The sequence below is a fragment of the Psychrobacter sp. NZS113 genome (assembly GCF_015864825.1).
Taxonomy (GTDB): domain Bacteria; phylum Pseudomonadota; class Gammaproteobacteria; order Pseudomonadales; family Moraxellaceae; genus Psychrobacter.
Genome location: NZ_JADYWL010000003.1, coordinates 346,028 through 403,698, shown reverse-complemented (window position 1 = coordinate 403,698; position 57,671 = coordinate 346,028). Strand labels below are relative to the sequence as shown.

Genomic DNA, 57,671 nt, shown 5'->3' with positions numbered 1-57,671 from the left:
ACAGAAAATAGGCTACTACATTACTAGAAGCATGTAGCATAACCAATATTAGAGCGTGCTATCAGATGTCTGTTAGAGATAACTGATAGTACATTCGAGTTTTTTTGTTTAATTAAGACTTATGATTTTTTTCGTATTCACTGTCTTTCGATTTATGGTCAGATGTTACGTTTTTAGACTTGCTAGGTTGTTGTTGTGTTGTAGATTTTTTTGGCGTGACCGTTTTTGTTTTTACCGTCTGCTTTTTGGTATCAGTCTTTTTGGTGGTTTTACTTGTTGTTTGCTGCTTAGCCGTCTTTTGGCTTGAGGTCTTATTTTTCTGTGCAGAAGTGTCTTCTTTCTGGTTCTGTTTATGAACGGTCTGCTTTGATGAGTCGTTTAAAGCAGCACTTGCTGGTGCTATCATTGCAAAGCAAGTAGAGGCGGCTAACATTAAGCTGATTACTGTTTTTTTCATTATTGTTATTTCCTATTGAGATAAAAAAGTGGCAACGCGTTACACGTTCGATAGAGGAGATGATAACCGATTGCAATGTTACGTATATTTATGAAACTTGAAGAAAGGTAACGATTTTCGTTAGAGGACCTAATAATGGTGCAGATATTTATGCACTAAAACCATTCTTTTTATAAAGGAGAGCACCTCACTGGAGCAGTAAGTTGTATCAAAACAGTGCTTTTTCTACTCAAATTAAGCGATAAGACTGATTTTTCTATGGCATGGAACTTGCGCTACCTTAGATGCAAAACATTGTTGTTATGTTTCATTTATCAAGGGTAGATTCTATGTTTAAAAATACAGTTCTTTCATTATTCGTTCTCAGTGCACTTGGCGTATCAGTCGCTCAAGCAGAAGACTTTACTGTGCTTAAGCAGATATCAGATAAACCCACGCAGCTAACAAATGGCGAATATAAAGGGAATTACTACGTACCTTCGACTCTAGATACAATAACGTGGGGATATCTGCCGAATAGAGATGCCAAACCTATTATGTCTGTGGCCTCTGGTAGCGTGGTAACGTTTGATACGGTCTCGCATGAAGGCTTGCTCGAAGATCAGGGACGTGATGCCGCCAAATACTTCAAGTCCAAAGGGGTCAAAGATGACTTCATCTTGGATGAAGCAAAGAAAATCACGCAATCTAAATTAGATCATGACTTTGATAAAGATGGCCCGCATATTGTGACAGGACCGATTGAAATTAAAGGCGCACAACCGGGCGATATTCTAAAAGTAGAAGTCATCAAAGTTGAGCCGCGAGTGCCTTATGGTGTCATCTCTAATCGTCATGGTAAAGGTGCTTTAGCAGGAGAGTTCCCAAAAATCCCAAAACAAGCCAATGCTTCCGCTGCTCATCCTGAGCGTTATGGCAATGTGTCCGTGTTTACCCCGATAGAAAAAAATACCAAAGGCGACTACGAGGGTGTGCTAAAGACCGACTCTGGCAAATCTATTCGTTTTCCACTTGAGCCGTTTATGGGTCTGATGGGCGTCGCAGCCAATACCTCAGAAAAAGTACACTCTGTACCACCTGCTATGTATGGCGGTAACATCGATATCAATGAACTGGGTGCAGGTTCAACGGTTTATTATCCTGTACAAGTCGCTGGTGCACTGTTTTACACAGGTGACAGTCACTTTGCACAAGGCGATGGTGAGGTTGCCTTAACGGCACTTGAAGCGTCTGCGCGTGCCACGTTCAAATTTACTTTATTAAAAGCTGGCAAGGATAAAATCCCTGGTAAAGAGATCATTCAACCTTTGGCAGAGAATGCGGAGTTTTGGATCACGCCAGGGCTAGATGAAGATCTAGATGAAGCAATGAAAAAATCTACCCGTGAAGCCATTCGCTTTTTAAATCAAGAATATGGTATTGATGAAGCAACCGCATATGCTTACCTCAGTGCCGCTACAGATTTTGAAGTATCGCAAGTAGTGGACAAAACCAAAGGCATCCATGCCAAGATTCGTAAAGCAGATTTTAAAGAGTTCGATAAGTAATTTGATAAATGACAGTAAAGTCATCATCAGCTAGTTAGAACCTTTTTTAGTCAGAACCCTTGAAAGCAAAATAATAGCTCTCAAGGGTTTCTAAATCAGTGATTAACAAGTAATACAACGTTCAAATTATTGATTATTGATTATAAATCAGGCTAACACATTCACAAACGGGCATTTCGCCCAAAGTTTATGCTTTTATCTTTGCAATTCTACTCAACCCAAACGTCATTCCTTCTATGAAGGCGGTCATAACCAAAAAACGCGCCAAGTTTGCCAGTTATGCCATTCTTTTAAGCATCATGCCTTTCATTGCAAAGTTTGGTGTGGGTGTTGGTCCTAATATCGAAGAAATCATCGCGGCAGGTCCAGCCTTACTATTACAAGAGCTGGGTAATGTAGCGACTGTACTGATTGCACTACCGGTTGCGGTATTGGTCTTTGGTATGGGAAGAGACTGCGAAAATGGGTGTATTACAATTACTGACACCTGTACTTGCATATGCTGGTTTTGCTATCTCGCAAATGGAAGTGGATTTGTTCAAAAAATCTGGATTTAAGATTGCAGTGGTTGCGATATTGACCTTTACAGGTACGTTCATCGGTTCGGCTATGATTGCACAAGTGATGCTGTAGTAAGTGCTCACTTTGAGATCTGATATTGAACCGACTATAGAGTAATCATTTAAACTAAAAAACCCGAGGATTTAATGAACTTAAATCTTCGGGTTTCTGTTATATGGATAATGGAGGTGGTTTTGCAATGATTCTGGCAGAAATGCAGTAGCCTTTTCCCAGAAAAATTATGAAGTCGTCTAGTCTTTAGTATTATCAGGACCCATTGTTGCCACCAAGTCTGTAAACTTCTCTCCCTGAACTGACACGTGCTCTTTAATCAAACGCTCAGCCAAATCTTCATCAGAATTAATAACGGCATCTACGATGCTTTGGTGTTCTTCAAAAGAATGCTGCATTCGATTGTTTACTCGCAGCTGTAGTCGTCTATAAGGGTGCAGTCGGTTATGTAAGTTGCTGGCTTGCTCTATCAAAAAACTGTTATGACTGAGTTGATACAGGAAAAAATGGAACTTTCTATTTGCTTCATAATAGCTTTCTGTATTCCCTTCCATTAAATACGCTTTACATTCATTATGCAGCGCTAATAGCTCAACTTTCTCTTCCTCATTGATTCTTCGAGCAGCCAACCGTCCACACATACCTTCAAGATATGCCATCACCTCAAACATCTCAAACAGCGTCACGATATTTAGTGTAGGGATAATTGCGCCTCTACGAGGGCGGATTTCTACCAAACCTTCAGATGCTAAAAGCTTTAAAGCCTCACGGATAGGTGTTCTAGATACCTCATATTTTTCACAAAGTTTTGCTTCGTCAAGTTTAGTACCAGGTGGAAGACGACCGTAAATAATTTCATCTTCTATCTTTTTACTGACCTGTACAGATAAAGGTAAGTCGTCAATTAAACTCATAAATTCTCCATTTGTATACAATAAGCGATTTAATAAATACAATATGGTTGCACTTTCAAACCAACTGTATTAGATTATATCAAACAAGTGGGTAGTACGTGGTAGATCCTTGCAAAGGTGTTGAGCTTTATTAAGGCTAATACTCTTTGTGAAGGGGAGGGGATAGATAGGGAAAGTCAAAGAACCTCAAAAGGTATTACCAAACGATAGTTATCCGTACTTGTTTCTATATCTGGTGTTATTAATTGAGGTTTTTATTTTATACAGGCCGTGTATCAAGTTAGATACAACTAAAGCGGCTGTCATTCATATCCAAGGAAGGTTTTTATGATCATATATGGTACTGCTTTGCTAGCAGTTTGTTATCTACTCGGAGTGTTCCTCGGTGGGCTATTGGGACAAATATTAGGTGTCGATGCCAACGTTGGCGGTGTAGCAATCGCAATGATTCTATTAATTATCGGTAAAGAGCTGCTTGCCAAAAAAGGCATGCTGCCGAAATCCACGCAGTTTGGAATTTTGTATTGGGCAGGAATGTATATTCCTATTGTAGTCGCAATGGCAGCAGGCCAAAACGTTGTTGCTGCGTTATCTGGTGGAATGGTAGCGGCTGTTGTTTCTGTTATTGCGCTGACTGCCACTGTGTTCGTTGTACGTTGGCTTAATAACATAGCCAACGATTACGATACATTCACATGGGACGACGATAAAGAGGTAACTGTCGAATAGCTCTTATCTATAAATGAGAGTTATTAATAATATACGAAAAACTACGCAACTAATTAAAGCGCGAAATGGAGTAATTAAATGGACTTAATTATACAGACGCTCACTAAGAATGCCTTTGTCACTGCTATTGCAGTAACAGGCCTGGTGATGCTTTTCTCTCAAGTACTATCCAAATACCTAACTAAAGGCAAACTACAGTCATCGGCGATTGCTATCACCCTCGGTTTGATTGCTGCTTACTTTGCAGGTCTATATACAACTGGCAGCAAAGGCATTTCTGATATTGAAATTTTTTCTGGATTCACACTCTTAGGCGGAGCGATGCTTCGAGATCTTGCTATCTCATCGACTGCATTTGAGGTAGATGTCAAAGAACTAAAACGTGCTGGAAAAATAGGTGTTATTGCCTTGTTATTAGGCTGCGTTATCCCCTTTGTGGTAGGCGCTGGTGTCGCATGGACATTAGGTTATAGAGACGCTATTTCTATGACGACTATTGGTGCAGGTGCGATGACCTATATTGTAGGTCCAATTACAGGTACTGCTGTTGGTGCAAGCTCTGATGTGATTGCCTTGTCTATTGCGATTGGTTTAATCAAAGCTGTATTTTTTATGATTTCAACGCCATTGCTTGCTAAGTTCATGCAACTGAAAAGTCCTCGTTCAGCCATGATTTTCGGCGGCTTAGTGGGTACTACTAGTGGGGTAGCAGCTGGGCTGGCAGGCACAGATGTAAGATTAGTTCCCTATGGCGCATTAGTGGCTACGTTCTACACAGGGCTAGGGTGTTTATTAGGGCCATCTATATTTTTCCTAACTTTAAATGCCATATTTTAATAAGTAGATAAAGGAAGTCTTATGAAAACGAATATCGAAGAAAAAACATGGGATATACAAAAAAGAAGACGGGCTACAAAGCTGAATGAAGCGAAGAATAAAGGCTTGGAAAAACTGGTACCAAGCAATAGAACGATTGAATTGCTGGAAACGGTACTGGTGCCTGAAGATAAGGTCTGTATAGAAGGTAACAACCAAAAACAAGCCGACTTCTTATCGGAGTGTTTGTCTCAGTGTAATAATGAAGTGTTGAATGATTTGCACATATTACAGTCGGTTTTAGCACTTCCGAGTCATATTGATATCTTTGAAAAAGGTATTGCGAGTAAGGTCGACTTTTCCTTTTCTGGTCCACAAGCATTAAGACTGGCAAAGCTGGTTCAGCAACAAAAAATTCAAATTGGCTCCATCCATACCTATCTAGAATTGTATGGTAGATATTTCATCGATTTAATACCAAACGTGTGCTTGATCACGGCACATTCTGCAGATGCCGAAGGTAACCTATATACGGGCCCAAATACCGAAGATACGCCAGCAATTGTAGAAGCCACAGCATTCAAAAGCGGTATTGTCATTGCACAGGTAAATGAGCTAGTAGATAACGTACCACGCGTTGATATTCCTGCGGACTGGGTGGACTTTTTCATTGTTGCACCTAAGCCCAACTATATAGAGCCTTTGTTTACCCGTGACCCTGCTCAAATTACCGAAGTACAGATACTGATGGCAATGATGGTCATAAAAGGCATCTATGCACCTTATCAAATCAAACGCCTGAATCATGGTATCGGCTTTAATACGGCTGCCATTGAGTTGCTGTTACCTACTTACGGGGCAGAATTAAATCTTAAAGGTAAAATTTGTACTAATTGGGCGCTCAATCCTCATCCGACTATGATTCCAGCGATAGAAAGCGGGTTTGTCGACAGCATTCATAGCTTTGGCTCAGAAGTAGGGATGGACGAATACATTCAAAGTCGCCCTGATGTGTTTTTTACGGGTAAAGACGGCAGTATGAGATCCAACCGTGCTTTTAGTCAAACGGCAGGTTTGTATGCTTGTGATTTATTTATAGGGGCAACTTTACAGATTGATCTACAGGGTAATAGTTCGACCGCGACGGTAGATCGCATTGCAGGTTTTGGCGGCGCTCCCAATATGGGGTCAGATCCACATGGACGTAGACATTCTAGCTATGCATATCTCAAAGCAGGTCAAGAAGCGACAGACGGACGCGTGGTAAAAGGTCGGAAGCTAGTGGTGCAGATGGTAGAAACTTACCGTGAGCATATGGATTCTGTCTTTGTTGAAGAGCTTGATGCATGGCAACTACAAGAAAAAATGGGAAGTGATTTTCCACCCATCATGATCTATGGCGATGATGTCACACATATTGTGACCGAAGAAGGGATTGCAAACTTACTATTGTGTCGCACTCCAGAAGAGAGAGAGCAAGCGATTCGCGGTGTAGCGGGGTACACACCTATCGGTATGCAACGAGATCATGAAAAAGTCAAAGAGTTAAGACAACGTGGGATTATCCAAAGACCAGAGGATATTGGCGTAGATGCTTCAAAAGCGACGAGAGATCTATTGGCAGCCAAATCTGTCAAAGATTTAGTGAAGTGGTCCAATGGTACTTACTCTCCACCAAGTCGTTTCAGAAACTGGTAAAAATAATACTAAGGATATAACTATGAATGTACTTAATTTCGACTTCACTTCACAACCCATCGAAAATATCAAAAAAGAAGTTATTTGCGGTGTGGTTGGTTCAGGCAACTTAGAAGTATTAGTAACACCGCTAGCGAATAATGAAAGTAGTAAATTTATTATTGATACGTCAGTCGCAGGCTTTGATCACATTTGGGAGACTGTGTTGCAGGATTTCTCTAGTCGTTATGCCGTAGGCGGATTGGAGTTTAAGGTCAATGATATGGGCGCGACTCCTGCAGTAGTGAGTTTACGCTTAAGCCAAGCGATTAATATCTTAGAGGAAGAATCACATGGATAATTCACATATTCAACAAAGCTTTTATGAAAAGACGGCACGTAATCGTATCGCCAGTATTGTTGATAAGAATAGTTTTCAAGAAGTTCTTAAGCCCGGTAGCATCCCTGTGAGTCCTAATCTTGCCTCATTAGATATCGTAGGCAGTTTCGATGATGGTGTCATTATTGGGCAGGCAAAAATTCAAGATGAGCCAATATACATGATTGCTCAAGAAGGCAAGTTCATGGGTGGTGCTGTGGGGGAAATACATGGGGCAAAGATTGTCGGCATGTTACTCAAAGCTATTCAAGAAAAGCCCAAAGCCATCATCTTTTTGGTTGATTCAGGTGGTGTTCGCCTTCACGAGGCAAACGCTGGTTTGATTACGATTTCTGAGATTATGCGTGCGATGTTAAAGGTTCGCAATGCCGGCATTCCTATTATTACCGTCATTGGTGGTACAAATGGTGCCTTCGGTGGTATGGGAATATGTGCGTGTTTAAGTACACATGTCATTATGACAGAGGAGGGGCGTCTGGCTCTTTCAGGGCCTGAAGTGATTGAAACTATCAAGGGTGTAGAAGAATTTGACTCCAAAGACAGAGCTTTAGTATGGCGAGTGACAGGTGGCAAGACACGTTATTTACTCAATCATGTCGAATTTTTGGTAGAAGATGATGTAACTGATATTACTCAAGGGATTGTTGAGGCTCTTCAACAACCTGCTATTGATTTGAACTTAGCGTATTTACAGCAACAGCAAGCCTCATTGCAAAGCCAGTATGATAAATGGTTTGGAGAAAAAGACAGTATACCAATTTGGCAGTCGATGAATATAGACAACCCTGAATCTATTTCTATGCTGAGCGCTCAACAGATTAGAGCTATTAAAAAAGGATAATATCATGCAAACGAAAACAATTTTAGAAGCATTGTTTCCTAACGAGCTTGAGTATCACATTGAGCATTCAATGATACGAGGTAGTGCAGAAACCAAAATCGGCAAAGTTGAAATCGTTGGTACCGTCGATTCCGCCGCTATGAACCAACTGATTGCAATGACACTTGCCAATGAGATATTAGATGTCATAGCACAAGGTAAAAAAACGCCTATCGTATTTATCGTAGACACGATGGGACAAGACTCATCGAGAGCTGACGAGTTGTTATGTCTCAATAGAACGTTTGCTCATCTGGCATCTTGTGTTGATCTGCTTAAACGCAGCGGTCATCCAAATTTGGCTATTGTTTTGGGTGAGGCAGTCAGTGGTGGGTTCTTATCTTATGGTCTCATGGCAAATCAAGTGTTTGCCATGCAATCAAGCCAAGTGAAAGTGATGGATTTAAATGCGATGTCGAGGGTAACTAAGATACCGTTAGATAAGCTGAAGTCCTTATCACAGACATCTGCCATTTTTGCCCCAGGTGTAGAGAACTACTATGCAATGGGCGCCGTCAATGATATATGGAAAGCGCTTGATGAACATTTGGTCGAAAACGCTCTTGAATCTCAACTGACACATATTGATGATTTTCTTATAGATAATCGCCGGCAAGTGGCAGAAGAAAGAAAAGGGCGTTTGTTATGCAATGATATTGTTCAGTCGGTTTTGACCGCTTAATATTAAACAGGTCTTTATAGAGGTGAGATGTATGCAACGTCATGATTTAGTTTACTTACAGCCCCATGAGCCATATGACTTTATGAATGCATCTCTACCTTTATCGGTGACCATGGCGGTTGGTAAGATGATTGCGTCTCAACAACCACTGACGGCTTGTAGACAAGATATAAACGATGTCATCAAGGTTGCGACCAGCTATATAGAGGACGGTCGTAAATATCGATTGGCACTAACGCTATCTACAACTCCTGACGTTATCAAGCCACCTTTAGCGCTTGAAGCTTTAATACCTCAGTTACCGAAAGTGATTCAAAGACCTACTCAACAATTTATTGAACGCTGTGCTGATTTAAATTGTGATGTGCGTGTCTATGGCTCCTTTGCCAATCAATACTTTACGGGTTTGCCTTTTGTGAAACCTACATCAGATTTGGATATTTTAATCGTTGCACACAGCAATAATATTTCACAAATATTATTAGAAGTGGAAGCCTTTAACCTGCTTGCGCAATCTGCCGCGGGTTTAAAGATAGATGGGGAGATAAGACTACATGGATGTAACGACGTATCTTTTAATGAGCTAATCTACGCCATTATGTTTGATGTCCCAACCGTTTTAGTAAAAACCCTTTGTGATATCAAACTTCAAAAAATAGACGTATTACTAGGATGGAATACTGATGAATTTGAACACTTTATTAGATCGAACAAACAAGCCTTTATTGTCCATACAGGCAGTCTGGCAGCAGATTGATGAATTAGCATGTGAAGCTTTATATGATGAATTAAGTCTGGAGAATAAACCAGGATTGGTCTGTCCGTCTAGCAATGGTAGCCATACAGATATGAACCACCTTACCTTTATTAATAGTATCAACTCTTTGAAAGGGTATTTTTCCACGTTGAGTCAGTTTGGCTATGATGACAGACCATTCGATGACTTAAAAAATATGGGAATTTACCAAGAAGCAAAAATGAGAGAGGCGACCAAAAATATTAATACTCATAAGGGTGCAATATTTAATTTAGGTTTTGTCTGTGCAGCGATTGGTAGATGTATACAAGCAGAAATACCACTAACCGCTAAGAATATCTGTGAGCAACTGGTGGATCGGTGGCAGTTTGATTTAACGACTCGTCTGCAGCGTGAGCCAGATAGCCACGGTCAAAAAATGTTTAAGAAATACGGCATAACTGGTGCTATTGAGATGGTTTCTAATGGTTTTGAGGTTATTTTAACTGACGTTTTGCCATGCTTCTATGACACTATCTATAGCACTCGAGATTTTGAAAAAGCCAGTATGCAGTCGTTAATGACATTGATATCCGTATTGTCAGATACTAATATCGTGTGGCGAGGCGGGATAAAAGACTTAGAAAATGCGCAAGCGTTGGCGAAACAGTTTTTGCAAGCAGGGGGCGTACATCAATCAGATTGGCGCCAAAAAGTAAGTAATATCAATCAGTATTTTATTCATAATAACCTCAGCCCAGGTGGCAGTGCTGATCTATTGGCCGTCACGATATTTTTTTATAAGGTGGAAAATGAATTTAATTATCCTATTTAGTGGGCAAGGTCTACAAAGCCAAAAGCACGTGGATGAAATACTGACCTATACCTCGGAGCATGAGCAATCCGTTCTAAGCGCTATAGTACCAGAGCTATTCGATGAAAATCTTGACAGTGATAAGTTGTTTGATAACAAAGTTGCACAACCGTTCATTTATACTTTGCAATATTATCGATGGCACCAGCTACGTCAATTGATTGCAGCACCAACGGCTTTTGCTGGGTATTCTTTGGGAGAAGCAAGTGCCTTTTGTTGTAGTAGCCAGCTCACATTTGAGGACGGGTTAGATTTAGTTAGTAAAAGAGCCAATCTCATGCAGCAAGAAGTAACAGAGTCTAGCGGGTTATTAGCAATCAAAGGTGTGCCTGATAGTAAACTGGATCAATTGCTTGAAGAGAGTAAAACCTATCTATCTATCAAGATTAATAGAGACCAGTTCATTATAGGTGGTCACAAAAGAAATCTTGAACAGGCTACACAAATTGCCCAGACATTAGGTGCGCAAAATGTGCAGCTGCTAAATGTATCAGTGCCATCGCATACGGTAATGATGCAGGGTGCAGCAGCAGAATTCCGTAAATATACAGACTCATTAGCTTTATCCGCTATGACAACACCGATTATTAGTGCCACTGAAGGCGTAAGATACAGTGAGACAAATCAAGGTTTAGATATCTTGTCACGTCAAATCGATCATGCCTTAGATTGGTACCGCTGTATGGAAAGTATTGAAGAGTACCAGCCGAGTATGGTGATAGAGATAGGCCCGGGAAATGCTTTGTCCAGAATGGTAAATAATTTGCTACCGCATGTGCCTTGTAGAAGTTGGGATGATTTTCGTAATGTAGATGGGTTAAAAGAGTGGATAGAAAAGAACAGTTAATGGCTAATGGTTAATGGCTATAGTTTAGAGCTTGATACATGGTTTTTTATAATGTTTTCAATAAGGCCGTCAGATAAAAACAATAATAATAATGATGATGTGCGCCTTATTATAATCAAAAGGTAGGCTCTACATGTTGTATGTGTGGTTTGTTATTGCAGGCGCGTTCGCGGGAGTCAGTGCTGGCTTGTTTGGTGTGGGCGGCGGCATGATTATTGTCCCAGTACTCGTATGGATTTTTACGGCGTATAATTTTCCTCCTGAAGTTATTACTCATTTAGCGATTGGTACTTCTCTTGCGACGATTGTTGTGACTTCTATCAGCTCACTAACGGCTCATAATAAACGTGGCGGTATACGTTGGGAGGTCTGGCGTCATATGGCCTTGGGTCTGGTTATTGGTAGTCTGGTTGGCGCAGGCATTGCTGATATGATTGAAGGTCAGATGCTACAAATTATCATTGGTATTGGTGCATTACTAATGGCGCTAAAAATGTTGTTCTTCTCTAACCAAGAGTCAGTAGAGAAGCCATTACCACCTGCTAGTGTACAGTTTGGGGCGGGTACGGGTATTGGTATGGCATCGTCTATTTTTGGTATAGGCGGTGGTAGTTTGACCGTTCCATTTTTAAATTGGGCAGGCTTGCCAATGAAGCAGTCAGTTGGGACTTCCGCTGCCTGTGGTTTACCGATTGCTTTAGCTGGTGCGGTAGGCTTTGCATGGTTTGGTCAAGACGTGGCCAACCTTCCTGAAGGTACGATAGGATTTGTGCATATTAGTGGATTCTTATGTATTTCAGTGGCGAGCTTTGCGATGGCGAAGGTTGGTGCAAAGCTTGCCCATGTATTGCCAGCTTTGATGCTTAAGCGGGCCTTTGGCCTGTTATTATTAGTAGCTGGTGGACAGTTATTGTTAAGTGGTATTGGCGTGTTATAGGTAGTTTATAAGCTAGCTTTCATCAAAATAATGCATTAAAAGAAATAGCTTACTAAGTAGTCGCTTATTTATTAAAAATCAAATTAAATAATCCCCAATCGTTAGTTATTACTAGTGATATTGGGGATTTTTTAATTGTGTCAAAACCTGATTTATTTAGTTTCTAGTCTGTAGTACGTACACTCGTTTTCCTTACGATGCTCATGCTTGTGAATGGTATTAAATGTAGAAAGTGATAGTTTCAGGAATAGATCATCATAAGATAATGATAATTGTTTTCATTACTATTTATAGTTATACTCTATTGTTAATAATTGATACTAATTATTGCTACAGTGAAAACTAATGATTTCAGCTTTCTTAAACTTGCCATGAGTAACTACGATGACAAAACCCCCGACACCTGCTGTTCAAATGCCATACCATTTTTTATCGTTATCAGTGATATCTATCATGGTCACCATGGCAAGTCAGACGGTACTAGCCGATGACAATATGCGACCTATCACACAGGTAAATAACAAGTCTGCATATATTGAAGCAGATGAAGCGTCGAATGAAGTGCCTTCGACCACTTTAGATACGATAGTAGTGACGGCATCCAGCATTAGCAATAGTGAAGATACAGACGACTATGTCTATGACCGTCAATCAACTGCAACAGGATTGACGCTAACGGCTAAAGAAACCCCACAATCAGTAACGACCATCACCAATCAGCAAATTGAAGACCAAAAGTTAGAAACAGTATCTGATGTCCTTCGCAATACTCCTGGTATTAGTGCAGCAAGTTTTGATGGTGGGCGTAGTGGTGCATCAGCAAGAGGCTTTGATATTGATCAGTATCGTATTGATGGTCAAGATGTTGATTTCTATGCGCAGTGGTCAAATGGTGAGGACTTGGCGAGCACTGCCATTTACGATCGAGTCGAAGTGGTACGCGGTGCTGCAGGGCTGACGGCTGGATCAGGTCAACCTTCTGCATCAATTAACTTAGTGAGAAAGCACGCTGACAGTCGTGAGCCGACTGCGACTATTAGCGCGACTGCAGACAACTATGGTAAATATGGGACGACGATAGATGCCAGCACACCACTGACAGCTGACGGTGATGTGCGCGGTCGCTTTATCACTGAGTATCAGAATGGTGATACTTATGTCGATCGAGAAGATAAACAGCTTGGACTGTTTTATGGCGTGATCGATGCGGATATTAGTGATGATACTACGATAAGTGTCGGTGCTTCATATCAAGATAATGTACAAAACTCAACCATGTGGGGATCGTTACCGGCTTATTTTAGCGATGGTAACAAGGCTTCTTGGGATGTGAGTAAAAACGGCAGTGTTGATTGGGTGAAATGGAATAGCACCAACCGCAGTTATTTTGGTTCTGTGACTCATGACTTGAATGATGATTGGCGACTTGAGTTGAAAGGTAGTCGTAGCGAAAACGAGTCTAATGACAAGCTGTTTTATCTATCAGGAAACACGATAGACAAAGAGACGGGTCTGGGTCTGTCAGCATACAACGGACGTTTTGAGAGTGAGCGTAATCAAGACAATGTACAGGCGAGTGTCGATGGTTATTTTGATGCTTTTGGCCAAACACACGAGGTACGTTTCGGCGCTAGCTATAATAAAAACGATTTGACCGCCTACAGTTATACCGCTACTCCTAACTTTGGTGCTATCGGTGATTTTTTCAGTTGGGATGGTAGTTATTCGGAACCAGTATGGAGTGATAAGAGTCTGTCTACCGAGCTCACGACTAAAGAGACAAGTATATTTGGTTCAGGCCGATTCCAATTGAGCGAGCCTTTAGCCGTTATTTTAGGATCACGAGTTACTGACTACGAAAGCGAAGGTGTGAATTTTGGTACAGATATTGATGTGTCACATGACGCTATCTGGGTACCTTATGTTGGTGCTACTTATGACATTGATGACAATCATACGTTATTTGCCAGTTACACTAGTATTTTTAAACCGCAAACAGAAGTGGATGTGAATAATGATTATTTAGACCCTATTGATGGTGATAACTATGAGCTAGGCATAAAGAGTAGTAATGATGCGGGTACGATACAAGGTCAATTTAGCGTCTTTCGTATCAAGCAAGACAATCTAGCTCAAGCAGATGGTGACAATATGGTGTCTGGTGTCGATATCCCAACACAAGCTTATGTTGGTGCTGAAGGAGCAACCAGTACAGGTATCGATGTTGAGGTGACTGGAAAAATAACACCGGAATGGCAGACAAGCATTGGATATACTCAGTTTACGGCTGAAGATAAGGATAATGTTACGGTCAATAGTGGCTATCCTGACAGAGTGTTCAAGCTATTCACTACCTATGATATGTCTAACTGGGTTTCTGGATTGACCGTGGGTGGCGGTGTTAGTTGGTCTGATGAACGTTATAGCTTGTTAACCAATCCCGCAAGTGGTCTACAAGAAAAATACCAGCAAGATGCCGTAGCCTTGGTTGATTTGATGGCGCGTTATGCTGTAAACGAAAAACTAGCACTACAACTCAATGTTGAAAATTTGTTTGATGAGCAGTATGTAGACAGTGTTAACTTTAGCCAAGTTTATTATGGTACACCACTCACTGTGTCAGGCAAGGTAACTTATAAGTTTTAGCTATTCTAGTACTTGTCACTCAAACCAGTTGTTTCCGACTTTTTAGCAAATAGTAGGGATCAAAAAGAGGGTTTTAATTTTAATAGATTTTAAGAGTTAGTTGCGTTTTGGTCATCGTCGCTTTTTCAAGTAACTTAACCTTGATTGAATAATTATGATTAGAGATTAATAAAAGCAGATGTTTTCCGCCGCAACCCGTGTTTAACGGACGAAAAAAAGCCTCAGTCTTAAGATTGGGGCTTTTTAAATTTGGTAGGCATAAGCAGATTCGAAAAAACGCTAAGGAAGATGTTATTTTACTGATATCGTCAGTCTGTTCGATTAAAACTATCTGCGTTGGTTTTGATAGCATTGCTCAGGGATAACCAGTAGGCATGTAGCCAACAAAGACACTATGTGTAGCGACTCCATTGGTAAAGATATATGAGGTGAAAATACTATCATTGTTTATGCAAACGTACTGTGGATAGTTATGGCGTAGAATGGAGGAGTCTCTAGAACAGCACATCAATATTTCTTATTATCATTATTAAGCCACTGATGACCATGAGTATCAGCAGCATGATTCTAAACTGGCTAATACTGATTCCTGCCAAAAAGCGTTTGCCAATGATATTGCCAATCACGGCGCCCAGTCCTAATACTAGACCATACACCCATATCTTGACGGTGAGTATTCCAAAAAAGGTGTAGCTGACGATTTGTACAATACCTACAAAGAAAGAATTGGCCGTTTTGGTCGCAATAAGGCTTTCTTTTTCTAGTCCAGCATTCATATAAAAAGGGTTAAGAATAGGGCCGAGACCACCCACCAATGTGCTCATAAAAGCAATGGCAAAGCCTACAGGTACAAAACCTACTTTTGGCATATCAAATGTTTTACTTACTTTACCAAACTTGTATTGGAAAATAGTCGAGACTAAAAATGCACCAACCAATAACTGAATCCAGCCTGCATCCAAACGACTAAACACCAATGCGGCTAGCCATGCACCTACGATAGCGCTTGGGACATAGTATTTAGTCAATGACCAATCAATATCATGCCAGAATAAATAGAGCCGCGAGGCATTGCTCATAAAGGTAGCCACGTTGATCACAGGTGGTGCAACCGCTGTCCCTATCATCGAAGAGGTGACTGGTATCAGTAGCATCGCACCGCCACCACCGGATATAGTGGAGATAATAAAAGCGACCATGCCAGCGACAAACAAACCTGCTAAGTGCCAAGTTGGAATGGTTTGCAGTAAATCTAAAACAAAGAGCACTATAAAATCCTATTTCATAAGTGACATCAAGTAGGGAGGCATAACGCATTTTGGACGATTGATAAAAGCTTGACTATATCCTAAAAAAACGGTGGTCACACATAGAGTATGACCACCGTAGAAATAGCATTTAGAGAGCAGACTGGCTGAAAACTAAATAGCAGTCTTTTTATAACGCTTACGATATACGCTGCGTATTATAGGCATGAATACCATTAAGATAGCCAATAACCATAGAACGACAGTAATAGGGCTGCTCCATAAGATACCCAAGTCTCCCTGGGAGATGGACAGAGCGCGTCTCAAATTAGACTCCATTAATTCACCCAGTACATAACCTAAGATAAGTGCGGATAATGGGAAGTTTAATTTACGTAAGAAATAACCAAAGACACCCAGTGCGACCATAAATACTAAGTCAAATGTGGTGCTATGGATTGAATAAACCCCAACAAAACTGACAGCAGCGATTGCTGGTATTAAGATATAGTTTGGTACATCAAGCAGCTTGGCAAATAGACCAACCAACGGAATATTCATGACTAACAAAATAACGTTACAGATGAATAGCGAGGCAATCAGACCCCAAACGATATCAGGCTGCTCAGTAAACAACTGCGGACCTGGTGTGATGTTATATAAGGTCAATGCACCCATCATGACAGCTGTCGTACCAGAACCTGGCACACCTAAAGTCAACATTGGCACAAACGAACCACAAGCTGAGGCATTGTTTGCTGCCTCTGGTGAAGCAACACCGCGAAGATCGCCGTCACCAAAGGTGCCAGTATCACCAGCGATTTTACGCTCACTAGCATAAGTCATCGCACTCGCAATAGTCGCGCCTGCACCAGGCAAAATACCAACAACAAAACCCATTAATCCACTACGTAGCATGGCGCCAAAGGCAAAGGTAAACTCTTTAAAATTCAGTAAAGTGCGCTTGCCTTGAGCAATAACCTTATGCCCAGTTGTTGTTTTTTCTAGTAATATTAAAATCTCACTGACACTGAAAAAACCAATAACGATAGTCGTAAACTGGATACCATCAGACAGATTAACAGAATCGAAAGTAAATCGATAAATACCCGTAACCGCATCAACGCCCACGGTCGCAAGACCAAGACCAATTAACGCTGCAATACCGGTTTTAACGGGTTGGTCACCAACTAGTCCACTTAAACAGGTGATAGCAAATACCATCAGTACAAAGTATTCAGCAGGTCCAAATGAGATTGCCCATTTGGCGAGTAAAGGAGCAAATAGCACCACACCGATGGTAGCAATAGTCGCACCAACGAATGAGCTAACAGCAGATAAAGATAGTGCAATACCAGCCTTGCCTTGTTTTGCTAATGGATAGCCATCCAAGGTTGTCATAATAGCACCAGCATCACCGGGTACATTGATGAGAATAGCAGAAATACGACCACCATACTCACACCCGAGATAAACGGCTGCTAACAAAATGAGCGCACTCTCTGGTGGTAAACCAAGTGCAAAGGCGAATGGTAGTAAAATCGCCACACCGTTGATTGGACCGAGTCCGGGCAACATGCCTACAATCGTGCCCAAAAAAGCACCGATAAGTGCAATCAATAAGTTTTTTGGCGTGGATGCAATGGCGAAGCCATGCATCAAAAAATCAAAAGTATCCATATTGGCTATCCCATTATCCCTGATAACAATCCAAGTGGTAATTTGACGTCTAAAAGTATGTCAAATAAAACGTATAAGCCAATACTGATTAACACTGAAAAGATAAAGCTTTTTAGAGGGTTACCTGCAAACAGTAAACCTACCGCAAAAGACATCAGAATAGTGGCAAAAATAAAACCTAGTACTTCAAAAATAAGAGCATAGACCAATAAGGCTAGCGCACAAAGTATCAAGTTTCTAATGATAGGTTTAGTCAGCGCCAAATCGATAGGCTTAGTAAAACTTGCTGGACGAAAAGTGACGACTAAAGCCCCAAATGCCAGCAATGAAAAGATTAAGATAGGATAAGGGCGAGGACCGATTGGATCATAGGCGATAGGGGCTACATACCCAATGGCTAAGTATATTAAGAACAAACTAACCAGTGCCATCAGCCCAGAGAATGCACGTTCCATTGTCATAGAAGTATTCCTTAAATTCCAAAATAAGAAGGTTGAGAGATGCCTCATCTGTCAACCTTCGATAAATACTATAAAGATCAGTATTCAACCATTAAGGGGATATGATCTGAGTAATGCTACTTAGCTGCAGCATCAACAAGACCGTACTCAGCAGACAACTCACGTAGCTCACCAGTACGCTTATAAACGTACGCTTGTAGCTCTTCTCCAGTCATAGAGAATGGTAGTAATTCTTGCTGCTCACGTATTTCAGCAAATTTTGGATCAGCAAGCATTTTGTCAAATGTTCCTTTCCACCAGTCATAGGCTGCAGGACTAACATCTGGACCCATATAGTATCCGCGAACAACTGGCCAAGTGACGTCATAGCCTTGCTCTTTGGCAGTTGGGATATCGGCCATAGTGCCACCCAATCTGTCATCTGCAAATACGGCTAATACACGTAATTTTCCAGCATTGGCTTGTGGCATGATCTCAGCAATACCAGCGCTCACGACAGTAACATGGTTACCCATTACCGCTGTGATCGCCTCGCCGCCACCTTCCATCGCAACATAAGTCATGTCACTAGGATTAACACCAACCGCTTTGGCTAAAATCGCCGTCTGCATCCAGTCCTGACCACCAACACTACCACCAGCTGCAAAACTAATTGCTTTTGGATTTGACTTCAGCTCAGCGACCAATCCTGCCAAATCTTTGATAGGAGATTCGGCATTGACAGCGATAGCACCATAATCGGTACCAACGCCTGCTAGCCATTTCACATCTTTTTCAGTGAATTTACCAAATTTACCTTGCGATAAGTTGAGGATAGAGCCAGTAGAGAAGGCAATGATTGCATCGTTATTAGCACGATCATTAGCAACGATTTTGTTATAAGCAACAGCACCGACGCCGCCTGGCATATAAGTGACTCGCATCGGATCTTCTAATAGGCCAGTATCTCTGAGGCCAGCTTGAGCAAGTTTACAAGTCAAGTCAAAGCCGCCGCCTGGTTTTGCTGGGGCGATACATTCTGGACGTGAAGGGGAGTCATAGCTGGCATCAGATGCTGTTGTATCAGACTTATTACATGCAGTAAGGGCTAGTGCAGAAAGGCCAAGAGCCAAATAGGATAGTTTGTTCACACGACACTCCTTGTGTGTTTTGTCGACTAGATAGCGACGAGATTTTAATTAAGGCGAGACAGTTATCAAATGTAAATTTAATGCTGAATTGACTCAGATACATAAATTTTATAGTGATAGAGCTTTCATCGTTGTGCAAAAGTAACAGAATGTTCTGATAAATACAAGAAACATATGTATGTATGTATGAATGCTATTTTTTATCTGACCACCCTAAAAACAGAAAGATATTTTGATTAATAATACGAGAAGGCCTGTAATGGCAGACAGAATAAAGGGTGTGCTAAGAATTTTATCGGTTGCGACTGGTAGTTTTTTCAAAAATAAGCATGGAAATGACTGAAAAATAAAATGGGGGCCGTGCGCGCTAAAATATGGCAATGATAATGTCACATACTGCAACGTCGATAGGTAAGATGAGAATAAAGAAATTATTTAGCACATTTGATAAAGAACAAGAGAGGTATATTATTTTAAGTGATGGTTACATTAGAAGTTGAATAAAGAGATATTGTTGGTCGTTAATATTTGTGTTTCCAATGCATCATCATTGATGATGTGCTTAAAAGTGGTTAGGGCTTTGGTAAAATTTACCTGATGTTCATTTTGCGTATGTGGCCAGTCACTTCCCCAAATGAGACGGTCTTTCATATGACGTGCCATCAGTAGCTTGAAGGCATCTTTGGCATTTTGGATGCCAAGGTTGCTTCCTAGCCGATAATACCCCGATACTTTTATCCAGTGTTGGTCGGGGTCAAGCATGTCTAAAAGCTTAAAATAGTCCTTATCTTGGACACCTTTGGTAGGATTAAATCGACCAAAATGATCAATTACAATGTCGATGCGATATTGTTTTAACACTGGTAACAACTGGATCAAATATATAGGAGGTGCCTGAATCTCTACCTGCCAATTGATATTGGCTAAATGGGTTAAAAAAACCTTCCACTGCGGGTCAGTCAAGTCAGGGCAGACCACACCGAATAGGTTAATCCGTATGCCTATAACTCCTCGTTTATCAAGTGCCTCTAAAGTAGTAGCATCTGTGGTGTTAGCCAACACAGCAATGCCTCTAAGACGTGTGGGATATTTTGAGAGAGCGGCTAACAGATAGCGGTTATCAGTGCCTAAAAAGCTAGGCTGAACTAATACTCCTTTGCTAAAGCCATGCTCATCAAGCTGCTCTATATAACTCTCCACACTGGCGGTATAATCGGGCCGATAGCGCGCTGCCGCTGGAAAAGTATCATGCTGTGAAAATACATGTGCATGGGCATCTATGTAATCCATATAAACCTCTTTTCTTAATAATCATCAAAATAAAAGCTGGATAACAAAAATGGCTAGCAATCCTACAACGATACCTAGGGGTACCGCCTTAAATAATAAAGTATTTAAAAGCTGGTTTTTGTCTATGTGTACTTGAGAAGCGCCTAATATTAGACTGCCTCCAGATGAGAAAGGGGAAATCGATGAGCTTTGAGCACCCATCACAATACAAATAAATAATAATAAAGGGTTTAGCCCAGAAGCAACGGCTAGGGCAGGCACCATAGGGAATAAAGTCGGGGCGACGACCCCAAGTGTGCTAGCAAATACAGACATAATCGCGCTAATGATAAATACCAAAATCGGTATCATCCAAATAGGTACGTTTGTACTTAGCCATTCTGTCAGCTCGTAAACAACGCCTATCTCCACTCCGAGGCTAATCAGCATACCGACGCCACAAATCATAATGAGGGTATTCCAAGGTATTAACGCAATGACGACTTTTTCATCGCCTAACTTCAATATCAAGCTAACCAACGCGAAAAAAAGAGCGATAAAACCAATATCAATCCGAGCATTTAAAAACTGAATGGTTTCTACATTTGGTATTAATAAATTCAAAATGGGTACAATCAGTACAACAGCCATCATGATAAAAATCAGCATGATAGATTTTTTTTGTTTACTATCTAAAGGCTCCGGCATCACTGTTTGAATCGCTATCCTGCTATTTTTAGCATTGATAATGCTATAAATACCTAACACAACAATCGGCATTAAAAAGGTCGCAGTAAAGATCCCTAAAGCATAGGTAAAGGTATTATCGTTGGCTACACCTGCTCCGCGCATAAGTTCTCTGAAAATGACGCCACTTTGTGAGGTGACGAAGTTAGCACCGGCTAAGGCACCATAGTTTACTGATAAGGTAGCAATAATGATATTTAAGTTGGTTCTTTTGGCCAATAATAAAATCATTGGTGCCATTGTGGCGAGGACAGTGTAATAACCAGCGCCTAAGCCTGCAACAATGGTGGCGACAAAGAAAATAACCAACGGTAGTAAAGCGGGGAAATGCCGACACTTATAGATTAAATGACTGCATAGTTTTTCTAATGCGCCATTAGCGAGGGGGAAATTATAGAATAGAGTGACCGCGAAAATAACAAAGAAAATTTTGAGAGGCCATAGCTCAATAACCTCATAAGCACTGAGTTCCATTCCAAAACAACCGATAAGGTATGAAAACACGATGGCAAATAGGCCAATATTAATTTTGGTTATGTAGCCCAACGCAATAGATATTACGATGGCAGCTATAATATATAGAGTCATGGCTGCTCCTTGAGCGTAACTTTGTGAATATCAAAGATGCCCAAATTGTTATAGAGTAAAGTACGCTAAGATAACATTGACAAATAACTTGCTAAGTTAGAGAATCATATAAGCTAAAAAAGTGTCTGGTTCTATGGTAATAATGCCAAAAGTGTAGCAATAACGAGGGCGCGTCATCTATTAGCAAATTTAATTACTTAGTGGTCTTAAAGTGGCTAAATTCTGCCAAATATTGTTAGAAATCTTATCAATATGTTTATATTTAGGGTGACTTACTGGTTCGCGGTATTTATTTTATTTAAAGCCATATAATCTAAATGATGACATATCATAGATGATATTGACCATAAGAATATGGATAAGCTTCAATATTAAATGGATGGATATAAAACTTTCTTGATATTTGAGCTAGTGTGGTCAGGTTTGTTTCGCTATCTAAAATAATAGCTTTGTTTAACGTAGTAGACAGAACCCCTTCTATTTTGGTGAAAAAATGTTGAATAATCTAAAAGGTTTTAAAATGCCGCGCTATGAGCAGGTACGGTGGCATATCTTAAATTTATTGACAGAAAGTAAGTGGAATGAAAATACACCATTACCTACTGAGCAAGAGTTTGCAGATAAGTATCAAGTATCGGTAGGAACCGTCCGTAAAGCAGTCGAAAAGCTGGTAGAAGATGGTATTTTAATGAAGCAACAAGGTAGAGGTACTTTCTTAAAGCGCCCAAATTTCGAAAGTTCATTATTGAGGTTTTTTAAATTTCGTGATCAGGATGCTTGTTACGTCACCCCAACTGGAGTTGTTGAAAAAGTGATGGTGATAGACGCTGTTGACACCATCAATAAAAAATTAAATATTGGTAAAAATAAAGCACTGATTTATATAGAGCGTGTGCGTATTGTCGAAGACAAGGTTATGCTGAGTGAAAGAATTTGGTTGCCTGAAAGTCGCTACTCCGCCTTTGTAAATTTAGAGCCAGAAGAGTTTGAGAATCTTCTCTACCCTTTTTATTACACAGAGTGCGGTCAATTTGTATCGTCTGCTGTAGAGACCTTATTCTTTATAACTAATCATGTAGATCCCTATCTACAAAATACTAAGCAAGAAAACTTAGTCAAGGTATGCCGTATTGCCAAGAACTTAGAAGGGGTTCCCATTGAGTACCGAGAGTCGTACGGGATGGCAGAGAAGTTCAGTTATGAGATTAATATTATTTAGTGGTTAAGGCGTGTTCTCATCTCATTTTCATCGACATGTCTAAAATGAGCACATGCCCTCATAACGCTAGTAAGCAAGTCATTTAAGCGAGTTTGATAAAAATACTTTATCAAATTCGCTTTTCTGTTTTCTGCGGATGATAAATGATAAATAGTAATCTATGCTGTTTGATAGGAATATAAGCCAATAATATTATGCTGATTTAGGCTTTTTTGTCAGCTTCATATTTGCCAATAACAAACCTGACAAGATCAATATCATCGCCAGCATCTTCCACCATGTCACTACTTCCCCTGTGAGCAGCACTGACGTAGTCATACCGAATACGGGCACTAATAGAGCAAACGGCATCACCTTAGAGGCCGTGTTTTGGCTAAGCAGATGTGCCCACAGTCCAAAACCAATCAAGGTTGAGATATATACGATAAATCCAAGCGATAACCATGACTTGAGCGATGCCTCTGTAAACGTCGCCAACTGCCATGCCTCGGTCTCAAATATGAGAGAAGATAAGGTTAAAATCACACAAGCAATTAAACCGCCCCATACCACTAGTGCTAACGCAGACAAAGCAGAGGCTTTGTTTTTGCCAGTGGCAGGCGACACAATAGAAGCACTTGATTCCTGCTGTGCGGCTTTTAAGGTCGCTTGTGCTGATGCTTGCTTTGATGCGATATTACCAAAACTCCAACCTATTGCCGCAATCAAAATACAGACAAATCCAGCCAAAGGCATATCACCGCCAAGGTTTAGCGCAATCACACCCAAGCCTAGTACGCCAACTATCATACCGATGATTTGCATGCGATTTACTGCCTCACCCAATATAAAGTATGCAAGCAATACGGTGATAAAAATCTGAATCTGTAGCAATAGTGCCGTCAATCCTGCCGATGCACCCAAATGCATCGCGGTAAATACAAAAGCATACTGCATAACAAACGTACCGATGGCATAGATAAATAGTGTGCGGTTGAACTTAGGCGGCTTAAGAAAAAAGACCAGGGGCACAGCCGTAAAGAAAAAACGTAGGGCAGTGAGCATCAGTGGAGGAAAGCTGTCGAGCCCCCATGCAATAAAGGTAAAGTTCACACCCCAAATAAAGGTAACCAGTACAGCTAATGCAGTATATAAAGGGGTCATATAATTGGCCTAAAAAATGATGACTGGTTATTAGTGTTATCAATCGGTTGAGATATCATGATTCTCATATAAAACAAATATGGTACTAGCTCCCTTGTGTCAATCTTATCGCGGCTTGACTATATGGGGTTAATTAAGATGGTGTAGAGTGCAATGTCTAATAGGCTCCAATGAATTCGATATTATCAATATTACGTAGAATACGTGATAACAATCAGAGATATAAGTTTTTTTAAAGGTAACTTATGACTATTGTGTAGTAATATGAGTCAGCGTTAGACTTTACTGTGTTCTTTCAGGTAAAAATCTAGATAATTCTTTCGTCAAAAAAGGCCAGTACATAAAGAAAAATCCTCAGTTATTAGCTGATTTTATAGTTTGTTGAGGAACCAAAACGGCGATATGCTAGATAACTAAAGTTGTTGAAAGTAGAGGTCTGTAGTAACAAAGAAAATCAATACAATTATATGTTTCAGGAATCTATGGTCCAAATAACATTGGCCTTAGTCTCGTCAAAAGATAGATTGAATATAGTCAATCGTAACTGAGTCAAAAATGATAGAAGCTGAATACAGTACTCATAAAAGTATGATGTTTGCCATAAGAGAAGCAATGACATTGTACTTGTTTGATAAAAAACGTGAAAAAGACATTCCTAAAATTGCAGAGATTTTTTTATCAATGGACAGCTACGACGGTGACAGAGTACCTATGTCAGCTGTTATGAAAGAAGTAAACGATTTATGTAGTACCTTGCAAGACAACTATTTAGGATTAAGCTTAAATTTTTTGGTGAATATTGAATCATTACCTTCTTATAAATCTATTAGCGAATGTGTAAGGCCTTTTGCCAATGTGAGTAATGAGCTGCCTTTCCTATTGGTCAGTCGGCTTGTATATCGTTTTTTCCCCCTGATTACACAGTCTATTACCCTCAAGCTTTCTGTAGAGAAAAGAATGCTTCGATTTGATTTTATCTCCAACGCCCCAGATATGATGAATAAGCATCAAATTGATGGTGCTATGGTACTGGTCTATCGAATCGTAGAAGCGTTTTGTCCAGGTATGCTGAAGAAATTATATATTGCACAGCGTCATACGGCTTATGAGTTGGAGTACTATCAATCAGTCTTTGGGGCACCTGCTGAGTCTGCTAATAAAACAAGTTTGGTCTATGCCTTAAAATGCAAAGATCATTATAAAGATGCCGCTAGCTTATTGATAAAAGCTGAAGAGGAGCTGGGCAGAAAGTTTTATATCAATCCTTTATTTAATATGTTGTTTACTCAGTTTTCTGAAGTTAGTTACAAACAGCGCTGTGAGATAGTCATCGATACAATGATGGGTGTGAGCTCGCCAACCCGAAGTCAGGTCGCAGATTCAATGAATATTAGCGTCAGTACGTTACAAAGAAGGCTAACTGACGAGGGGACGACGTTTCAAGAGATTTTAGAGGATACTAGAAAGCGATTGGCCAAACTGTATTTAACTGAAAGGAAAATATCAACAACGGACGTTGCGTATTTATTGGGCTACAAATCCCACAGCCAATTTTTCAAAGTCTTTAAAACTTGGTTTGGCATAACACCGAAAACGTATCAAAGTAACAAGCTAAATCATACAGAAAATGATATCTAAGCATTTTTGGTATTGGAGCAAGACATGGATAACAGTGATTCGACAGTAGATTGAATCAGTATTTACGCCAATACGCTTTGATTGAACAAACTCGCGTAAGAAACCCATTAAAAAAGCCACTATCTTTAAGTGGCTTTTTTAATGGGTTTCTTAGTAGTAAATCTTACTTTAGTGACAATAAAAATACGACAAACACTACTCGTATCAATTGTAGTGTTGCTCCTTTACTACTGGGACTGCTCCATTATTTGTTGCATTTCGAGTCAATATGATATGAGGTTGTCCGCTTGCGAGTTAACCTGTAGTAAAGAGGTTACTAGATAGTAATACGTCTCTTATAATCTATACTTTAACAAAACATCTGTTTACTAACCATCGCCAATAGAACTATTAGCACTGACGATAACTTATGCAAGTAACTTAATAAGATATCGTAGCTGATTGTCTAATATAAATATGTCTCAATCTGTATTAGTTGACTTAAAAAAGAAAAGGGAGAATCAGTATATGAATACTATAGTCAAAACTAATGACATGACTCAGATTCTAGACCAAGTACAGCTAGTAACTGAAATTGGCGAGTATTATATAACGGATACTGGCGATGCCTTTGATTTTCTAACATATCTAGCAATAAGTAATGCAGAAAGGCAAGGACTAGAGGGCATAGAAGATAATGCGGTAGCGATACCTTGGTGGATGCCTACAGCAACTGAGGCTAGGGAAGTAGGTTTAGTCGCTGATAGCTGTTATAGCAATAGAAATAATTTTGAGGATGGTGCTCCATTTGTTCGTAATAACAGCGTGACGACTGTAGGCCATAGGTCAGACATGGCTCGCAATGAGACTGATGTAGACAGAGATTTATTGAGTGTAGAAGACTTTATGATTGAAGGTCATACTACGGTTTATCAACCAGATAACACGGCGACGATTCCAAATGATGGCCCGCTCACAATTACCGCTGATGGCATGCTAGCCTTCATGCCAAATAAGGGTTACGCAGGCGCTGTACCAGACGTGGCCTACACTATGACAAGTGGCCACGGAGACTGCGATAAAGGCATTATAATCTTTGATGATGTATCTATGGCTTCGAAACAATTAGAAGCTGCCAATAGTCAGAGTGTGACGACTGTACATAACAGGGCAGTTGAGATAAAAGTTCTTGGCAGTCACACGGATTCGGAAAGTGATTCATTAAGCGTAGAAGTGTTTACTATTGAAGGCTATACCACGGTTTATCAACCAGATGACACAGCGACGGTTCCAAGTGTTGGCATTATCACTATGACGAATGATGGGACGTTAACCTTCACGCCAAATGTTGGTTACGCAGGTGTTGTGCCAGATGTGACTTACACCATAACGGATGGCAATGGCGGTATAGACATAGCTATTGTGACCTTTGACGATGTGCCTACCGAGTTAGCGGCTAATGACGCTGTCTCTATGTAATTATGTAAGTTAGCACGCAGATTCTGACATCATTCCATTCTTAATAGAGGCCTCAAAAATACATCTGATTTTATGTCAATCACAGGAGCCGAACTGTATTCTTCAATCAACAACTATCATGAAAACTTAGCGTATACTGAATTGAGTTTGTAGTATGGTTAAATCCGCTACATCGTCCTCTTCGCTAATCTTACTAATGTACAACTTGAACCCGGTTTGCTTGCACTCGATTTCCTTGGATTGAACTTATTTGAATTCACCTATATTCAAGATGTTTTTTAGTTAGAAGTTACTAAAAATTCGAATTATCTTCTTTAAGTTTATTGAGCTTCTTGTGCTTTAACTTGATGAACTGGAAAGGCTAGCACTCATCCCAATAGGGATTATCACCGAAACGCTCAGCGATAAAATCAATAAAATAGCGGCATCGCTGAGATAAAAATCTGTTTTTCGGATAGACTGCATAGGCAGTTAGCGTGGGTAGCTCATATTGTTGCAAGATGGGCCTTAGCTCGCCACTAGCTACGGCTTGGTAAGCGATAAAGGTTGGCAAAAAGATAATGCCATGACCTTTTACTGCCATTTCACGCATAAAATCACCATTATTTATTTTTATTTTTGAGTTAGTTTCCACTTGATGTTTTTTGCCTTGTTCATCTATCAATTCTATCGTGCTAGATTTGCTCAGACTGTATTGCAAAAATTCATGATCTGCTAAATCTTCTACCGTTTTAGGTGTGCCCATTTTATCTAGATACTCAGGGCTGGCGCATAGGGTATGACGAATTAATGATAGACGTTTGGCCTGATAGCTAGAATCTTGCATCTCTCCAATACGAATGGCCAGCTCAAACCCTTCTTCAACTAAATCCGTATACCGATCAGAAAAATCCAATTCAAAATTGAGATTGGGATGTTGATTGGCGTATTCATCAATGACATCCTTTAGATGAAGCAAGCCAAATGATAACGGTGCGGTCATCTTTAATGTGCCTTCGATACGAGTCGGCGCACCACTGGATGCTTCATTCAGCGCATCAACCTCATTCAGTATATTACTCACTCTTTGGTAATACTGCTCACCTGCTTGCGTCAAGTTCGATTGACGTGTGGTTCGGCTGATCAACTGACTGCCTAAGCGCGTCTCTAACTCCTTGAGACGGCGGCTGACAGCTGACTTGGCGATATTTAATTGCTCTGCGGCTTTAGTAATGCTGCCTGCTTCGACAATGCGTACAAACATTGCCATGTCTTCTAGTTGTCCCATTTTAGCCACCCCTTAATTGTTCTTTAAATGAGAACTTACATTTGCAATTATCGATGTTTATCTGCAGCTGAACAACAATTATAATATATCCATCACTTAAACAAGTTAACTAAACAGTATTTATCGTTATTTAACTTTTTAATCAACAAGTTAATAACTAGGGATAAATGATGCAAACCATATATCATGCAGCGGGCTCTCGTGGCAATGCCAACCACGGCTGGCTAAAGAGCAAACACACCTTTAGCTTTGCTAATTATTACAATCCAGAACGTATGGGCTTTGGGGCGCTACGTGTTATTAACGATGATTTTGTTATTGGCGGTCAAGGTTTTGGCAAGCACTCACATCGCGATATGGAGATTATCAGTATCCCGCTATCGGGTAAGCTCGCTCATGGTGACAATATTGGTAATAAAGGTATTATCGAAACGGGTGAAATACAGGTCATGTCAGCAGGTACGGGCATTACTCACAGTGAAATGAATGACAGTCTTGATGAGGCGGTGCAGTTTTTACAAATATGGGTAATTCCCAACGAAATGGGAGTGACGCCACGTTATGAACAAGTGCGTATGGCTGATATCATGCAGCCAAACCAGTTCAACCAAGTGCTATCGCCAAACACTGACGATGCAGGTGTTTGGATCCATCAAAATGCATGGTTTAGTATGGGCGACTTTGAGAAAGACATGACTGCGTCTTATCAGTTAAAAGACGCTAATAATGGGGTTTATCTCTTTGTCATTAGCGGAAAAGCCACTGTAGATGGTAAGACGTTAGATACTAGAGATGCGCTTGGTATTTGGGATGCTCAGCAGTTCATAGTGGATATCGAAGAAGACGCCAAAGTGTTAATCATGGAAGTACCGATAACTGTTTAATACCTTTCTATGCTCATTATTTGTGACATACAAAATGTTAAATAGCGAGATTGAACCTAGAACCAGGCTTTGAATACGGTATCTTGGAGTACGGTATCTTGGTTTCAAAGGCTAGTGACTATTTATCCCAATGCATCAATATTTAATTTTAATTCATAAAAACTACTGGAGAAAACCATGTCAAATTTACAAGATTTACAGAAATTAGCAGAAAAACGCCGTTCTATTTACGCGTTAAGCAATCAATTACCAGTATCAAATGATGAAGTAGTAAAATTGGTTGAGCATGCTATTTTGCATACTCCATCAGCGTTCAACTCACAGTCAACGCGCGTTATCGTGTTGTTCGGTGACGAGCATCAAAAGCTGTGGCAGATGACGGAAGATACCTTACGTGATATCGTCAATGACGATGAGCAATTTGTATCAACTAAGCAAAAAATCGATAGCTTTAAAGCGGGTGCAGGTACCATATTATTCTTTGAAGATCATGCAGTGGTGAAAGGTTTACAGGAAGCAGCACCGTTATATGCTGACAAATTCCCAGTGTGGTCTGAACATACCAGTGGCATGCATCAGTATATGATTTGGACTGCATTATCTAGTTTAGATATCGGTGCAAACTTACAGCATTACAATCCTATCATTGATAGTCAAGTTGCCGACGCTTGGAATGTAGATAAGGACTGGGAGTTGGTTGCACAGATGGTATTTGGTGCGATCGAGCAGCCTGCAGGTGACAAAGCATTTAAATCTGTAGACAGTCGCTTAAAAGTGTTTGGCTAACACATCCTAGCGTTGAAGACAGTAAAACCAATGAACCCGCTATGAATAGATATCATAGCGGGTTCATTGGTTTTGATAAGTGATAAGCAATCAGAAGATTAATGTCATTTTAAATACAGACATTTTAAATAAAGTTATTTGAAATATGGGTTTGAATGATGTTCAGGACATATTTTAGTTAGATTGCAATCAAAACCCCAATTCTAACGCTTATGTTCTGTAAAGCACTTTAACCACATGCCAGCCAAATTTGGTTTTTACTAAATGCGGGGTGTAGAGTTCACTGCTGAAGCAGACTTTATCAAATGCTGGCACCATGTCGCCTTTTTGAAATTCGCCTAAGCTGCCACCTTTCTTACCTGATGGGCAATTTGAATGCTTTTTAGCCAGCACATCAAACTTAGCACCTTTTTTGAGCTTGATAATAATGTCCTCAGCCACTTCTTTGTGTTTTACTAAAATGTGTAATGCGCTAGCGGTACGAGCCATAATATAAACCTTTCATAAAATATCGATTATCAGGGCATTATACCATGGCTTATCTTGGTTGCTCACTCCAGCTGTCGGCTCTACTTTATCAAAAGTAATGGAGCGACAAGTTATGCAGCCAAAATGGCAAGTCTGTATGTAGCTAACTGAGTTGGAAGGTAATACAAAGCAAATAAAGCCGTTAATAGTATAGATGGTGGTGATAAGATTATTGGAGTATATATTTTTTATAATAGCCCACATGCTATAAACAAAAAAAGCCCCAATCTTAAGATTGAGGCTTGCTAAATTTGGTAGGCATAAGCATAACTACCTCACTAAGAAAAAAACTTTGCGATCAGCAGTGCACTCAAAACCTGGGCGGTAAATATTGCGTTCAAGAGAGCGGGCTCGAACGCAACTTCAATTGCTTTCAAAAACCGTTAATTTATTCAGCTAACTTCACAGTTTGATTCAGAATAGCAGGCTGTCTAGATACCAGTACCTCTCCCGCTCTTACAGAATATAAAACGTCGCCTTGTTTTTGGATGACTTCAAGATCATTGCCACCTTCAAGAACAATAAAGTTTGCAGGCTTGCCCACTTCTATACCGTAATTTTCAAATATATTAAGCGTTTTAGCCCCATTATCTGTAATTAAATCCAATGCGGTCTCTAGGTCTTCATATCCCATCATATGACATGAGTGAATACCTGAATCTAGCACACGAAGTAGTTTGCCATTACCTAATGTATACCATGGATCCTGTATTGAATCTTGACCGAAACATATATTCATTCCAGCATCTCTTATTTCTTTAACTCGTGTGATACCTCGGATTTTTGGATAACCATCAAATCGTCCTTGCAGATGCATATTTTCAGTAGGAAGCGCAATGAAGTTTATTTTAGATTTTTTTAGTAAACGAAATAATTTAGTACAGTAAGCATTGTTGTAAGAGTGCATGGCAGTCGTATGGCTTGCGGTAACGCGTTCTCCGATGCCTTTTTCTAAGGCAGCTGTAGCCAATACCTCTAAAAATCTTGATGCGCCATCGTCGATTTCATCACAATGAACATCAACTAGTTTCCCATGCTTTTCTGCAAGATCGATGATCCATCGCATCGACTCAACCCCATATTCTCTAGTGTATTCGAAATGAGGAATACCACCGATAACATCAGCACCTTCTTCAAGTGCTTTTTCCATCAGCTCCTTGCCGTTAGGAAAGGATAAGATACCTTCTTGGGGGAATGCAACTATTTGTAAATCAATATAAGCACTGAGTTTTTCTTTTAAAGCGACTATTGCTTTTAAGGCAACTAATTCAGGATCGGTAATATCAACATGTGTCCGAATATGTTGAACACCATTTTCAATCAATAGTTGTACTGCTTTTAATACTCGTCGCTGAACATCTTCGCTGGTTAACATTGGCTTGCGTTCAGCCCAACGCTCTATTCCTTCAAACAAAGTGCCACTTATATTCCAGTTTGGTTCGCCTGCTGTAAATACAGCATCAAGGTGAATATGAGGTTCAACAAAGGGAGCGGACAGTAAGTTCATTTTTGCATCAAGACTTGACTCTAATGGAGTGACTGGGCCATCTTGCTCGATGATGCTTATAAATTTTCCATTTTCGCATTCAATGCTATATAAGCCCTGTTTACCTCGAAGTTTTGCATTGTTAATAATCATGGTTTTTCCTAATTAATAGTCATATTTTATAAAAATTTAACTGATGAAACGATCTGCAATGAGCGCTATTTGTAAGCTCAATCGCTGCTGAGCATTACTTAAATTAAAACCGGTCAGAGATTCAATTTTTTTTAGTCGATTGGATAAAGTATTTCTATGTATATTCATTGCCAATGCTGTTTGTCGCATTGAACATAAATTATCAAAATAGCAATTTAAAGTAGTTTTCAGAATCAAACTCTGAGTATCATGTTTGTTGAAAATATCACCTAAATGCTGACGACAAAAAGAATCAATTTCATTGTTATCGATATGAGTAAAAAGTTGAGCAATACCTAATGAGTTGTAATGTATAACTTTGTTTTTGTTATTCTCTCTGTGAAGTCCAGCACTTTGTCTTGCCTGTGAAACTGCTTTATGAATTACTTTTAATTCTTTTGCATCGCTGATACCAATAGTGCAATCAAAACCACATGCAAGTAACTGTTGATGTAATTTATGCCATAGCTTCATACTATCACTACAGTATTCCGATGATGTCGGCGTAATAGCAAGCCAACCTTGATGCAGCTCTGCAATAGGAAGTTGGATCCCCTCATTTAGCATAAACTGACTAATTATATGGTCCCCTTTAATTAACTCTTCATCTGCAATACGATTTGATTTAATAAAGGCGACAGATAATCGTTGAGCTGGATCGAATCCTATTTCTGTGGCTTTAATGAGGTCTATTTCAGATACATGGGGATTATCTGCAAGGTTCTGTAGAAACCAACGACTCGATTTATTATTGAGACCATCCATAATGATCGCATTAGATAGTATTTCGGTAACGTTGACCATTGGGATCGAGTAAGGTTGTTCAAAAAGAGGAAAGTTTAGTTTATTTGCAAAATCCAAAACTTCATTAGGAATGGTATCTAGATATGGTGACTGCGTTAAAATGACTAGCCCACTGGTACATTGCTTTTGGGCTTTTTTAATTAGAATAATAAAGTCTTGTACAGTCCAATTCCAATTTAGTCCAGTCACAAAGATTAGCTCTCCACCTTGTGTCCAGGGTTCAATTTCTGTGTTTTCTGCAATATAAGGCCAACGTATAGCATTTTTGCTACCTTGTAGCCCTGCGCGAAACTGCAGCTCTTCTAGTCCATTTATTTGATTTAACGATCCAATAGATATCATTGATTAAATACTCTGCTTTCGTTGATTTTTTACGGTAGAGAGATTTAATAATATGGTGTAAGCAATAGCAGAAGTAACAATGCCAACGAGTGGTGCAATCCAAGGTGAAGCGTAAGCGCAACCCGAACCAATAATATAAGCAGATAATCCCGTCATATTGTACTGTGGCAATTCAATACTGCTCAAATCTGGCATGTTGCCTTTATATTTCACCCAAAAATCTGTCATGATGATCGCACCAATTGGTGGGATAAAAGTGCCTAATAATATTAGAAATGGGATCAGCATATTGTACATTCCCATGACGGCTAACGCAGTTCCCAATGCGGCACCAAATAGTGTAACTAAACGCCTTTTATCTGTTCTTAACAAGTTACATCCTGCAGCTGCAAAGTTGTAAATAGTATTGTCTTGGGTAGTCCAAATATTACTGAAAAGCATTAGAATAGCGACAAGCATAAAACCTTGAGAAACAAGTACATCAACGATATCTGCCTGTTGGTATATAGAAGTGCCAAAAGCACCAATGAATACTATTAAGCCATTTCCGATAAAAAATGCCGCTAAAGTGCTTATGACCGCTACTTTTCCTGATTTAGCAAAACGGCTCCAATTTGTTGCTTGCGTACCTCCACTTACAAAAGTGCCAAACACTAAAGTAATTGCAGCTGCGACTGGCATACTTTCGGTGGGTTCGATAGCTATAAATTCCGAAATACCACCTATATCAAGAATACCTTTGTAAAAACATAAGCCAATAAAGAATAGCATTGCAGGAACGGAAATTTTTGAAAGGATTTCTAATGCTTTATAACCGATATATGCACTGATACAAAAACCGAAACCAAAAACTATCATTAATGGGGTTAGCCATGTATCTGGCAATTCCAATAATTTTACAATGACGATAGCGATCGTTGCAGTACCCCACGCATACCAACCAATTTGTGTAAATCCTAATACAACGTCAGATAGCTTGCTGCCATTTAACCCGAAACAATATCGACCTAATAACACGGTATTTAAGCCAGTTTTACAGGCAATGTAGCCTAAGCCTGCTGCATAAGATCCAAGCAGTAAATTGCCTATGAATATAATAGAAATTAGCTCATAAAATGAAAATGATTTGCCAAGCGTACCACCTGCCCACATTGTAGAGGTAAAAAATGTAAAGCCCAATAACACCGACATCATGGACCACAAGCCTTTTCTCTTGTCAATTGGTACAGCACTTAAAGGGTAGTCATTGGATTGATTCATCACTTAATATCCTTACTCTGGAGGTTATGGTTTAGAAAAAGCAACCTTTATGCCAACAGCAAAAATAAAATAAAATAAAAAAATAAGTGACAAAATAACCATAAACTCGCCTCCTAAATGTACCATCTGAACAGGCTTTGTTTTTTGTAGGGAATTACGTTATTTAGAGAGTACGAAGAAGTGCACCAAATTAATCCTCTTACGTTCTTATATGGTGCATGCTCATTGACGCTGAAAATAACTATTTCCACTACAGTCTATATTTTGCGGACAAAAAAAGCCCCAATTGTGAGATTGGGGTGATGAACATTGATAGCTAGGCATACTTGATACCGTAAACGCGAGAGGATTATATCGCTCATTACTAAGATAAGATGGGACCTCATCATGTTCATGGGGCAGATTTACGTTCTAGCAGTGAAGCTTATATTGCTGTGGGCGGCTTTGACCATATACCTTGTCATGAAGATGTAAATCTGGTCGAAAAATTTGAAGCTTAAAGCTATGCCATCACTTGGCGCAATCGTGTCCGCGTGATGACAAGTAACCGTTTGAAAGCTCGAGCAAATGAAGGTTTTACAGCATTTATAAACATTTTAGAACAAAACAATCTACATTAAGATACGCAGTACAAGATTGTACTGACTTATTATTAAGTGTAAATATACTTCAATAATAAGGAATATAAATCATGTCAAATGATCCTACTAATAACGATAACATCAAGAGTGCTTTGGAATCTCTTGAGAATACAACAGAAGCTCCTTCAAATGATGGGTTAACGGGTGTTGAGGTCTTGAGAGGTGATACAGTAATGTATGAAGACGGTGACTTCGAAGATTACAATGATGAAAAAAAGGCTGAGTCTGATAAAGAAGACGAATCTAACAAAGAAGACGAATCTAACAAAGAAGATGAATCTGATAAAGATGATAAATCTAACAAAGAAGATGAATCTGATAAAGAAGATGAATCTGATAAAGAAGATGAATCTGACAAAGAAGATGAATCTAATAAAGATGATAAATACAGTATGACGATAGCCAATATCTACCAATGGGCATCTAAACTTAAGGATGATTTTATCTCTGATAAAGATAGTAAATCTGATTCTAATGACAAAGAGACATCTAGTAAATCTGATCAAGATGACAAACACAGTGCAACAATAGCTAATATCTATCAATGGGCATCTAAGCTTAAAGATGATTTCACCTCTGAAGCCTTTAGTATGACGCATGACGTTTCTGAAAAGGCAGTTGCTATGATGCTTAATAGGCTGCTGTACGCTACAGAAGCTGAGCTAAAGACTTTTGATAAGAACGTAGAAGACTCTAAAGAGCCAGTGCCCAATGCCGCAGAGGAACGTAGTAAGATTACCGATAAAAAAGATAAGTATCAAAGTATGCTCGACCAACTACTGAGCTAATTGGCACTTTACTTCAATTTGCCTAAGGACGTTGAGACGAAGAAGATACAATTAAATGTATCATTAGTACTGGTCTTCTAATAGCGTCCTTAGCCGCTTGAGAACAACTACAGTTGGTGCAAGCATTAGGTCTGCCACTACGACTATTAATGATAATGGCAAGACTGCCCATTTTTGATACGAGCATACTTGGGATCTTGAACGCCGCGAAATGAGTGCGTCGCCGCAAGAAGTAGAGACAGTTCGTCAGTATTAAGCCTTAACTAAAAATTCAAACATAAGGTGCATTAGGGCAGTGTGCTTGCTCTATCTCATGTGGGCTAGGTTTCCGTAACGCAATTATCGGCGTCGACTGTACCGCTGTCCAACGGATAAGTCCTATATCTGAAAATTGCTTAAGCCACCCCTCCATTGGCCAATGCTGCCATTTCTCATAAAAACGATTGGCATTGATGATGATGCTATCTAGATGATTAAGAGGTGGCCGATAGACGCTATGCTGCTGGTGGTAAACAATGTCAGCTGTAAGATAAAAGTCGATATCTAATTTTCGCGCAGTAAAAGCAAAGTCAGTATCTTCGGCTCCATAACCGATGTATTGAGTATCAAACCCACCTATATGCTCAAACTGTTGGTGTTTAATCGCAAAGCATAAACTCCAAAACGCACCGTAATCATCGGTCTGCTTAATAACCGTCTGCTTTATTGAGGTGGCAATGCAGCCAGCCTCATCGAAATTATAACGATAAGGGTTGTAGATAGACAGTTCATTTAAAAAGCAGGCAGTTAGCATGCCACTTTGTAACTCTAAGCCTTCTTCATCTGACAAAGGACGCGTGAGATAGCGCGGTTGACCCATGAGTAAGGAGTCAGGATATCGTTGCAACTTAATGCTTAATTGCTCAATAAACGTCGGCGCTACTATACAATCAACATCTAAAAATATAAGCGTGTCATGAGTGGCTCGCGCTGCACCCACATTACGATTGCGCCCAATATCAAAACCTTTTTTATTTGATATATCGGGCGCTTCTTCAGTGATAGTAGGCAGTTTTATGATGTTTAAAGAAAATTCAGCCAACCGCTTTGGGTCAGCGTCGTCATTGACGATGATGACTTCGTCAGGCTGGACGCTACCGTTCATAAGGCTGCTGAGTAGATTATAAAGATGGCGATTGCGCCCATAACAGGTGGTGATAACCGTTACTGGCACATGGTCAGTACCATCTTTAACAGTAGACATGGGTTTTATGTTCATCAGTCGTTATCGCCTCTTTTATTATTTTACTTTTTTCATGATGCGTTGGATATTATTGAGAGTTTGTTCATTAGTGTTGAAGTTATTAGTAGTCAGGATTTAACTCAAGTTGAGGAAGTAACCACTTTTCGAACCAAGCTTTAGTCGTTGGATATTCAGTCGTACTATTCATAAATTCTTGGGCAGCAGTTAAACAGTCTCTGTTGCGATTTGCATTATTAGACTTTGAAATTAATTTAGGTTGTACGGGTTGCGCCGTATTTGTAGGCAGTCCATTCGGATCTATATGAGATTGTTTATGAGAGAGCAGGGTTTTAAATTGCTGCCAGCTCAATGCACGTTCTTGGTCTATTAGTGCTTGCGCCATCACGTCTTGCTCTTGATGCGGACGCTCATCCGGTAGAACAATAAGCGGCGTCGCATAATTATAGGCTTGCGCAACTGCGTTCAGACCACAGGCCATCAGTAGATAGTCACTATGTTGTATAAATGGTATGACATCATTCACTTGTGCGGCAATATCAACGTGGCATCGCATATTATCGTTTATAGGACCAAGTGATATGATAAAAGCGTTGGGTAATAGCTGGCGCAACTCGGGTAATTTCATGTCAATGGCCTGATGTCCACCGTAGCCTTTAATAACCGTAATGATCGTATGTGGAGCTTCTTTCCAGTCTTTTGAATTTGAAGCATCTAACTTCACCAGTATTTTTATAAATTCATTATAAGTGAGCTCTTTTTGTTGCACCGCATTAATGAAATCAAGATATAGCGTTTTTTTACCTACCCATTCAGGCGTCATAGCAGCCTCCAGTAGACGAGGATAAGGCGCTAGTAAAGCAAGAGCACCAGCAAAGGCATTAAGATGCGGGGTATCATCACGAATACCAGGAAGCCTGATATAAAGATAAGGAATACTAGCAGCGCGGCATAGCATCGCCACTTCAACACTCACATCGATAATCATCAAATCAATATGATGCTGATAAACCGTATCTAGTATTTGATGGCTACGTCTTTGAATATTGCTATTACCAACAGGCGAGTAATGGAGGCTATCTGGTTGCCAATGTTCTCCTGCGCGACCCTTTAGCACATCATCTGCACACTCATCTTCTGCTTGCAGCCTTACAATTTGTGTCTCATCAACAGCGGTGAAGTCATAGTCATCTCGGCTTAAGCTCGTAAATACTATTAATTGTCTTCTTACATCCGCCGGTAATAGCGCCGCAAGTTTATCAATTTGACGGCAGTGACCTGAGCCGTGATGATGTGCGTAATAGCCAAGACGCATACTCAACGCTCCTCAAGGCTCATAGTGATGCAGCAATCGTTTGACGTATGGTTTAATTTAGGATTTGAACCCGTTAACGAATTTGACTTATCATGGATAAAGGCACTCTGTGCCAGCGGCTCATTTCGTGAATTGGAAAAGCCCTTTTTTAGCTGACTGTCTCTTACTGCTGCTTTATATAGTGCAAGATATCCTTCTACCATCGCTGATACTGAGCAAAACTGTAAAGCGCGTTCGCGGCAAGCCTGACGTGATATGTGTTTAATCTCGGAAAACGCCTTTATAAAGGCTTCTTTATCTTCCTTAGCAACGATAATACCTGTATTAGGCGTGACGATTTCAGCGCTTGCCCCCACATCAAAACCAATCACTGGTGTACCACACGCCAAGCTTTCGGCCAGTGTCAATCCATAAGGTTCATCCCACGTACTGGTAAATAGCATGGCAGTTGCTTGAACGAGATAGTGATTTACCTCTTCCTTAGTCACATGACCAATATAATCAAACAATTTTTGTTCGCCATTTTTACGGTCTTGAGATAATAAAGGCGCTACTTGTTCATTAAAGTAATCTTCATTACTTTTAGGGCCAGCAATAATGAGTCTTTTCCCAGCTTCAATACAGTACTGCATGGCCAAGTGCGTGCCTTTTTCAGGACAAATACGTCCGTACCAAAAATAAAACTCGCCATTCTCTCTAATTAAACTATCCGTAGGCTGAGTGTTAGCAATAAAAGATTCAACATCAACCCCATTGTAAACGACATGTGAGGGGACGAACTCAGAAAAAAGCTGCTGCTGGTGTTTGCTGATGGCGGTAAACTGAGTGTTTGTACCATGACGTAACGTCAACAGTGCCAGACGCAACTGCGGGAAAATAGGGGTATGAAAAGTAGTAAAAAATCGAGCACCAAATGCTTGACCTGTCATCATCGGGATATGATGGAGACTATGATTGTGCACGATATCAATTTCACCGCGAGCATCACGCTCAATAATGTCACGCAGTACACGTTGATAGACCAAGTATTGATACATTTCCTCGCGGCTCATTCCTACCGTGTCATGTTCGTTCTCATAGACAGTGGCCTCAAACTCAGCTCGGGTTAGCATTGGGACTAAGGTTGCTTGTGTTCGACTGTCTTTATGGGCATATAGCAGTACCTCATGACCTTGAGCAACGAGCTCATCACAAATGAGTTGCGTAATCATCTCAAGTCCACCTGCATATGGCTGGGCAATAGGATACAAGCAGTGTGCAATAATTGCTATGCGCAATGGTTCATTGGTTATTGCGCTAGGGCGTTTATTATCAATATCAGTAGAGCTTATAAAACCAACAGAATGAGTGAAAGACATATAAACCTCAAAGTAAAAATAGCGATTATTTTAAATTGGCAAGCACGACAGGTTTTGTACAGGTAAATTATTAAAGATACTGGTATAACGCCTGTCTTCAAAAATGGACCTTTTTTTAAGGCTAAGAGTTAATAATTTTTTGTCTTCAAATACCGTTCAAATCTTAGGCGGCGCTAGGGGTTTGATTTGTTTTCGCGCATGCTTGACCACAGATTTGGACTTAATCCTGATACTGTTAAGTTTTGGCTCTGTAGCAGCAAAGTTATCAAATGCCACTTTTGCCGCACTGATTTTTAACAGACAAACTGTCAACGCACAAATAAATAATATCGGAGAATAAAGGGGTGAGAACGGTGCTACTACAAGCGCTGTGATGATATTTATTGCCAATAGCAGCTTAGGTAAAGCCACTATATTTGCCAACTGTAATGAGGGCTGATTATGAATATACTTTTGCTTTGGGGTACATATAAACGGTTTTTCACTACCCCATATAACGGGTAACCACGATAGAGCCCCAAGCTCCCAAAAATTCAAATGCATTAACCATGCTCTCAAACGCATTTTCATAGTTGGTTGATAGTTTTTATTCACTTGTTTATTCAGCGGCACCTGATCCTGCATATATGCCCATAAACGCCTTAGTAAGAAGACTGTATAACCTGCGTACACTAGATATAAAGGCATGAGCAAAGTTGAGCTGGTATTAATATCGAGAATCTTAGGGACAAAGAGTGCACTGGTAATGATAAGTAGCGTACATAGTTGTAGAAAAATAAAGAAACCAGTAAAGTTTATCCAAGCGCTGAGCTGAGAAAAGTGTGCACGCGCATAGAGTAGATGTTCGCCGACATCTTTTACTTTTATGCTATTGATAGCGTATCGATTAAGAGGGATAACAGAAGTCGACGTTTGACTTTTCTCTAGATATTTTCGGCACATTGAAGGCTTATCTATCGAGAAGTAATTGTTTATTACTTGCATATTTCCATAGATCCAACGTCGACGCTGGCACATTAAATCATTCAATGTATTGGGTAATAAACCGATGGCAATGATTTTAGGTATGAATTGACTACGCAAACCTTGTTGATGCATCAGAACACCCATCTGCGCATCTTCAGTAATCGATGCACCTGACCAGCCTCCTAAACTTAAAAGATCTGAGCGGCGTATCACCGCATAAGTTCCTGTTGATAGCGCACGCTTGCGATTAAAAGGACGGTATAAGTGATGATTGAAATAGTGGTTTAATTCGCTATGGATGTCTATTTGTCCAGCGTTACGGTAAAACTGTGGAAACTGAAGTAGAGTGTGAGCAGGATACTGTTTGATAGCATCAGCTATTGACACTCTAGCATGTGGTAATGCTTGATAATCACTGTCAACGACGACAATGTGCGTACAATCTGGGCTCATAAGTCCCAATGCTAAATTCAGAGCACCCGCTTTAAATCCGTCCACCGCGTCAATGTGATAAAAATAGACCTTTAACTCGGGGTCCAAACTGGCACAAAACGCTTCCAACGGTTTATACATAGATGGATCAGTATTATTGTTGTCGATAATAATAATTTCATCACAATCTTTTTTTACCGCAAGGAGAGATTGTATGGTGGCAATGACTAGTTTCGGAGGCTCTGCACGTGTCATCAATTGAAAACTTAAAGCCGTTGTATGGGTTTGTAAGGGGTCTTTTTCGACATGATTATTTACAGAGGAGCTTTTTACAATCTCCCCACCTATTACATATTCCAAACCTACTTTAGTAGTAACTCCCTTATCGAACGCCATAACCTATCCCTATGTACGCCTCAAATTATGCTCTTCACTTAGAAACAATGGCGAGAACTAAAAACATCAGTATCTAGTTGTTACCATTGACATTTATCGCCAATACATTTGTTTGTTAAATATCATAGCGGAAGACTTGATAGGAAATAGATAGTTAATTGTTTCTAATAATGTAAGCGTAAGTAACTTGTGTAAACTTTAGCCAATTAAAGTGAATATTAGACCTATGCTTAGTTTTTTGCAGAAAAGAAAAAACTCTTTGGCTATATTTAGGCGTTACCATTACCTGAATTGTCATATGCTTATCAAAGCAGCTATCAATATTTAAGAAACGTGCCAAACCAGTACCTGATTAAATATAGAGCTCAAAATGAGAGAGTTAGCAATATTATTTGCGATCGTTCAACGCTACCATTTCTGCCGCTTTATCACTTTTTGGAAAGTACTTAGCGTAATGAAACAGACCTAGGGTGATTTCTGCTTCCATTTTCTCAATCACCTTCTCAAGCTTCTTGCGATTCGCTAGCGTGCTTGTCAGTTTTGTCTTCTCCTGACGGTGTATACCCATATGATAAAAATCGACAACGAGCTTGCCGTATTTACTTCTGATAATAGCTATCCTATTTCTCCTTATTGCAATGCTATTGCATTAATGCTACTAGCGATACCAGTGCGCATATCTTTTTCAATCTCTTCCCATTTTCCAAATTTATTAGCTGAAAGAAGGCTAAAAGTAGCGGATGCCGTACGAGCAACAGGAGGCAGTAAAGCGACGTTGCACAAGATATACAACGACCAATCATCTAGAATTGATTTCGTATAGATAAGCTTTGTGAATATTTAGAAGTAGGAGAGATTTTGGAATATGTAAAAGAGGATAAAGAGAAAAATACTAAGAAATAGGTTCTAGCTTAGAATTTGAAGTAGAGGTCAAAAAGAGGGTTTTAATTTTAATGGTTTTTAAGGGTTGGTCACGTTTTGGTCACCATTTGGACACCGTCGCTTTTTCAATTGATTTGAAGTTGATTAAATAGTTATAACTATGAGTTGATGTATGCAAGACTTTTCCTCTACAGCCCATATATTACAGCCAAAAAAAGCCCTAATCGTGAGATTGGAGCTTTCTGAATTTGGTAGGCATAAGCAGACTCGAACTGCTGACCTCTACCATATCAAGGTAGGTCGACCAAAATGCATATTATGACGATATCTTACGGACTGATTTTTATGGCAAGCTGACTACTAAAAAATGGGCTATTGTGACCAAGTTTCTATAGACATAGCCCTACGAGATATTAGTGATTTAGTAGAGAAAGGCGTGCTAAAAAAGTCTGAGGCTTCAGGACGTATTACGCGCTATGAATTAGATTTGTAGTAAAAATATAAGCTTTGAAGAGGTTTTATGATGGATTAAAGTCTATTGCGTTAAGACAAGATATATTAAAAAAATCCTGCTAATACGTTTAGCTTACCAAGTTTAGGTACACGGTTTCTTAAGCATAGCTCAATATGACCCCTGCTGTCAAATCCGTACAGTTAAACTTGGGAGATTTTAGTTACGCAGCCTGACGATAAAAGTCAAACCACACCTGTCTTGGCGACTTATAGCCCAGGCCCTTTTGAATCCTCGTTTGGTTGTAGTACAGCTCAATATAGCTAATGATCTCGTTTATGGCTGTAAACCTTGTTTTATAGTCGTGATGATATATCAGCTCATTCTTTAATGTGCCCCAGAAACTCTCTATTGGCACATTATCATAACAATTTCCCTTACCGCTCATTGAGCCTATGAACTGATGCTGCTTGATGATCTTGTGATAGGCATGATTACAATACTGACTGCCTCTGTCTGAATGAACAATCAATCCTGGGTTTGGTCGTTTGTTTTTGACTGCCATATTGAGTGCTTTGCCAACTAAGTCAGCAGTCATGCGCTTATTGATAGCATAGCCGACCAGCTCTTTAGTGTAGAGGTCTTTCACTCCTGCCAAATACAACCAGCCTTCATCGGTCCAGATATAAGTAATATCGCTGACCCAAGACTCATTAGGACGCCTAGCACCAAACTTCTGATCCAGAACGTTTGGATAGACCAACTTATTGTGATTGGAGTCGTTGGTGACTTTGAAGCGTTTATGACGACGGCATTTGATACCATGTTCTTCTTTAATACTTCTGACCATATATAAGCTAATATCGTGCCCTTGCTCTATCAGCTTTGCGTGTAGTCGCTCACAGCCGTAGTGCTCACGAGTTTCAATGTGAGCACTTTCACCAGTAGCTCGCAATGATTATGGCGTATCTGCTGTTCGCTGATATCGCGACTCAGCCAGTCGTAGTAGCTTGAATGCTTAACCTTTAGTACACGGCACATAGTGGTGATGCTAAAGACCTGTTGGTTGTCTTGGATAAAGGCATACTTCACTAACTGTGCTTGGCAAAGTACGCTGTGGCCTTTTTTAGAATCTCGGCGTACCACCACATCAATCAAGGTTTGTCATTACCAGTTGACTGGCTAACTGGAGCGACTGAGCTGGTAACTATTCAGGCCTTATACTCGTTCTCAGTATTCATCCATTTACTCTCATCCACACAACAAATCCGCCCACCAAGACCGAAATGACAACGTTCCCGAAACTAAGTCATCAGTCCGCTATGTCTGCTATAAACTCGCTATAGCTATTTTAGCAACATTTTGCCAATCTCTATAAATAACAGTATGAAGTGAAGAGAAACCTATCTATTTTCTTACGCTAGTGTTGCCTTTTTTAGAACACAAAAGGTTATTTGTTGTGATTCTTCTTAATGGTTTATTAGTCATAATAAGACTGACAGAAAACACAAGACTAAAGGAATAGACATGACTAATGGAAATATAGGTATTGTCGGTTTAGGCCGTATGGGCAATGGTATGGCTCAGTCTTTGCTTCGCAAAGGTTTTAAAGTATTCGGCACGGACATAGGAGAGGCCCAGCGCCAAGCTGCCAAAGAAGTGGGCGTGACTGTTGTTGCAGATATCAAAGCGCTATGTGCTGAATCTAGCGTCATCATTCTATCTTTGCCAATGGCAAAGCATGTACAAGCAGTTGTTAAAAGTAAAGGTGGCATTATTGACTGTGCTCAGCCTAATACTCTGATCATTGATACTTCTACCTCAGAACCAGAGGTGACTCGGGTACTCGCGATAGAGCTGGATCAGTTAGGCCATCAGTTATTGGACTGTCCTGTCAGTGGCGGTCCGGCGGGTGCTGAAGCCGGTACTATGGTAATGGTTGTTGGCGGCGAACGCAGCTCCCTTGAACGTGCCCAATTGTATCTGGATGCGCTAAGCTCAAAAGTGGTCTACATGGGCAAGTCTGGCAATGGACATGCCGCTAAGCTCATTAATAATCTACTATGTGCCGCACATCTCGTGACTACTGCCGAAGCAGTAGCTTTGGGCACCAAGGCAGGCCTCGATCCTGCAGACCTTATTGCTGGTTTGAATGCAGGCTCAGGTCGTAGTGCAATTAGTGAAGTTAATTTCCCTCGTTGGATTCTCAATCAAAGTTTTGATTCCGGTTTTACGATGCAGCTGATGCGTAAAGACGTACGTCTGGCAAAAAATATGATTGGTGAGATGGGATTAGAGTTGCCTTTGGCGCAGCAGGTAGCCGAGATTTGGTCGCAGAGTGAAGAGAACATACCTGATCAGGATGATTTTAACTGCATTGTAAAAAATGCTGGCTTGGGAGAGTAGGTTATGAGTTTTATCGTAGAAGGAAATGGCGAGCAGCAAGTTGACATATTGCTTAATGAACTATTAGGTACTTCTGAATTTGGCAGCTGGATTGATGGAGAATTAGTTACAGGTAATGGAGACAACATCGATCTGACTAACCCAGCGACTGGCCAAGTATTCTTAACCTATCGTGACGCGGGAAAAAGTATTGTTGCTGATGCCGCTGATGGCGCTATGAAAGCTCAAAAAGTATGGTGGTCAATGACTGCCAGTGCACGGGGTCAGTTAATGTGGAAGTGCGGCATAAAAATACGCGAAGCCGCAGAACCTTTGGCACGCTTAGAGTGTATCTCTGCAGGCAAGCCTATTCGTGATTGCCGGGTTGAGGTGGCAAAAGTTGCAGAGATGTTTGAATACTATGCTGGCTGGTGTGACAAAATTATGGGGCAAGTTATCCCCGTACCAACAAGCCACTTGAACTACACTCGCCATGAGCCTTATGGTGTCGTCACTCAAATCACCCCTTGGAATGCACCTGTATTTACTGGAGGCTGGCAAATCGCGCCAGCCATCTGCGCCGGCAATGCCGTCTTACTAAAGCCATCTGAATTAACCCCACTAAGCTCAACAGCACTCGTTAAAATTCTTGAGCAAGCAGGTATCCCGCGTGGTTTGGTCAATGTCATTAATGGGCTGGGACACACCACAGGATCTGCTGCCATTGCTCATCCAGCAACTAAAAAAGTGGTTTTTGTTGGCTCACCGAAGACTGGCGCGCTCATTGCTTCGGCATCTGCGCAACGTGTCATCCCTTGCGTATTGGAGCTGGGTGGTAAGTCAGCCAATATTATTTTTCCAGATGCTGATCTGGATCGTGCGGTAGTGGGCGCGCAAGCTGCGGTGTTTTCTGCTGCTGGACAGAGCTGTGTATCGGGTGCTCGATTATTGGTCCATCGTGATATCTATAAAGAAGTCGTGGATCGGGTTGCCTCGGCCGCGAGTAAGTTGCCCGTGGGTTTGCCATGGCATGAAGGCACGATGGTGGGACCGATCAATAATCAAAAACAGTTTAGTCACGTACACTCGTTAGTATCGGACGGTATTGCTGAAGGTGCGGTTGTTGCCGCAGGCGGAAAGGCGGGTGCTATTTGTGGCGGTGAAAACGGTTACTTTTATCAGCCAACCGTTTTGGCCAATGTAAAAAATGATATGCGAATCGCGCAAGAAGAAATTTTTGGACCTGTGGTTTCTGTTATTTCATTCGATGAAGAAGAAGAAGCGGTAGCGATAGCAAACGACAGTCGTTTTGGTTTAGCGGGCGCTGTTTGGACGGCTGATGTCGGCCGCGCGCATCGGATGGCCGCTCAAGTAAATGCTGGGACATTCTGGGTAAATAGCTATAAATCAATCAACGTCATGTCGCCATTTGGTGGTTTTGGTGAGAGTGGCTATGGTCGATCGAGTGGCTACGAAGGTTTACTCGAATATACACAGACCAAAAGTGTCTGGGTCGAAACAGCAAAAGACTCCGCTATCCAATTTGGTTACTCAATTCAATAGTACGTAAGGAGAAAACACATGTTAATTAACGAAACCCTATTAGGTGAAGTAAAGCAGTGGCGTCAGCAAATCCATAGTCAACCAGAGCTGGGCTTTAAAGAGTTCAAGACCTCATCATTTATTGTTGATAAATTACAGAGCTTTGGGATGGAAGTGCATCAAGGATTGGGCGGCACGGGCGTTGTCGGTGTTCTAAAGAACGGCTCAGGTCCTACTATTGGCATACGAGCCGATATCGATGCGCTACCAATAAAAGAGCAAAACGATATTGAGCATAAATCCACTCATGAAAACTGTATGCATGCCTGTGGCCATGATGGTCATACTTCAGTTCTGCTTGGTACGGCAAAGCATCTGAGCCAACATAAAGACTTTAATGGCACCATTTATTTTATCTTTCAACCTGCTGAAGAGGTCTTAGGCGGTGCAAAGGCTATGATTGACGATGGATTGTTTGATAAGTTCCCTATGGATGCTGTTTATGGGTTACATAACTGGCCAGGTCTACCTGTGGGAGAGATTGCGGTCAACAACGGGCCTATGATGGCGTCTTTTGATACCTTTGAGATTACTTTAACTGGTAAAGGAACTCACGCAGCTATGCCGCATTTGGGAGCTGATCCTATAGCAGCAGGTGCGGCATTGATTACTAACATTCAATCTATTGTCTCTCGTCGAATATCTCCACTCAAGTCAGGTGTTATCAGCGTTACTCAGATGAATAGTGGTGATACGACCAATGTCATTCCTGATTACGCCATTCTAAAAGGAACCGTTCGTAGCTTTGATATGGACATACGACAGTCCATGCAGGATATGCTGACAGAAATGGTTGCAACACTGCCGCCTTTATATGGTGTCACAGGAGAGATGGATTACCATATTCGCTATCCAGTAACCACTAATGACAGCCAAGCCTATCTTGAAATTAAAGAGGCGGCTACCAAAGTGCTAGGTGCTGCCAAGGTAAATACTGATGTGGAACCCTCAATGGCATCGGAGGATTTTTCATTTATGAGTCAAGTCGTCAAGGGCGCTTATTTTTGGTTAGGTGTTGATGGTAATAGCCCCTCCAAACCATTACACAATGCGGCTTATGATTTTAATGACGATGCTATTGAGACAGGAATCAAAGTATGGGTCTCTTTAGTTGAGTCTCAGCTACCAAAAATTTCTGCATAAACCAAATCATCAAAAAACGTAGGCATCATAAAATGCAAAAGGAACTGCTATGAATAATACCACTATACTATCAAGTACAATGACGAAGCACTTATTTGATTGGAAGCTGCATTTACTAGTAATTATTACATCGCTATTTGCAGAATGGATAGGGATCATTAAGATACCTATTGGTATTGGTACACTAGTCTTACTGCCTTTGCTATATGCATTCATATTTACACTACTATTGAATCCCAACGTTATACCTTCAATGAAAGCGGTAATTTCTAGAGACCGAGCAAAATTTGCAAGCTACGCCGTCCTTTTGAGCATCATGCCATTCATTGCAAAATTTGGTGTTGGTGTCGGTCCTAAGGTCGAAGAAATCATAGCCGCAGGCCCCGCCCTTTTGCTACAAGAATTGGGCAATGTAATGACTGCTCTTATCGCCTTACCCGTTGCGGTATTGGTATTTGGAATGGGGAGGGAGGCTATTGGTGCCACTCACTCAATTGCTCGTGAACCTAATATTGCGCTAATTGCTGATAAGTATGGACTTCAGAGCGCCGAAGGTATTGGTGTCATGGGTGTCTATGTAATGGGTACCTTGTTTGGCGCAATTTACTTCTCATTAATGGCGGGTATTATTGCTTCTATGGATATCATGGATGTTCGAGCACTCGCTATGGCTTGTGGTATTGGTAGTGGTAGTATGATGGGTGCCTGTTCAGCAGCGCTCGCAGAAACGGTACCTGCTCAAGCGGAAACTATTACTGCGTTTGCAGCGACCTCTAATCTACTAACTTACGCCACAGGGCTGTTCGTCAGTTTGTTTGTTGCCCTACCATTCACAGAGTTTTTATATAAAGTTATTAACAAATTTAAGAAGAATAATGATATTACTGCTGCCACAAAAACAGATTTTGGTTTAAAGGTACCAGAGCAATCTATTTTATCAGTAAAGCAGTCTCTATCCCTATTGGCGGTTATCTGTATCGTTCTATTACTAAGCAATTGGGTAGGGCAAGGTGTCAATCCAATTTCTGCTCTACCTGCTATGTTGATTCTGTTCGCTTGTTGTATCGCTGGAGTTTTATTAAAGGAGATTATTCCTGTCAATGTCCCCGCTATTGCTTGGATATCAATTGTGGCTATTTTGATATCTTTGCCACAGTTTCCAATGAGCGAGTATGTTTTAGTAGAAACAGAGAAGCTTGGCGTATTACAACTCATTACTCCTGTGCTTGCCTATGCAGGGTTTGCAATTTCTCAGATGGAGGTGACTTTGTTTAAAAAATCTGGATTTAAAATCGCAGTGGTTGCGCTGCTTACTTTTACCGGCACTTTCTTAGGTTCTGCCATAATAGCCCAGGCTATGCTTTAAAAGGTGCAAAGTCGTTGAATTCAACGTTAACAGCTATTTCAAAACAGCATCCAGCAACTCAACGTTGCTGGTGTGCAGCCCGCTTACAAAGCTTTCATCCATGACTTCATATGCTGTAGTAATTCATGCGGACCTTGGGATAGATGACGACCCAACCGAGTGACGATATGAGCTTCACCGCTTGACAGTAGCGTATTGTCTATAGGGATTGCTATCAAATGTCCGTCTTTCACTTCTTTGGACACTACAAAATACGGTAAAAAGGTAAACCCCATATTTGAACGAGCAAAGTTCTTTAGCACCGTGAATGAGTCAGTGGTTAGTATAGGGTCAAATCGAATTTTTTGTTGAAATTCGGCCATTGCTAGTAACTGACGCACGCCAAAACGACTTTCAGCCAGCCCCACTGGATATTCCAAAAGCTCCTTTAACTGCATAGGTTTACTTCGATCAGCTAACGGATGGTCGGGCGAAACAATAATATACATTGGCTGATAACTGATGATCTGTGAGCGGATGCGAGGATGACTGCTGGGATGGAATACTAGCCCGATATGTGCTTCATCTTCCTCAACCTGACGAATCACTTCGTTTGATCCACCAGTACTGATTGAAAGTGTTAGCGCCGGATATAGACGGGCAAACTCAGATAATGGACCCAGCATCAAATCCCCAACAAAACCATCACCCATTGCTAACTTTATATGACCCCGCTGTAATCCCAACAAAGACTGTAATTTGGAAACACAAGTCTCTTCAGCGGAGACTGATTCCCGATAAAACTGCAAGAGAATACTACCAGCTTCTGTTGGTGTTACTCCTTTTCGGTGCCGTTCAATAAGAATGCATGCTAACTCTTTTTCTAACAGAGATATTTGTCGACTGATGGCTGAGGGAGCAATATCTAGCTTATCTGCTGCAGCCCGGATTGTACCCATAGTTACAGCCTCATAAAGATAGGATAACCGCTTTCCATTAATCTCTGTCATTGTTTTCTCTTGCTCTGTTCTTAGTTTCATTGAATAATTACAGTACTCTGTCTGATCCATGGATGGAGCAATGAGGGCCAGTATCGGTATATTATTTAGTCGGACCTGTAAAAATGCCCGTGGTGTATAAAAAAGTATACCCTAATAAAAATAAACAGTAACGTATGCTTTTTCAAAACGATAACCTTCCGAGTTTATATTTATAGATTTGACAGCAGAAGTCCAACTTCAAGAATAGATTTTGACACTATGGATAAAATTTATGAGGCTCTAGATATTGAAGTAGGTGATTTATTTACTTATATACCTAACGAGCCGCTAGATAAAGAGAAGTAAATTAATTTTGAAGTGGTTTTAGATAATCTAGGGTAGAGGTCGAAAGTACTACTCTGAAAGAAAGGCAAAATAGAGAGTAGGCGCAACTTATGCCCAATTCGGGCACACCCATTTTCTGATGACGTTTGCTGAAAGTGAGAAAAGAGGAAATTTGAATCGACGTATAGTTTCCTTTTTCACTACAGCCTATATTTTACAGACAAAAAAAGCCCCAATCGTGAGATTGGGGCTTTCTAAATTTGGTAGGCATAAGCAGACTCGAACTGCTGACCTCTACCATGTCAAGGTAGCGCTCTAACCAACTGAGCTATACGCCTATTTAGGTCATGCATTTTAGCAAGTTTTTCAAACTTTGCAAGTCTTTTCTATAACAATAATGACTTATTATCATAATATCTGATACAGCCTCAGATATTGAGTATTTATTAGTACATTCTATTTAGTTTTAATAAATACTTATTTAATTAAGTTTAGTTTTTGTTGTTAATTAGGTTGTAAACCCTACTATTTATCGAGATAGAGCTGATATGATATATCTTGAACTTTAGTGATAGCGATAATGATAACGATTTCAGGTCAATCGTGTTCATTGAGAATAAAACGAGCACAAGTTGGAGGATAATATGGGTCTATTGGTAGACGGTCAGTGGCAAGACAAATGGTACGATACAGAATCTAGCGGTGGACGCTTTGAGCGTGAAGATGCCGGATTTAGGAACTGGATCACGGTAGACGGTAGTGCAGGGCTGTCAGGCGTAGGAGGCTTCAAAGCTGAAGCCAATCGTTACCATTTGTATGTTTCGCTAGCTTGCCCTTGGGCACATCGTACCCTCATTTATCGTAAGCTAAAAGGCTTAGAGGATATAATTTCTTTATCTGTCGTTCATCCACTTATGGGTGAGAATGGTTGGACGTTTGCAGCGGGCGAGGGTGTTATCGCTGATCCAATAAACAACGCCTCTTATGCTTATGAGGTTTATATTGCGGCAAAACCAGACTATACAGGGCGCGTCACGGTGCCTATTTTATGGGATAAGCAGACTAACACCATCGTAAGTAATGAGTCGTCAGAAATTATCCGTATGTTTAATTCAGCTTTCGATGAAGTTGGAGCTGTAGCGGGTAATTTTTTACCGACAGAGTTGCTAACAGAAATAGACGAGATTAATGCGTTTGTTTATTCTGCGATAAATAATGGCGTGTATAAAGCAGGGTTTGCGACCACACAATCAGCCTATGAATCAGCAGTGACTGAACTGTTTGATGCATTAGATACTTTAGAGATACGTCTGGCAGAGCAGCGTTACTTGGTGGGTAGTACGATAACAGAGGCCGATTGGCGATTATTTACGACCTTAGTACGTTTTGATGCTGTTTATGTCGGACATTTTAAATGCAATCTGCATCGAATTATTGACTACCCAAATCTATGGGGATATCTGCTTGATTTGTACCAAGTGTCAGGTATTGCGGAGACGGTGAATATGACGCACATCAAGCAGCATTACTACACCAGTCATGCCAACATCAATCCTACTCGTATCATACCTGTGGGGCCCGTGATTGATTTTAATGAGCCGCATGATCGTGCACGTTTATAGTTTGATTTATTAAAAAAGCATTCAGACAAAAAATAGCCCCAGCTGCTTTATGGTAGTTGGGGCTATTTTTTATGAGATGACAGGCCGTTTACTTAATACTAAGCATTGTTTAGCTGGCGTGCTGCTTCTAGAGCAAAGTAAGTCAAGATACCATCAGCCCCGGCGCGGCGGAAGCCAATTAAAGACTCTAAAATGACCGCGTCACTCAACCAACCGTTTTGAATGGCTGCCATGTGCATGGCGTATTCACCAGAGACTTGATAAGCAAAGGTTGGTACACCGAAAGTGTTTTTGACTTCACGAATCAAATCTAAGTATGGCTGACCAGGTTTAATCATCACCATATCAGCACCCTCATTGATGTCCATGGCCACTTCATGCAAGGCTTCTGCACGATTGCCAAAATCCATCTGATATTGTTTCTTATGACCACCTTTTAAGTTGCCAGCACTACCGACCGCATCACGGAATGGACCATAATAGGCAGAGGCGTATTTAGCCGAGTAGGCCATGATAGCGGTATTCACAAAGCCTTCTGCTTCAAACGCATCACGCATGGCTTTGATACGGCCATCCATCATATCGCTCGGTGAGATAATATCAGCACCAGCACGAGCATGAACTAGTGCTTGCTTGACCAACACCTCAATGGTTGCATCGTTGATGACATAGCCACTGTCATCAAGCAGGCCGTCTTGACCATGTGAGGTATAAGGATCTAAAGCCACGTCAGTCATGACCACCATTTCTGGCACCGCGTCTTTGACCGCTTTGACTGCACGTGCTGTCAGGGCGTTTTCATCATATGCTGATCTGCCATCTGGTGTCTTTAGTGAGTTGTCAATCACAGGGAAGATATCAATAGTTGTGACGCCTTCTGCCAATAGCTCTTTGGCATATTTAATCAGTAGGTCAATAGATAAGCGCTCAACACCTGGCATACTCGCAATAGATTCACGTTGGCTTTCGCCTTCTAGCACAAAGACAGGAGCGATGAAGTGTTTAGGGTGCAGCTCAACTTCACGAATCATGGCACGTACATTATCGTTATAACGTAAGCGACGTAAGCGGGTGGCAGGATATTGGCGATTGAAGGTATAAGTCATATTAGTCTCGCTATATGGTGTTATCTGAGTTTTGATTTAGGTTTTTTATTACAGAAGGTTATAACAGCAGAGTTATAGCATGATATTAAAAAATCTAACGCTACTATAACCAATAGTGACAGTAGAAAGCAAAAAGCCCTACCAAGTCGGTAGGGCTGATTGTAGATATCGACTGTCAATGTGATGATACCGTTACGTCACAAGTTGATGATTGTATGGAGTAAAGCTCAACAATCTTTGTAACGAGAACGGGATCTACACTATTTTTTAATTAAGCGTGTTTCTTCAGTGACTACGCCGACAGTAGCATCCTTTGTACCATCATTATTGATATCGACCTCAGTAATAGGTCTGAAGGTGGCTGACTCTGACGGTTGCGCCTGCTTAATCGCTGATGCTTCTTGCAAAGACACAACGCGCGCTGAACCTGCTGCATTGACCGCATTAACTGCTTTTGCCTTATTGCTGTAGGCTGATGGGTTCGCTATTTGTACCAAGTTAGTGTGCTGAGGAACAGGGATGGCAGTCGGTGTGTCTAGATTGACCCCACCACCGAGCGTTTGATACAACTCAATCTGACTGATAATTTTTTGCAGTTCTAAATTCAAGATACCTTGCTGCGTTGAGAATAAAGAACGCTGGGCATCCAGTACATCTAGATAGTTAGAGATACCAGCTTTGAAGCGAGCATCTGAAATCTGATATGTTTGTTCAAAGTTATCCTGCAAGCGATACTGAGCATCGAGCTGATCAACCAATGTTGCTCTTGTTGCTAGAACGTCTGATACTTCACGGAATGCCGTTTGAATAGTATTTTCATAGCTGGCAAGCGTTTGTTCGCGTTCAATCTTAGCAACATCATAATTGGCATCTAAGTTACCAGCATCGAAGATAGGCACACTGATACTTGGGCCAAATGACCAACCAACCGCGCCACTGCTGAATAAATCACTCAAACTACTAGTGCTGAGACCGATACTGCTGGCAAGGCTAATAGATGGGAAGTAAGACGCACGCGCCACTTCGATATTGGCACCAGCTGCTTTAAGGTTATATTCTGCTTGTAACACGTCTGGGCGATAGCGTAGTAGCTCACTAGGTAGTCCAGTATTGAATATTTGCTGGTTGGTAATATTCGTAACTGAAGGCGTAGGAACAAGGTTACTGGGTATAGGTGCGCCAATCAAGTACTGTAATGAATTACGTGCTGTCAAAACACTGCTTTGAGCACTCAGCATTGCTAGATTAGCATCCTCTAATGAGGCGCTCGCTTGTAAAGAAGCCAGTCGATCATCGATACCCGCTTCAAAACGCTTGGTCGTAATAAACAATGACTCTTTACGACTTTCATAAGTTTTAGAAGCCAGCTCTAATTGCGCCAAACTATAACTTAGATTGGCATAGCTTTGAGCAATATTACTGATGAGCGTAATTTGAGTGGTGTTTTTTGCGGCCGTGGTGGCCAAAAAGTTTTGTAAGGCTTGATCTTTTAGACTCGAAATTCTACCCCAAAAATCCAACTCGTAGCTTGTCAACCCTAAACTTACGTTATAGCTGCTGCTAGAGTTTCTATCCGAACTGTTATCAGCACTGCGAGAGTAACTGCCGCTGCCATCAATCATCGGCACGTCACTTATGTCAGTGATGCGGTATTGCGCACGCGATTTTTCAATGGCGAGACGCGCATTTTCAAACTCTTTGTTGTTCTCAAGACCAAGCGCAATCAAACCTTTTAAACGCTCATCGCTATAAAAATTCTGCCAGCGTTGACTGGCGATACTGGCCTGATCAGCACTACTGACAGTTTCTTTGTCGTACGCGCCATAGGCTTGGTTGATTGGAATATTGGGCTGAGCCAGTACAGGGTTTGTATCTGATTTAGGTATAGTATTACACGCCGCCATACTGATCGCTAAGGCGGTTAGACCTATTAGACGACCGCCATTTTTGCGAGCACTAGATACTGATAAAGGGGTAGAGGTCACGGGGCACTCACCTGTCGTTGCGCACGCGCTGGCAGTCGTACTGACTGCCGCGTGTGCTGAGTTTGAGGTAAAAAGAGAACGAAAACTCATTGTGTGTTGTCTCCTAAGTTCACAGGCTGATAACTCTTAGAGAGAGTCGGGTTTTGTGGATCACCATTTGGTGTATGCGGCGTATTATCACCACCATCGTCTCTGTCATTTGGCTTATTATTCTCATACTTATGAGGGAAGATGCTACGTATCCAAATATAGAACATTGGGATAAAGAATACACCTAATAATGTCGCACTTACGACCCCGCCAACCACACTAGTACCGATCGCACTTTGGCTACCAGAACCAGCGCCAGTGGCTAGGAATAATGGTACAACACCAAGACCAAAGGCGAGCGATGTCATAATGATGGGGCGCAAACGTTGACGTGCTGCTGTCATCACGGACTCTTTGAGACTATAACCAGCTTCTTGATAGTCTCTCGCAAATTCGATAATCAGAATAGCATTCTTAGCAGACAGCCCGACTACGGTAAGCAGACCTACCTGCAAATAAACGTCATTGGAGAAACCGCGCATCCATGTAAATACCACCGCTCCTAATACCCCAAGTGGAACAACCAGTAGGACAGAGAACGGAATAGACCAACTCTCATACAAAGCGGCTAGACATAAGAATACCACTAAGAGGGAGATTGCATATAGTAAGGGAGCCTGCGCACCTGATTTTTGCTCTTCAAGTGACGTGCCTGTCCACTCATAACCGACGCCTTCAGGCAGGTTGGTTATCATCGCTTCCACCGCAGCCATTGCTTCACCTGTACTGAGTCCAGCAGCAGCAGCACCTTGAATATTCATAGAAGGGAAACTGTTGTAACGGGTCAGACGCGGAGAACCTGACTGCCATTCACTGCTAGAGAACGCATCGAATGAAATCATATCGTTGTTGTCATTACGTACGTACCATTTGCCAAGATCATCAGGATTGGTACGACTGCTTGGCTCGCCTTGTACATAAACGCTCTTAATACGACCACGATCAACGAAGTCATTAATATAACTTGAGCCCCATGCAGTCGAGATAACACTGTTGATACTTGACATCGACAAGCCATAAGCAGCGGCCTGTTCTTGATTGACATTAACTTTAAGCTGTTGTGCATCTTCTTGACCGTTAGGACGTACACCAGAGACTTGGTCGTTCTGAGCGGCCATGCCCAACAACATATTGCGGGCTTCGAGCAGCCCGTCATGACCGACGTTTCCGGTATCCTGTAACATCAAGTCAAAACCACTGGCATTACCCAATTCGGTAATAGCGGGCGGTACAATCGGGAATACTTGTGCCTCATTAATCTGAGTAAAGAAATAACCCATTGCCCGGCCAGCCACAGCTTGCGCGGTATTTTCATCGCCTGGGCGTTCTTCCCAATCTGACAAGCGTACAAACGCCAGACCCATATTTTGACCTGTTCCGGCAAAACTAAAGCCTGCAACAGTAAAGACAGAGGCAATATTATCGGTTTCTTGAGTATCGTAATAGTTTCTAACTTTATCTAGTACGTCTTGTGTTTGATCGAGTGTAGAGCCAGAGGGAAGCTGAACTAAGGTAAACATAATACCTTGATCTTCTTCTGGCAAAAACGAGCTAGGAATGCGTAAAAAGACTACTGTCATGATACCAATAATGGCAGCATAGCCAATTAAATATAACCATTTACGACCGAAGCTTTTACCGACAAAGCGCTCATAGGAGTTACTTGCTTTAGAGAAACTACGGTTAAACCAACCGAAGAAACCTTTTTGAGTGGCCATATTACTCTTGTCATGGCTCTTGCTACGTTTAAGCAAG

The 57,671-nt window shown here is 40.8% G+C and carries 48 protein-coding genes, 1 tRNA gene and 3 pseudogenes (1 of these 52 cut by a window edge); 27 read left to right on the top strand and 25 right to left on the bottom strand.

What is annotated here, in order from left to right:
• Nucleotides 1-112 precede the first annotated feature (112 nt).
• Nucleotides 113-457 (bottom strand): hypothetical protein, encoded by a 345-nt coding sequence (locus I6E61_RS06740; protein ID WP_197131906.1) that lies wholly within the window; start codon nt 455-457, stop codon nt 113-115.
• Nucleotides 458-786: 329 nt separating this feature from the next.
• On the opposite strand from I6E61_RS06740, the gene I6E61_RS06735 reads away from it, so the two are divergent.
• The 3 genes and pseudogenes from I6E61_RS06735 to I6E61_RS14185 all read left to right on the top strand — a co-directional run bounded on the left by I6E61_RS06735 (nt 787) and on the right by I6E61_RS14185 (nt 2,637).
• Nucleotides 787-2,004, top strand: a complete 1,218-nt coding sequence (locus tag I6E61_RS06735) for an acetamidase/formamidase family protein (protein WP_197131905.1) — start codon at nt 787-789, stop codon at nt 2,002-2,004.
• 146 nt (nt 2,005-2,150) lie between these two features.
• Nucleotides 2,151-2,420 (top strand): annotated as a pseudogene (locus I6E61_RS14395) (DUF3100 domain-containing protein); the annotation flags it as partial.
• A gap of 46 nt (nt 2,421-2,466) precedes the next feature.
• Nucleotides 2,467-2,637, top strand: a complete 171-nt coding sequence (locus I6E61_RS14185; RefSeq protein WP_227685711.1) for a hypothetical protein — start codon at nt 2,467-2,469, stop codon at nt 2,635-2,637.
• 179 nt (nt 2,638-2,816) lie between these two features.
• Here I6E61_RS14185 and I6E61_RS06725 read toward each other — a convergent pair whose 3' ends face one another.
• The gene (locus tag I6E61_RS06725; RefSeq protein WP_197099927.1) at nt 2,817-3,491 is read right to left on the bottom strand and encodes a GntR family transcriptional regulator; all 675 of its coding nucleotides are present in this window, start codon (nt 3,489-3,491) and stop codon (nt 2,817-2,819) included.
• 327 nt (nt 3,492-3,818) lie between these two features.
• Here I6E61_RS06725 and madL point away from each other — a divergent pair, with 327 nt between their 5' ends.
• The 11 genes from madL to I6E61_RS06670 all read left to right on the top strand — a co-directional run bounded on the left by madL (nt 3,819) and on the right by I6E61_RS06670 (nt 14,715).
• Entirely contained in the window at nt 3,819-4,220 is a 402-nt protein-coding gene (madL, locus tag I6E61_RS06720; RefSeq protein WP_197131903.1) for a malonate transporter subunit MadL, read from the top strand.
• Nucleotides 4,221-4,298: 78 nt separating this feature from the next.
• Nucleotides 4,299-5,057 carry a malonate transporter subunit MadM gene (gene madM, locus I6E61_RS06715; protein WP_197131901.1) on the top strand — a complete coding sequence of 253 codons (759 nt, stop codon included), beginning with the start codon at nt 4,299-4,301 and terminating at the stop codon, nt 5,055-5,057.
• Nucleotides 5,058-5,078: 21 nt separating this feature from the next.
• Nucleotides 5,079-6,734: a malonate decarboxylase subunit alpha gene (mdcA, locus tag I6E61_RS06710; RefSeq protein WP_197131899.1), complete on the top strand. Its 1,656-nt coding sequence runs from the start codon at nt 5,079-5,081 to the stop codon at nt 6,732-6,734.
• Nucleotides 6,735-6,756: 22 nt separating this feature from the next.
• The gene (mdcC, locus tag I6E61_RS06705) at nt 6,757-7,074 is read left to right on the top strand and encodes a malonate decarboxylase acyl carrier protein (RefSeq protein ID WP_197131897.1); all 318 of its coding nucleotides are present in this window, start codon (nt 6,757-6,759) and stop codon (nt 7,072-7,074) included.
• Nucleotides 7,067-7,954, top strand: coding sequence for a biotin-independent malonate decarboxylase subunit beta (locus I6E61_RS06700; protein WP_197131895.1), 888 nt, complete (start codon nt 7,067-7,069; stop codon nt 7,952-7,954). The genes mdcC and I6E61_RS06700 overlap by 8 nt, the downstream gene beginning before the upstream one ends.
• A gap of 4 nt (nt 7,955-7,958) precedes the next feature.
• Nucleotides 7,959-8,675, top strand: a complete 717-nt coding sequence (gene mdcE / locus I6E61_RS06695; RefSeq protein ID WP_197131886.1) for a biotin-independent malonate decarboxylase subunit gamma — start codon at nt 7,959-7,961, stop codon at nt 8,673-8,675.
• 31 nt (nt 8,676-8,706) lie between these two features.
• On the top strand, nt 8,707-9,432 hold the full coding sequence (mdcG, locus tag I6E61_RS06690; RefSeq protein WP_197131884.1) for a malonate decarboxylase holo-[acyl-carrier-protein] synthase: 726 nt from the start codon (nt 8,707-8,709) through the stop codon (nt 9,430-9,432).
• Nucleotides 9,359-10,246 carry a triphosphoribosyl-dephospho-CoA synthase MdcB gene (mdcB, locus tag I6E61_RS06685; RefSeq protein WP_197131882.1) on the top strand — a complete coding sequence of 296 codons (888 nt, stop codon included), beginning with the start codon at nt 9,359-9,361 and terminating at the stop codon, nt 10,244-10,246. The genes mdcG and mdcB overlap by 74 nt, the downstream gene beginning before the upstream one ends.
• The gene (gene mdcH / locus I6E61_RS06680; RefSeq protein ID WP_197131880.1) at nt 10,224-11,132 is read left to right on the top strand and encodes a malonate decarboxylase subunit epsilon; all 909 of its coding nucleotides are present in this window, start codon (nt 10,224-10,226) and stop codon (nt 11,130-11,132) included. Before mdcB ends, mdcH begins: the two co-directional genes overlap by 23 nt.
• Nucleotides 11,133-11,265: 133 nt before the next feature.
• On the top strand, nt 11,266-12,069 hold the full coding sequence (locus I6E61_RS06675; protein WP_197131877.1) for a sulfite exporter TauE/SafE family protein: 804 nt from the start codon (nt 11,266-11,268) through the stop codon (nt 12,067-12,069).
• A gap of 384 nt (nt 12,070-12,453) precedes the next feature.
• Entirely contained in the window at nt 12,454-14,715 is a 2,262-nt protein-coding gene (locus I6E61_RS06670; RefSeq protein ID WP_197131874.1) for a TonB-dependent siderophore receptor, read from the top strand.
• 494 nt (nt 14,716-15,209) lie between these two features.
• Here I6E61_RS06670 and I6E61_RS06665 read toward each other — a convergent pair whose 3' ends face one another.
• The 6 genes from I6E61_RS06665 to I6E61_RS06640 all read right to left on the bottom strand — a co-directional run bounded on the left by I6E61_RS06665 (nt 15,210) and on the right by I6E61_RS06640 (nt 21,837).
• The gene (locus tag I6E61_RS06665; protein WP_197131858.1) at nt 15,210-15,983 is read right to left on the bottom strand and encodes a sulfite exporter TauE/SafE family protein; all 774 of its coding nucleotides are present in this window, start codon (nt 15,981-15,983) and stop codon (nt 15,210-15,212) included.
• A gap of 153 nt (nt 15,984-16,136) precedes the next feature.
• A complete protein-coding gene (locus I6E61_RS06660) occupies nt 16,137-17,642 on the bottom strand; it encodes a tripartite tricarboxylate transporter permease (RefSeq protein ID WP_197131856.1) in 1,506 nt (501 codons plus the stop codon).
• Nucleotides 17,643-17,647: 5 nt separating this feature from the next.
• Nucleotides 17,648-18,103 (bottom strand): tripartite tricarboxylate transporter TctB family protein, encoded by a 456-nt coding sequence (locus I6E61_RS06655; RefSeq protein ID WP_197131853.1) that lies wholly within the window; start codon nt 18,101-18,103, stop codon nt 17,648-17,650.
• Between the two features lie 116 nt (nt 18,104-18,219).
• Nucleotides 18,220-19,233 carry a tripartite tricarboxylate transporter substrate binding protein gene (locus I6E61_RS06650; protein ID WP_197131850.1) on the bottom strand — a complete coding sequence of 338 codons (1,014 nt, stop codon included), beginning with the start codon at nt 19,231-19,233 and terminating at the stop codon, nt 18,220-18,222.
• Between the two features lie 489 nt (nt 19,234-19,722).
• Nucleotides 19,723-20,523 carry an amidohydrolase gene (locus I6E61_RS06645; protein WP_197131848.1) on the bottom strand — a complete coding sequence of 267 codons (801 nt, stop codon included), beginning with the start codon at nt 20,521-20,523 and terminating at the stop codon, nt 19,723-19,725.
• A 24-nt stretch (nt 20,524-20,547) separates the two neighbouring features.
• Nucleotides 20,548-21,837, bottom strand: a complete 1,290-nt coding sequence (locus I6E61_RS06640; RefSeq protein ID WP_197131845.1) for an SLC13 family permease — start codon at nt 21,835-21,837, stop codon at nt 20,548-20,550.
• Nucleotides 21,838-22,330: 493 nt separating this feature from the next.
• Here I6E61_RS06640 and I6E61_RS06635 point away from each other — a divergent pair, with 493 nt between their 5' ends.
• The gene (locus I6E61_RS06635; RefSeq protein ID WP_197131842.1) at nt 22,331-23,056 is read left to right on the top strand and encodes a GntR family transcriptional regulator; all 726 of its coding nucleotides are present in this window, start codon (nt 22,331-22,333) and stop codon (nt 23,054-23,056) included.
• A 192-nt stretch (nt 23,057-23,248) separates the two neighbouring features.
• On the opposite strand, the gene I6E61_RS06630 is transcribed toward I6E61_RS06635, so the two are convergent.
• Complete coding sequence (locus I6E61_RS06630; RefSeq protein ID WP_197131838.1) at nt 23,249-24,199, bottom strand: EamA family transporter; 951 nt, start codon at nt 24,197-24,199, stop codon at nt 23,249-23,251.
• 555 nt (nt 24,200-24,754) lie between these two features.
• Between I6E61_RS06630 and I6E61_RS06625 the strand changes: the two genes are divergently transcribed.
• Nucleotides 24,755-25,837 (top strand): helix-turn-helix transcriptional regulator, encoded by a 1,083-nt coding sequence (locus I6E61_RS06625; RefSeq protein ID WP_197131835.1) that lies wholly within the window; start codon nt 24,755-24,757, stop codon nt 25,835-25,837.
• Between the two features lie 507 nt (nt 25,838-26,344).
• Nucleotides 26,345-27,295 carry an Ig-like domain-containing protein gene (locus I6E61_RS06620; RefSeq protein WP_197131832.1) on the top strand — a complete coding sequence of 317 codons (951 nt, stop codon included), beginning with the start codon at nt 26,345-26,347 and terminating at the stop codon, nt 27,293-27,295.
• Nucleotides 27,296-27,656: 361 nt separating this feature from the next.
• On the opposite strand, the gene I6E61_RS06615 is transcribed toward I6E61_RS06620, so the two are convergent.
• Complete coding sequence (locus I6E61_RS06615) at nt 27,657-28,562, bottom strand: LysR family transcriptional regulator (protein ID WP_197131830.1); 906 nt, start codon at nt 28,560-28,562, stop codon at nt 27,657-27,659.
• A 170-nt stretch (nt 28,563-28,732) separates the two neighbouring features.
• On the opposite strand from I6E61_RS06615, the gene I6E61_RS06610 reads away from it, so the two are divergent.
• Both I6E61_RS06610 and I6E61_RS06605 read left to right on the top strand, forming a co-directional pair.
• Nucleotides 28,733-29,446 carry a pirin family protein gene (locus I6E61_RS06610; protein ID WP_197131827.1) on the top strand — a complete coding sequence of 238 codons (714 nt, stop codon included), beginning with the start codon at nt 28,733-28,735 and terminating at the stop codon, nt 29,444-29,446.
• Nucleotides 29,447-29,623: 177 nt separating this feature from the next.
• Nucleotides 29,624-30,232 (top strand): nitroreductase family protein, encoded by a 609-nt coding sequence (locus I6E61_RS06605; RefSeq protein WP_197131824.1) that lies wholly within the window; start codon nt 29,624-29,626, stop codon nt 30,230-30,232.
• Nucleotides 30,233-30,442: 210 nt separating this feature from the next.
• Here I6E61_RS06605 and I6E61_RS06600 read toward each other — a convergent pair whose 3' ends face one another.
• The 4 genes from I6E61_RS06600 to codB form a co-directional block, all read right to left on the bottom strand.
• The gene (locus tag I6E61_RS06600) at nt 30,443-30,721 is read right to left on the bottom strand and encodes a peptidylprolyl isomerase (RefSeq protein ID WP_197131821.1); all 279 of its coding nucleotides are present in this window, start codon (nt 30,719-30,721) and stop codon (nt 30,443-30,445) included.
• Nucleotides 30,722-31,148: 427 nt separating this feature from the next.
• Nucleotides 31,149-32,399, bottom strand: coding sequence for a cytosine deaminase (gene codA, locus I6E61_RS06595; protein ID WP_197131818.1), 1,251 nt, complete (start codon nt 32,397-32,399; stop codon nt 31,149-31,151).
• A 36-nt stretch (nt 32,400-32,435) separates the two neighbouring features.
• Nucleotides 32,436-33,584 carry a PucR family transcriptional regulator gene (locus I6E61_RS06590; RefSeq protein WP_197131815.1) on the bottom strand — a complete coding sequence of 383 codons (1,149 nt, stop codon included), beginning with the start codon at nt 33,582-33,584 and terminating at the stop codon, nt 32,436-32,438.
• Between the two features lie 3 nt (nt 33,585-33,587).
• Nucleotides 33,588-34,844, bottom strand: coding sequence for a cytosine permease (gene codB, locus I6E61_RS06585; protein ID WP_197131812.1), 1,257 nt, complete (start codon nt 34,842-34,844; stop codon nt 33,588-33,590).
• Between the two features lie 691 nt (nt 34,845-35,535).
• Between codB and I6E61_RS06575 the strand changes: the two genes are divergently transcribed.
• Nucleotides 35,536-36,273, top strand: a complete 738-nt coding sequence (locus I6E61_RS06575; RefSeq protein ID WP_197131809.1) for a hypothetical protein — start codon at nt 35,536-35,538, stop codon at nt 36,271-36,273.
• A 271-nt stretch (nt 36,274-36,544) separates the two neighbouring features.
• Here I6E61_RS06575 and I6E61_RS06570 read toward each other — a convergent pair whose 3' ends face one another.
• The 5 genes from I6E61_RS06570 to I6E61_RS06550 form a co-directional block, all read right to left on the bottom strand.
• Complete coding sequence (locus I6E61_RS06570) at nt 36,545-37,516, bottom strand: glycosyltransferase family 2 protein (protein WP_197131806.1); 972 nt, start codon at nt 37,514-37,516, stop codon at nt 36,545-36,547.
• 100 nt (nt 37,517-37,616) lie between these two features.
• Nucleotides 37,617-38,828 (bottom strand): hypothetical protein, encoded by a 1,212-nt coding sequence (locus I6E61_RS06565; protein ID WP_197131803.1) that lies wholly within the window; start codon nt 38,826-38,828, stop codon nt 37,617-37,619.
• A 2-nt stretch (nt 38,829-38,830) separates the two neighbouring features.
• Nucleotides 38,831-40,186: a glycosyltransferase gene (locus I6E61_RS06560; protein WP_197131800.1), complete on the bottom strand. Its 1,356-nt coding sequence runs from the start codon at nt 40,184-40,186 to the stop codon at nt 38,831-38,833.
• Nucleotides 40,187-40,342: 156 nt separating this feature from the next.
• Nucleotides 40,343-41,980, bottom strand: coding sequence for a glycosyltransferase family 2 protein (locus I6E61_RS06555; protein ID WP_197131797.1), 1,638 nt, complete (start codon nt 41,978-41,980; stop codon nt 40,343-40,345).
• A gap of 388 nt (nt 41,981-42,368) precedes the next feature.
• A complete protein-coding gene (locus I6E61_RS06550; protein ID WP_227685710.1) occupies nt 42,369-42,548 on the bottom strand; it encodes a DUF3596 domain-containing protein in 180 nt (59 codons plus the stop codon).
• Between the two features lie 84 nt (nt 42,549-42,632).
• Between I6E61_RS06550 and I6E61_RS06545 the strand changes: the two are divergent.
• Nucleotides 42,633-42,883: pseudogene (locus I6E61_RS06545) on the top strand (helix-turn-helix domain-containing protein).
• A gap of 653 nt (nt 42,884-43,536) precedes the next feature.
• On the opposite strand, the pseudogene I6E61_RS06540 reads toward I6E61_RS06545, so the two are convergent.
• Nucleotides 43,537-44,441 (bottom strand): annotated as a pseudogene (locus I6E61_RS06540) (IS3 family transposase); the annotation flags it as partial.
• A 351-nt stretch (nt 44,442-44,792) separates the two neighbouring features.
• Here I6E61_RS06540 and I6E61_RS14355 point away from each other — a divergent pair.
• The 4 genes from I6E61_RS14355 to I6E61_RS06520 are packed head-to-tail and all read left to right on the top strand — an operon-like array spanning nt 44,793 to nt 49,809.
• Nucleotides 44,793-45,719 (top strand): NAD(P)-dependent oxidoreductase, encoded by a 927-nt coding sequence (locus I6E61_RS14355; RefSeq protein ID WP_320158575.1) that lies wholly within the window; start codon nt 44,793-44,795, stop codon nt 45,717-45,719.
• 3 nt (nt 45,720-45,722) lie between these two features.
• Nucleotides 45,723-47,261 carry an aldehyde dehydrogenase family protein gene (locus I6E61_RS06530; protein WP_197131777.1) on the top strand — a complete coding sequence of 513 codons (1,539 nt, stop codon included), beginning with the start codon at nt 45,723-45,725 and terminating at the stop codon, nt 47,259-47,261.
• An 18-nt stretch (nt 47,262-47,279) separates the two neighbouring features.
• Nucleotides 47,280-48,443, top strand: a complete 1,164-nt coding sequence (locus I6E61_RS06525; protein WP_197131775.1) for a M20 aminoacylase family protein — start codon at nt 47,280-47,282, stop codon at nt 48,441-48,443.
• A gap of 49 nt (nt 48,444-48,492) precedes the next feature.
• Nucleotides 48,493-49,809, top strand: a complete 1,317-nt coding sequence (locus I6E61_RS06520) for a DUF3100 domain-containing protein (protein ID WP_197131773.1) — start codon at nt 48,493-48,495, stop codon at nt 49,807-49,809.
• Nucleotides 49,810-49,892: 83 nt separating this feature from the next.
• On the opposite strand, the gene I6E61_RS06515 is transcribed toward I6E61_RS06520, so the two are convergent.
• Complete coding sequence (locus tag I6E61_RS06515) at nt 49,893-50,798, bottom strand: LysR family transcriptional regulator (RefSeq protein WP_227685709.1); 906 nt, start codon at nt 50,796-50,798, stop codon at nt 49,893-49,895.
• A 126-nt stretch (nt 50,799-50,924) separates the two neighbouring features.
• Here I6E61_RS06515 and I6E61_RS14350 point away from each other — a divergent pair, with 126 nt between their 5' ends.
• The gene (locus I6E61_RS14350) at nt 50,925-51,134 is read left to right on the top strand and encodes a helix-turn-helix domain-containing protein (RefSeq protein WP_320158574.1); all 210 of its coding nucleotides are present in this window, start codon (nt 50,925-50,927) and stop codon (nt 51,132-51,134) included.
• Nucleotides 51,135-51,374: 240 nt separating this feature from the next.
• Here I6E61_RS14350 and I6E61_RS06505 read toward each other — a convergent pair.
• Nucleotides 51,375-51,451, bottom strand: a tRNA-Val gene (locus I6E61_RS06505).
• A 306-nt stretch (nt 51,452-51,757) separates the two neighbouring features.
• Between I6E61_RS06505 and I6E61_RS06500 the strand changes: the two genes are divergently transcribed.
• Nucleotides 51,758-52,735: a glutathione S-transferase family protein gene (locus I6E61_RS06500; RefSeq protein WP_197131768.1), complete on the top strand. Its 978-nt coding sequence runs from the start codon at nt 51,758-51,760 to the stop codon at nt 52,733-52,735.
• 98 nt (nt 52,736-52,833) lie between these two features.
• On the opposite strand, the gene hemB is transcribed toward I6E61_RS06500, so the two are convergent.
• The 3 genes from hemB to I6E61_RS06485 all read right to left on the bottom strand — a co-directional run.
• Complete coding sequence (gene hemB, locus I6E61_RS06495; RefSeq protein ID WP_197131765.1) at nt 52,834-53,841, bottom strand: porphobilinogen synthase; 1,008 nt, start codon at nt 53,839-53,841, stop codon at nt 52,834-52,836.
• A gap of 260 nt (nt 53,842-54,101) precedes the next feature.
• A complete protein-coding gene (locus I6E61_RS06490) occupies nt 54,102-55,916 on the bottom strand; it encodes an efflux transporter outer membrane subunit (protein ID WP_227685708.1) in 1,815 nt (604 codons plus the stop codon).
• Nucleotides 55,913-57,671, bottom strand: the 3' portion of a protein-coding gene (locus I6E61_RS06485; protein ID WP_197131762.1) for an efflux RND transporter permease subunit. It continues 1,490 nt past the right edge of the window; the window shows 1,759 of its 3,249 coding nt (coding positions 1,491-3,249); its start codon lies beyond the right edge, outside the window; it ends in the stop codon at nt 55,913-55,915. The genes I6E61_RS06490 and I6E61_RS06485 overlap by 4 nt, the downstream gene beginning before the upstream one ends.

What these genes read in the sequence shown, in the direction of transcription:
- mdcG (WP_197131884.1), top strand. Translation starts at nt 8,707, where the DNA reads ATGCAACGTCATGATTTAGTTTACTTACAGCCCCATGAGCCATATGAC.
- I6E61_RS06590 (WP_197131815.1), bottom strand. Translation starts at nt 33,584, where the DNA reads ATGATATCTATTGGATCGTTAAATCAAATAAATGGACTAGAAGAGCTG.
- I6E61_RS06645 (WP_197131848.1), bottom strand. Translation starts at nt 20,523, where the DNA reads ATGGATTACATAGATGCCCATGCACATGTATTTTCACAGCATGATACT.
- madL (WP_197131903.1), top strand. Translation starts at nt 3,819, where the DNA reads ATGATCATATATGGTACTGCTTTGCTAGCAGTTTGTTATCTACTCGGA.
- I6E61_RS06670 (WP_197131874.1), top strand. Translation starts at nt 12,454, where the DNA reads ATGACAAAACCCCCGACACCTGCTGTTCAAATGCCATACCATTTTTTA.
- mdcA (WP_197131899.1), top strand. Translation starts at nt 5,079, where the DNA reads ATGAAAACGAATATCGAAGAAAAAACATGGGATATACAAAAAAGAAGA.
- I6E61_RS06560 (WP_197131800.1), bottom strand. Translation starts at nt 40,186, where the DNA reads ATGTCTTTCACTCATTCTGTTGGTTTTATAAGCTCTACTGATATTGAT.
- mdcH (WP_197131880.1), top strand. Translation starts at nt 10,224, where the DNA reads ATGAATTTAATTATCCTATTTAGTGGGCAAGGTCTACAAAGCCAAAAG.
- I6E61_RS06700 (WP_197131895.1), top strand. Translation starts at nt 7,067, where the DNA reads ATGGATAATTCACATATTCAACAAAGCTTTTATGAAAAGACGGCACGT.
- I6E61_RS06620 (WP_197131832.1), top strand. Translation starts at nt 26,345, where the DNA reads ATGAATACTATAGTCAAAACTAATGACATGACTCAGATTCTAGACCAA.
- I6E61_RS06530 (WP_197131777.1), top strand. Translation starts at nt 45,723, where the DNA reads ATGAGTTTTATCGTAGAAGGAAATGGCGAGCAGCAAGTTGACATATTG.
- I6E61_RS06570 (WP_197131806.1), bottom strand. Translation starts at nt 37,516, where the DNA reads ATGTCTACTGTTAAAGATGGTACTGACCATGTGCCAGTAACGGTTATC.
- I6E61_RS06675 (WP_197131877.1), top strand. Translation starts at nt 11,266, where the DNA reads ATGTTGTATGTGTGGTTTGTTATTGCAGGCGCGTTCGCGGGAGTCAGT.
- I6E61_RS06575 (WP_197131809.1), top strand. Translation starts at nt 35,536, where the DNA reads ATGTCAAATGATCCTACTAATAACGATAACATCAAGAGTGCTTTGGAA.
- I6E61_RS06725 (WP_197099927.1), bottom strand. Translation starts at nt 3,491, where the DNA reads ATGAGTTTAATTGACGACTTACCTTTATCTGTACAGGTCAGTAAAAAG.
- I6E61_RS06565 (WP_197131803.1), bottom strand. Translation starts at nt 38,828, where the DNA reads ATGCGTCTTGGCTATTACGCACATCATCACGGCTCAGGTCACTGCCGT.
- I6E61_RS06500 (WP_197131768.1), top strand. Translation starts at nt 51,758, where the DNA reads ATGGGTCTATTGGTAGACGGTCAGTGGCAAGACAAATGGTACGATACA.
- madM (WP_197131901.1), top strand. Translation starts at nt 4,299, where the DNA reads ATGGACTTAATTATACAGACGCTCACTAAGAATGCCTTTGTCACTGCT.
- I6E61_RS06600 (WP_197131821.1), bottom strand. Translation starts at nt 30,721, where the DNA reads ATGGCTCGTACCGCTAGCGCATTACACATTTTAGTAAAACACAAAGAA.
- mdcE (WP_197131886.1), top strand. Translation starts at nt 7,959, where the DNA reads ATGCAAACGAAAACAATTTTAGAAGCATTGTTTCCTAACGAGCTTGAG.
- codA (WP_197131818.1), bottom strand. Translation starts at nt 32,399, where the DNA reads ATGATTATTAACAATGCAAAACTTCGAGGTAAACAGGGCTTATATAGC.
- I6E61_RS14185 (WP_227685711.1), top strand. Translation starts at nt 2,467, where the DNA reads ATGGGTGTATTACAATTACTGACACCTGTACTTGCATATGCTGGTTTT.
- I6E61_RS06655 (WP_197131853.1), bottom strand. Translation starts at nt 18,103, where the DNA reads ATGACAATGGAACGTGCATTCTCTGGGCTGATGGCACTGGTTAGTTTG.
- codB (WP_197131812.1), bottom strand. Translation starts at nt 34,844, where the DNA reads ATGAATCAATCCAATGACTACCCTTTAAGTGCTGTACCAATTGACAAG.
- I6E61_RS06735 (WP_197131905.1), top strand. Translation starts at nt 787, where the DNA reads ATGTTTAAAAATACAGTTCTTTCATTATTCGTTCTCAGTGCACTTGGC.
- I6E61_RS06615 (WP_197131830.1), bottom strand. Translation starts at nt 28,562, where the DNA reads ATGGGACAACTAGAAGACATGGCAATGTTTGTACGCATTGTCGAAGCA.
- I6E61_RS06490 (WP_227685708.1), bottom strand. Translation starts at nt 55,916, where the DNA reads ATGAGTTTTCGTTCTCTTTTTACCTCAAACTCAGCACACGCGGCAGTC.
- I6E61_RS06740 (WP_197131906.1), bottom strand. Translation starts at nt 457, where the DNA reads ATGAAAAAAACAGTAATCAGCTTAATGTTAGCCGCCTCTACTTGCTTT.
- mdcC (WP_197131897.1), top strand. Translation starts at nt 6,757, where the DNA reads ATGAATGTACTTAATTTCGACTTCACTTCACAACCCATCGAAAATATC.
- I6E61_RS06660 (WP_197131856.1), bottom strand. Translation starts at nt 17,642, where the DNA reads ATGGATACTTTTGATTTTTTGATGCATGGCTTCGCCATTGCATCCACG.
- I6E61_RS06515 (WP_227685709.1), bottom strand. Translation starts at nt 50,798, where the DNA reads ATGACAGAGATTAATGGAAAGCGGTTATCCTATCTTTATGAGGCTGTA.
- I6E61_RS06525 (WP_197131775.1), top strand. Translation starts at nt 47,280, where the DNA reads ATGTTAATTAACGAAACCCTATTAGGTGAAGTAAAGCAGTGGCGTCAG.
- I6E61_RS06635 (WP_197131842.1), top strand. Translation starts at nt 22,331, where the DNA reads ATGTTGAATAATCTAAAAGGTTTTAAAATGCCGCGCTATGAGCAGGTA.
- hemB (WP_197131765.1), bottom strand. Translation starts at nt 53,841, where the DNA reads ATGACTTATACCTTCAATCGCCAATATCCTGCCACCCGCTTACGTCGC.
- mdcB (WP_197131882.1), top strand. Translation starts at nt 9,359, where the DNA reads ATGAATTTGAACACTTTATTAGATCGAACAAACAAGCCTTTATTGTCC.
- I6E61_RS06625 (WP_197131835.1), top strand. Translation starts at nt 24,755, where the DNA reads ATGATAGAAGCTGAATACAGTACTCATAAAAGTATGATGTTTGCCATA.
- I6E61_RS06605 (WP_197131824.1), top strand. Translation starts at nt 29,624, where the DNA reads ATGTCAAATTTACAAGATTTACAGAAATTAGCAGAAAAACGCCGTTCT.
- I6E61_RS06520 (WP_197131773.1), top strand. Translation starts at nt 48,493, where the DNA reads ATGAATAATACCACTATACTATCAAGTACAATGACGAAGCACTTATTT.
- I6E61_RS06610 (WP_197131827.1), top strand. Translation starts at nt 28,733, where the DNA reads ATGCAAACCATATATCATGCAGCGGGCTCTCGTGGCAATGCCAACCAC.
- I6E61_RS06630 (WP_197131838.1), bottom strand. Translation starts at nt 24,199, where the DNA reads ATGACCCCTTTATATACTGCATTAGCTGTACTGGTTACCTTTATTTGG.
- I6E61_RS06555 (WP_197131797.1), bottom strand. Translation starts at nt 41,980, where the DNA reads ATGGCGTTCGATAAGGGAGTTACTACTAAAGTAGGTTTGGAATATGTA.
- I6E61_RS06640 (WP_197131845.1), bottom strand. Translation starts at nt 21,837, where the DNA reads ATGACTCTATATATTATAGCTGCCATCGTAATATCTATTGCGTTGGGC.
- I6E61_RS06550 (WP_227685710.1), bottom strand. Translation starts at nt 42,548, where the DNA reads ATGGGTATACACCGTCAGGAGAAGACAAAACTGACAAGCACGCTAGCG.